The organism is Vibrio sp. 1401, assembly GCF_033340295.1.
The window spans coordinates 115,344-173,014 of sequence record NZ_JAWOWF010000006.1 but is presented as its reverse complement, the minus strand read 5'-3'; the positions used below and the strand labels follow the sequence as shown (position 1 = coordinate 173,014).

The 57,671-nt window shown below is 45.4% G+C and carries 55 protein-coding genes (2 of these 55 cut by a window edge); 28 read left to right on the top strand and 27 right to left on the bottom strand.

Annotated elements, in window-relative coordinates; genetic code table 11:
- Both corC and lnt read left to right on the top strand, forming a co-directional pair.
- Window positions 1–127, top strand: partial view of a CNNM family magnesium/cobalt transport protein CorC gene (gene corC, locus R7Z77_RS05665; RefSeq protein ID WP_005384118.1) — the 3' end only. 773 nt of this gene lie to the left of the window's left edge; 127 of the gene's 900 nt are visible here — the last part of the coding sequence; the start codon falls outside the window, past its left edge; the stop codon is at window positions 125–127.
- A 33-nt stretch (window positions 128–160) separates the two neighbouring features.
- The gene (gene lnt, locus R7Z77_RS05660) at window positions 161–1,678 is read left to right on the top strand and encodes an apolipoprotein N-acyltransferase (RefSeq protein WP_213967783.1); all 1,518 of its coding nucleotides are present in this window, start codon (window positions 161–163) and stop codon (window positions 1,676–1,678) included.
- Window positions 1,679–1,762: 84 nt separating this feature from the next.
- Here the strand turns inward: lnt and R7Z77_RS05655 are convergent, their stop codons facing one another.
- Window positions 1,763–2,233 carry a zinc ribbon-containing protein gene (locus tag R7Z77_RS05655; protein WP_005373024.1) on the bottom strand — a complete coding sequence of 157 codons (471 nt, stop codon included), beginning with the start codon at window positions 2,231–2,233 and terminating at the stop codon, window positions 1,763–1,765.
- A gap of 153 nt (window positions 2,234–2,386) precedes the next feature.
- On the opposite strand from R7Z77_RS05655, the gene leuS reads away from it, so the two are divergent.
- From leuS to lipA, 12 genes are all read left to right on the top strand, one after another.
- On the top strand, window positions 2,387–4,960 hold the full coding sequence (leuS, locus tag R7Z77_RS05650; RefSeq protein WP_213967782.1) for a leucine--tRNA ligase: 2,574 nt from the start codon (window positions 2,387–2,389) through the stop codon (window positions 4,958–4,960).
- 152 nt (window positions 4,961–5,112) lie between these two features.
- Complete coding sequence (gene lptE / locus R7Z77_RS05645) at window positions 5,113–5,652, top strand: LPS assembly lipoprotein LptE (RefSeq protein WP_005384122.1); 540 nt, start codon at window positions 5,113–5,115, stop codon at window positions 5,650–5,652.
- Window positions 5,653–5,657: 5 nt separating this feature from the next.
- Window positions 5,658–6,677, top strand: a complete 1,020-nt coding sequence (holA, locus tag R7Z77_RS05640) for a DNA polymerase III subunit delta (RefSeq protein WP_005384123.1) — start codon at window positions 5,658–5,660, stop codon at window positions 6,675–6,677.
- An 88-nt stretch (window positions 6,678–6,765) separates the two neighbouring features.
- Entirely contained in the window at window positions 6,766–7,083 is a 318-nt protein-coding gene (gene rsfS, locus R7Z77_RS05635; protein WP_005373015.1) for a ribosome silencing factor, read from the top strand.
- Window positions 7,084–7,087: 4 nt separating this feature from the next.
- Complete coding sequence (gene rlmH / locus R7Z77_RS05630) at window positions 7,088–7,558, top strand: 23S rRNA (pseudouridine(1915)-N(3))-methyltransferase RlmH (protein ID WP_017821762.1); 471 nt, start codon at window positions 7,088–7,090, stop codon at window positions 7,556–7,558.
- 29 nt (window positions 7,559–7,587) lie between these two features.
- A complete protein-coding gene (gene mrdA / locus R7Z77_RS05625) occupies window positions 7,588–9,504 on the top strand; it encodes a penicillin-binding protein 2 (RefSeq protein ID WP_005384126.1) in 1,917 nt (638 codons plus the stop codon).
- Window positions 9,504–10,625 (top strand): rod shape-determining protein RodA, encoded by a 1,122-nt coding sequence (rodA, locus tag R7Z77_RS05620; RefSeq protein WP_005384128.1) that lies wholly within the window; start codon window positions 9,504–9,506, stop codon window positions 10,623–10,625. Before mrdA ends, rodA begins: the two co-directional genes overlap by 1 nt.
- Window positions 10,626–10,627: 2 nt before the next feature.
- Entirely contained in the window at window positions 10,628–11,431 is an 804-nt protein-coding gene (locus R7Z77_RS05615) for a septal ring lytic transglycosylase RlpA family protein (protein ID WP_017635670.1), read from the top strand.
- Window positions 11,432–11,522: 91 nt separating this feature from the next.
- On the top strand, window positions 11,523–12,701 hold the full coding sequence (locus tag R7Z77_RS05610; protein WP_005384132.1) for a serine hydrolase: 1,179 nt from the start codon (window positions 11,523–11,525) through the stop codon (window positions 12,699–12,701).
- 139 nt (window positions 12,702–12,840) lie between these two features.
- Window positions 12,841–13,119 (top strand): DUF493 family protein YbeD, encoded by a 279-nt coding sequence (gene ybeD, locus R7Z77_RS05605; protein ID WP_005384135.1) that lies wholly within the window; start codon window positions 12,841–12,843, stop codon window positions 13,117–13,119.
- Window positions 13,120–13,295: 176 nt separating this feature from the next.
- Window positions 13,296–13,958: a lipoyl(octanoyl) transferase LipB gene (gene lipB / locus R7Z77_RS05600; protein WP_005384137.1), complete on the top strand. Its 663-nt coding sequence runs from the start codon at window positions 13,296–13,298 to the stop codon at window positions 13,956–13,958.
- Window positions 13,955–14,920 carry a lipoyl synthase gene (gene lipA, locus R7Z77_RS05595; protein ID WP_005391329.1) on the top strand — a complete coding sequence of 322 codons (966 nt, stop codon included), beginning with the start codon at window positions 13,955–13,957 and terminating at the stop codon, window positions 14,918–14,920. Before lipB ends, lipA begins: the two co-directional genes overlap by 4 nt.
- A gap of 418 nt (window positions 14,921–15,338) precedes the next feature.
- Here lipA and glyA read toward each other — a convergent pair whose 3' ends face one another.
- Window positions 15,339–16,589, bottom strand: coding sequence for a serine hydroxymethyltransferase (gene glyA, locus R7Z77_RS05590; protein ID WP_005381985.1), 1,251 nt, complete (start codon window positions 16,587–16,589; stop codon window positions 15,339–15,341).
- 347 nt (window positions 16,590–16,936) lie between these two features.
- On the opposite strand from glyA, the gene R7Z77_RS05585 reads away from it, so the two are divergent.
- From R7Z77_RS05585 to R7Z77_RS05575, 3 genes are all read left to right on the top strand, one after another.
- On the top strand, window positions 16,937–17,539 hold the full coding sequence (locus R7Z77_RS05585) for a YitT family protein (protein WP_017635671.1): 603 nt from the start codon (window positions 16,937–16,939) through the stop codon (window positions 17,537–17,539).
- Window positions 17,540–17,629: 90 nt separating this feature from the next.
- On the top strand, window positions 17,630–19,150 hold the full coding sequence (locus tag R7Z77_RS05580) for a transcriptional regulator (RefSeq protein WP_213967781.1): 1,521 nt from the start codon (window positions 17,630–17,632) through the stop codon (window positions 19,148–19,150).
- 131 nt (window positions 19,151–19,281) lie between these two features.
- Entirely contained in the window at window positions 19,282–20,181 is a 900-nt protein-coding gene (locus R7Z77_RS05575) for a hypothetical protein (RefSeq protein ID WP_213967780.1), read from the top strand.
- A 103-nt stretch (window positions 20,182–20,284) separates the two neighbouring features.
- Here R7Z77_RS05575 and treC read toward each other — a convergent pair whose 3' ends face one another.
- The 4 genes from treC to gmhB form a co-directional block, all read right to left on the bottom strand.
- Window positions 20,285–21,970 (bottom strand): alpha,alpha-phosphotrehalase, encoded by a 1,686-nt coding sequence (gene treC, locus R7Z77_RS05570; protein WP_053350273.1) that lies wholly within the window; start codon window positions 21,968–21,970, stop codon window positions 20,285–20,287.
- 87 nt (window positions 21,971–22,057) lie between these two features.
- Window positions 22,058–23,482 (bottom strand): PTS trehalose transporter subunit IIBC, encoded by a 1,425-nt coding sequence (gene treB, locus R7Z77_RS05565; RefSeq protein WP_005381959.1) that lies wholly within the window; start codon window positions 23,480–23,482, stop codon window positions 22,058–22,060.
- 176 nt (window positions 23,483–23,658) lie between these two features.
- Window positions 23,659–24,606: a trehalose operon repressor TreR gene (treR, locus tag R7Z77_RS05560; RefSeq protein ID WP_213967779.1), complete on the bottom strand. Its 948-nt coding sequence runs from the start codon at window positions 24,604–24,606 to the stop codon at window positions 23,659–23,661.
- Between the two features lie 74 nt (window positions 24,607–24,680).
- Window positions 24,681–25,232, bottom strand: a complete 552-nt coding sequence (gene gmhB, locus R7Z77_RS05555; protein ID WP_005381961.1) for a D-glycero-beta-D-manno-heptose 1,7-bisphosphate 7-phosphatase — start codon at window positions 25,230–25,232, stop codon at window positions 24,681–24,683.
- 341 nt (window positions 25,233–25,573) lie between these two features.
- Here gmhB and metN point away from each other — a divergent pair, with 341 nt between their 5' ends.
- The 3 genes from metN to R7Z77_RS05540 are packed head-to-tail and all read left to right on the top strand — an operon-like array spanning window position 25,574 to window position 28,117.
- Window positions 25,574–26,608, top strand: coding sequence for a methionine ABC transporter ATP-binding protein MetN (gene metN, locus R7Z77_RS05550; RefSeq protein WP_005381962.1), 1,035 nt, complete (start codon window positions 25,574–25,576; stop codon window positions 26,606–26,608).
- A complete protein-coding gene (locus R7Z77_RS05545) occupies window positions 26,598–27,275 on the top strand; it encodes a methionine ABC transporter permease (RefSeq protein ID WP_005383604.1) in 678 nt (225 codons plus the stop codon). Before metN ends, R7Z77_RS05545 begins: the two co-directional genes overlap by 11 nt.
- Window positions 27,276–27,307: 32 nt before the next feature.
- On the top strand, window positions 27,308–28,117 hold the full coding sequence (locus tag R7Z77_RS05540; RefSeq protein WP_005381966.1) for a MetQ/NlpA family lipoprotein: 810 nt from the start codon (window positions 27,308–27,310) through the stop codon (window positions 28,115–28,117).
- A 126-nt stretch (window positions 28,118–28,243) separates the two neighbouring features.
- Here the strand turns inward: R7Z77_RS05540 and R7Z77_RS05535 are convergent, their stop codons facing one another.
- Both R7Z77_RS05535 and syd read right to left on the bottom strand, forming a co-directional pair.
- Window positions 28,244–29,020: a Zn-ribbon-containing protein gene (locus R7Z77_RS05535; RefSeq protein WP_158157279.1), complete on the bottom strand. Its 777-nt coding sequence runs from the start codon at window positions 29,018–29,020 to the stop codon at window positions 28,244–28,246.
- Between the two features lie 2 nt (window positions 29,021–29,022).
- Window positions 29,023–29,568: a SecY-interacting protein gene (syd, locus tag R7Z77_RS05530; protein ID WP_193837501.1), complete on the bottom strand. Its 546-nt coding sequence runs from the start codon at window positions 29,566–29,568 to the stop codon at window positions 29,023–29,025.
- Window positions 29,569–29,676: 108 nt separating this feature from the next.
- Between syd and queF the strand changes: the two genes are divergently transcribed.
- From queF to xni, 5 genes are all read left to right on the top strand, one after another.
- Complete coding sequence (gene queF, locus R7Z77_RS05525; RefSeq protein WP_213896190.1) at window positions 29,677–30,522, top strand: NADPH-dependent 7-cyano-7-deazaguanine reductase QueF; 846 nt, start codon at window positions 29,677–29,679, stop codon at window positions 30,520–30,522.
- A 164-nt stretch (window positions 30,523–30,686) separates the two neighbouring features.
- Complete coding sequence (locus R7Z77_RS05520) at window positions 30,687–32,969, top strand: tetratricopeptide repeat protein (protein WP_080773725.1); 2,283 nt, start codon at window positions 30,687–30,689, stop codon at window positions 32,967–32,969.
- A gap of 98 nt (window positions 32,970–33,067) precedes the next feature.
- Complete coding sequence (locus R7Z77_RS05515) at window positions 33,068–34,633, top strand: sensor domain-containing diguanylate cyclase (protein WP_005381978.1); 1,566 nt, start codon at window positions 33,068–33,070, stop codon at window positions 34,631–34,633.
- 291 nt (window positions 34,634–34,924) lie between these two features.
- Window positions 34,925–36,301: a nucleotide 5'-monophosphate nucleosidase PpnN gene (gene ppnN, locus R7Z77_RS05510; protein ID WP_005383611.1), complete on the top strand. Its 1,377-nt coding sequence runs from the start codon at window positions 34,925–34,927 to the stop codon at window positions 36,299–36,301.
- Between the two features lie 58 nt (window positions 36,302–36,359).
- Complete coding sequence (gene xni, locus R7Z77_RS05505) at window positions 36,360–37,142, top strand: flap endonuclease Xni (RefSeq protein ID WP_005381982.1); 783 nt, start codon at window positions 36,360–36,362, stop codon at window positions 37,140–37,142.
- Window positions 37,143–37,251: 109 nt separating this feature from the next.
- Here the strand turns inward: xni and rlmM are convergent, their stop codons facing one another.
- From rlmM to pomA, 7 genes are all read right to left on the bottom strand, one after another.
- A complete protein-coding gene (rlmM, locus tag R7Z77_RS05500) occupies window positions 37,252–38,343 on the bottom strand; it encodes a 23S rRNA (cytidine(2498)-2'-O)-methyltransferase RlmM (protein ID WP_017820611.1) in 1,092 nt (363 codons plus the stop codon).
- The gene (locus tag R7Z77_RS05495; protein WP_047010151.1) at window positions 38,340–38,738 is read right to left on the bottom strand and encodes a DUF423 domain-containing protein; all 399 of its coding nucleotides are present in this window, start codon (window positions 38,736–38,738) and stop codon (window positions 38,340–38,342) included. The genes rlmM and R7Z77_RS05495 overlap by 4 nt, the downstream gene beginning before the upstream one ends.
- On the bottom strand, window positions 38,728–39,351 hold the full coding sequence (locus tag R7Z77_RS05490; RefSeq protein WP_318136613.1) for an alpha/beta fold hydrolase: 624 nt from the start codon (window positions 39,349–39,351) through the stop codon (window positions 38,728–38,730). Before R7Z77_RS05490 ends, R7Z77_RS05495 begins: the two co-directional genes overlap by 11 nt.
- Window positions 39,332–40,252: a transcriptional regulator GcvA gene (locus R7Z77_RS05485; protein WP_005383616.1), complete on the bottom strand. Its 921-nt coding sequence runs from the start codon at window positions 40,250–40,252 to the stop codon at window positions 39,332–39,334. Before R7Z77_RS05485 ends, R7Z77_RS05490 begins: the two co-directional genes overlap by 20 nt.
- Window positions 40,253–40,762: 510 nt before the next feature.
- On the bottom strand, window positions 40,763–42,211 hold the full coding sequence (thiI, locus tag R7Z77_RS05480; RefSeq protein ID WP_053302994.1) for a tRNA uracil 4-sulfurtransferase ThiI: 1,449 nt from the start codon (window positions 42,209–42,211) through the stop codon (window positions 40,763–40,765).
- A gap of 211 nt (window positions 42,212–42,422) precedes the next feature.
- Window positions 42,423–43,370: a flagellar motor protein MotB gene (locus tag R7Z77_RS05475; protein WP_042521210.1), complete on the bottom strand. Its 948-nt coding sequence runs from the start codon at window positions 43,368–43,370 to the stop codon at window positions 42,423–42,425.
- Between the two features lie 14 nt (window positions 43,371–43,384).
- The gene (pomA, locus tag R7Z77_RS05470; protein ID WP_005381564.1) at window positions 43,385–44,146 is read right to left on the bottom strand and encodes a flagellar motor protein PomA; all 762 of its coding nucleotides are present in this window, start codon (window positions 44,144–44,146) and stop codon (window positions 43,385–43,387) included.
- Window positions 44,147–44,409: 263 nt separating this feature from the next.
- On the opposite strand from pomA, the gene xseB reads away from it, so the two are divergent.
- The 3 genes from xseB to dxs are packed head-to-tail and all read left to right on the top strand — an operon-like array spanning window position 44,410 to window position 47,444.
- A complete protein-coding gene (xseB, locus tag R7Z77_RS05465) occupies window positions 44,410–44,652 on the top strand; it encodes an exodeoxyribonuclease VII small subunit (RefSeq protein ID WP_017635682.1) in 243 nt (80 codons plus the stop codon).
- Between the two features lie 21 nt (window positions 44,653–44,673).
- Window positions 44,674–45,558 (top strand): (2E,6E)-farnesyl diphosphate synthase, encoded by an 885-nt coding sequence (ispA, locus tag R7Z77_RS05460; RefSeq protein ID WP_033905843.1) that lies wholly within the window; start codon window positions 44,674–44,676, stop codon window positions 45,556–45,558.
- Window positions 45,559–45,578: 20 nt separating this feature from the next.
- On the top strand, window positions 45,579–47,444 hold the full coding sequence (dxs, locus tag R7Z77_RS05455; RefSeq protein ID WP_064353674.1) for a 1-deoxy-D-xylulose-5-phosphate synthase: 1,866 nt from the start codon (window positions 45,579–45,581) through the stop codon (window positions 47,442–47,444).
- A 58-nt stretch (window positions 47,445–47,502) separates the two neighbouring features.
- Here the strand turns inward: dxs and pgpA are convergent, their stop codons facing one another.
- The 12 genes from pgpA to frsA form a co-directional block, all read right to left on the bottom strand.
- Complete coding sequence (pgpA, locus tag R7Z77_RS05450) at window positions 47,503–48,009, bottom strand: phosphatidylglycerophosphatase A (RefSeq protein WP_005381569.1); 507 nt, start codon at window positions 48,007–48,009, stop codon at window positions 47,503–47,505.
- A 91-nt stretch (window positions 48,010–48,100) separates the two neighbouring features.
- Window positions 48,101–49,066: a thiamine-phosphate kinase gene (gene thiL / locus R7Z77_RS05445; RefSeq protein ID WP_047102095.1), complete on the bottom strand. Its 966-nt coding sequence runs from the start codon at window positions 49,064–49,066 to the stop codon at window positions 48,101–48,103.
- Between the two features lie 78 nt (window positions 49,067–49,144).
- The gene (gene nusB / locus R7Z77_RS05440) at window positions 49,145–49,612 is read right to left on the bottom strand and encodes a transcription antitermination factor NusB (protein ID WP_005381571.1); all 468 of its coding nucleotides are present in this window, start codon (window positions 49,610–49,612) and stop codon (window positions 49,145–49,147) included.
- Window positions 49,612–50,082, bottom strand: coding sequence for a 6,7-dimethyl-8-ribityllumazine synthase (gene ribE, locus R7Z77_RS05435; RefSeq protein WP_005381572.1), 471 nt, complete (start codon window positions 50,080–50,082; stop codon window positions 49,612–49,614). The genes nusB and ribE overlap by 1 nt, the downstream gene beginning before the upstream one ends.
- Before the next feature lie 169 nt (window positions 50,083–50,251).
- On the bottom strand, window positions 50,252–51,361 hold the full coding sequence (gene ribBA / locus R7Z77_RS05430) for a bifunctional 3,4-dihydroxy-2-butanone-4-phosphate synthase/GTP cyclohydrolase II (protein ID WP_005381573.1): 1,110 nt from the start codon (window positions 51,359–51,361) through the stop codon (window positions 50,252–50,254).
- A 173-nt stretch (window positions 51,362–51,534) separates the two neighbouring features.
- Window positions 51,535–52,188, bottom strand: a complete 654-nt coding sequence (locus R7Z77_RS05425; RefSeq protein ID WP_005383626.1) for a riboflavin synthase — start codon at window positions 52,186–52,188, stop codon at window positions 51,535–51,537.
- An 8-nt stretch (window positions 52,189–52,196) separates the two neighbouring features.
- Window positions 52,197–53,324, bottom strand: coding sequence for a bifunctional diaminohydroxyphosphoribosylaminopyrimidine deaminase/5-amino-6-(5-phosphoribosylamino)uracil reductase RibD (gene ribD / locus R7Z77_RS05420; protein WP_017635684.1), 1,128 nt, complete (start codon window positions 53,322–53,324; stop codon window positions 52,197–52,199).
- A gap of 7 nt (window positions 53,325–53,331) precedes the next feature.
- Window positions 53,332–53,781, bottom strand: coding sequence for a transcriptional regulator NrdR (gene nrdR, locus R7Z77_RS05415; RefSeq protein ID WP_005381578.1), 450 nt, complete (start codon window positions 53,779–53,781; stop codon window positions 53,332–53,334).
- Between the two features lie 206 nt (window positions 53,782–53,987).
- On the bottom strand, window positions 53,988–55,238 hold the full coding sequence (locus tag R7Z77_RS05410) for a glutamate-5-semialdehyde dehydrogenase (RefSeq protein ID WP_025768889.1): 1,251 nt from the start codon (window positions 55,236–55,238) through the stop codon (window positions 53,988–53,990).
- A 17-nt stretch (window positions 55,239–55,255) separates the two neighbouring features.
- Complete coding sequence (gene proB, locus R7Z77_RS05405; RefSeq protein WP_005383771.1) at window positions 55,256–56,395, bottom strand: glutamate 5-kinase; 1,140 nt, start codon at window positions 56,393–56,395, stop codon at window positions 55,256–55,258.
- Between the two features lie 121 nt (window positions 56,396–56,516).
- A complete protein-coding gene (gene crl / locus R7Z77_RS05400; RefSeq protein ID WP_005381584.1) occupies window positions 56,517–56,906 on the bottom strand; it encodes a sigma factor-binding protein Crl in 390 nt (129 codons plus the stop codon).
- Between the two features lie 115 nt (window positions 56,907–57,021).
- Window positions 57,022–57,671 carry the 3' portion of an esterase FrsA gene (gene frsA, locus R7Z77_RS05395; protein ID WP_064353673.1) on the bottom strand. Its footprint extends 598 nt past the window's final position, so the window shows 650 of its 1,248 coding nt (coding positions 599–1,248); the start codon falls outside the window, past its right edge — the gene reads right to left on this strand; it ends in the stop codon at window positions 57,022–57,024.

Sequence of the window (57,671 nt, the reverse complement as noted above, 5' to 3'; positions counted from 1 at the left end):
TCGTGGTGAACTGGTTGAAATTGAAGGCTACAACTTCAAAGTCACCGCTGCCGATAACCGTCGTGTCATTCAACTCCAAGTGACGATCCCAGACGAAGAAACCCTGGTTGAAGCCACTCAAGAGTAACGCGATACCCATTGGGAATCTCAGAAAATTACAATGATGAATGAACTCTTTCATCGCCTTAAGCGGCCCATAGTGGCCGCTTTTGTTGGCGCCTCTACTACACTCGCTTTCGCTCCTTACCAGCTGTGGCCTATTGCCATTCTTAGCCCAGCAATTCTACTGATTCTTCTTGCTAACCAAACTCCGAAACGCGCACTATGGATTGGTTATGCTTGGGGGTTAGGTCAATTTGCAACTGGCGTTAGCTGGGTTTACGTCAGTATCTCAGGTTTTGGCGGTATGCCGCTCATTGCCAATTTATTTTTAATGGGCTTACTTGTTGCCTACTTGGCTGTTTATTCAGGCTTATTTGCTTGGCTCAACAACAAGCTGTTTCCTCAATTTACGCTCACAAAAGCACTTCTCGCTGCACCTGCTTTATGGCTGATCAGTGATTGGTTGCGTGGTTGGGTGATGACCGGCTTCCCTTGGTTATGGCTAGGCTATAGCCAGATAGATGCTCCACTCGCAAGCTTTGCACCAATTGGCGGCGTAGAACTGCTTACTCTATTTATCCTTATCAGCGCAGGGGCGTTAGCCTATGCATGGATTCATAAGCAGTGGCTGATGGTGATTATCCCTGCGGTACTACTCAGTACTGGCTTTGGGATTCGCAACTACGATTGGGTAACACCCCGACCAGAAGACACGACTAAGCTCGCGCTGATTCAAGGTAACGTAGACCAGAACCTAAAGTGGCTACCAAGTCAACGCTGGCCGACCATCATGAAATACGCTGACTTAACTCGTGAAAACTGGGACGCTGACATTATCGTTTGGCCAGAAGCAGCAATTCCCGCTTTTGAAATTGAAGTGCCTTCATTTTTGAGCAATATCGACAGCGCTGCAAAAATGAATAACAGCGCAATCATCACCGGTGTCGTCAATCAAGCTGAAGATCGACAGTTCTACAACAGTATTCTGTCCCTCGGCATCACACCATACGGTGACTACAGCTTCGATTTAAGCGAACGTTACCATAAGCATCACCTACTACCGTTTGGTGAGTTTGTACCATTTGAAGATATTTTGCGCCCATTAGCGCCATTCTTTAACCTACCGATGTCATCGTTTAGCCGTGGGGCTTTTGTGCAGCCAAACATCGTTGCGAATGGCATGCACATGGCACCAGCGCTTTGCTATGAGATCATCTTTAATGAGCAAGTGCGTCAAAATGTGACTGACGAAACAGACTTCATTCTAACGCTTTCAAACGATGCATGGTTTGGTCACTCTATCGGTCCTCTTCAGCATATGGAGATCGCCCGTATGCGTGCCTTAGAGTTGGGTAAACCGCTCATCCGCTCGACTAACAACGGATTAACAGCGGTAACCGATCACAAAGGTAAAATCGTTGAGCAAGTACCGCAGTTTGAAACTGCAGTACTGCGCGCAGAGCTCACCCCAACCAATGGGAAAACGCCATATCGAATCGTTGGTACTTGGCCATTGTATATTTGGGTTTGGTTAAGTTTAGCGCTAGCGCTCGGCTTAAGAAGAAAACAGAGCTGATAACAGCTTGAAAGTAGAAAAGACAAAAAAGAGGCGACTAAGCCTCTTTTTTATTCATAGCATTATACTGTCGTTACGCGCCATTTATGGCTTTAATGACTGACGAGTAAAGCCTTTGTGACCACATTTAATACACGGAATGATTACAGTTGGGTGGTTATACGTTGTCTTGTGACCACATTCATCACAGACTAAAGTGCCTAAGCCTATCACCTCTCCTGCTTCATATAGCCCTTGATGCTCTAAGTCATCGAACAACTCAACCCACTCAACTTTAGTTCGGTCAGTAATCTCTAACAGCCCTTGCCATATCGAGTCCGCAATCGTTAAGTAAAACGGGCCGCTTTTGCTATCCTCGTAACTCTCTGAAAACTCTTTTAAGTCTGCTTTAAGGTACGCTTTGATTAAAGCCAATTCATCTTTGGTCAAGTCATTAGCAGCATCCACCACTTTGCCCGACGTCTCAATCGCTTTGTTAACTTCTTCCGGACTGTGCTTCAAGGTTTCAATCACATCCTCGAGCATTTCCTCATAACCTGTTTTACGTTTAGGCATAACTGACCTCCATCTTTCTCCTACCTGCGTCACTTAAGGGCGCATGGGTACAGATTGGCTATTGTTGTGATCCCTAGCTTTAGGTATTCTATGACGATCTATTTAAGTCTGTTCTAACCGAACTCACAAATTCCAAGATAACGGATACCATCGATGCAAGAACAATACAACCCACAAGATATTGAACAAAAAGTTCAAAAGCACTGGGATGACAACAAAACCTTTGTTGTAAGTGAAGACCCAAATAAAGAAAAATTCTACTGTCTGTCCATGTTCCCATACCCAAGTGGTCGACTGCACATGGGTCACGTGCGCAACTACACTATCGGTGATGTAGTATCTCGTTTCCAACGCCTACAAGGCAAAAACGTGATGCAACCAATCGGTTGGGACGCATTCGGTCTACCTGCAGAAAACGCAGCAGTAAAAAACAAAACTGCGCCAGCACCTTGGACTTACGAAAACATCGAATACATGAAGAACCAACTTAAGCTTCTAGGCTTTGGTTACGATTGGAACCGTGAATTCGCAACATGTACACCGGAGTACTACCGCTGGGAACAAGAGTTCTTCACTAAACTTTACGAGAAAGGTTTAGTTTACAAAAAGACTTCTTCTGTTAACTGGTGTCCTAACGACCAAACTGTTCTTGCAAACGAGCAGGTTGAAGACGGTTGTTGCTGGCGTTGTGATACGCCTGTAGAGCAAAAAGAAATCCCTCAATGGTTCATCAAAATCACTGAGTACGCTCAAGAGCTACTAGACGACTTAGACAAGCTTGAAGGTTGGCCTGAAATGGTGAAAACCATGCAGCGCAACTGGATTGGTCGTTCTGAAGGTGTTGAACTGAAGTTTGAAGTTAAGGGTCAACAAGACCTAGAAGTTTACACGACACGTCCAGATACGCTAATGGGTGTGACTTACGTGGGTATCGCAGCTGGTCACCCTCTTGCAGCTCTTGCAGCAGAGAACAATCCAGAGCTTGCAGCGTTTATCGACGAATGTAAGAACAACAAGGTTGCAGAAGCTGAGCTAGCGACAATGGAGAAGAAAGGTATGGCTACTGGCCTTACTGCTATTCATCCATTGAACGGCCGTGAAGTTCCTGTTTACGTAGCAAACTTCGTACTGATGGACTACGGTACAGGCGCGGTAATGGCAGTACCTGCACACGACCAACGTGACTACGAGTTCGCAACGAAGTACGGTCTAGACATCGTGCCTGTTATCAAGCCTGCTGATGGCAGCGAGCTAGACATTTCTGAAGCGGCATACACAGAGAAAGGCGTACTGTTCGATTCTGGTGAATTCGACGGCCTAGAATTCCAAGCGGCGTTCGATGCAATTGCAGCGAAGCTAGAAGCAGAAGGCAAAGGCACTAAGACTGTAAACTTCCGTCTACGCGACTGGGGTGTATCTCGTCAACGTTACTGGGGCGCACCAATCCCAATGGTAACGACTGAAGACGGTGAAGTTCACCCAGTACCTGCTGACCAACTACCAGTGATTCTTCCAGAAGACGTGGTAATGGACGGCGTAACCAGCCCAATCAAAGCAGACAAAGAGTGGGCGAAGACAACCTTTGACGGCGAACCTGCTCTACGTGAGACAGATACGTTCGATACGTTCATGGAATCTTCTTGGTACTACGCGCGTTACTGTTCACCACAAGCGGACGACATCCTAGACCCAGAAAAAGCAAACTACTGGCTACCAGTAGATCAGTACATCGGTGGTATCGAGCACGCTTGTATGCACCTACTGTACTCACGCTTCTTCCACAAACTACTGCGCGATGCGGGTTACGTAACTTCTGACGAACCGTTCAAGCAACTACTGTGTCAAGGCATGGTACTGGCTGATGCGTTCTACTTCGAGAACGAGAAAGGCGGCAAAGAGTGGGTAGCTCCAACAGACGTAGCCGTTGAACGTGATGGTAAAGGCCGCATTACTTCTGCTAAAGACACTGAAGGTCGTGATGTAACGCACTCAGGCATGATCAAGATGTCTAAGTCTAAGAACAACGGTATCGACCCTCAAGAAATGGTAGACAAGTACGGCGCTGACACAGTACGTCTATTCATGATGTTCGCGTCTCCAGCGGACATGACACTTGAATGGCAAGAGTCTGGCGTAGAAGGTGCGAACCGCTTCCTAAAACGTGTTTGGAAACTAGTGAAAGAGCACACAGCGAAAGGCGCAGCAGAAGCAGTAGATACCGCAGCGCTTTCTGGTGATCAAAAAGCACTTCGCCGTGACGTTCACAAGACTATCGCGAAAGTGACGGACGATATCGCTCGTCGTCAAACATTCAACACCGCGATCGCAGCGATCATGGAGCTGATGAACAAACTAGCGAAAGCGCCTCAAGAATCTGCGCAAGATCGTGCAATCCTTGACGAGGCACTGAAAGCTATTGTTGTCATGCTTTACCCTATCACTCCGCATATCTCATACGAGCTATGGGCAGCACTAGGTGAAACAGACATTGATAACGCGGCATGGCCGACGTTTGACGAAAAAGCGCTAGTTGAAGACGAAAAAACTATCGTTGTTCAAGTTAACGGTAAGCTACGTGCGAAGCTAACAGTCCCAGCTGATATCTCTAAAGACGATATCGAACAGCTTGGTCTAAACGACGAAAACGTGGTTAAGTTCACTGATGGCCTGACTATTCGTAAAGTTATTTACGTTCCAGGTAAACTGCTGAACATCGTTGCAAACTAATCGCAGCTGTCAATTTGTCTCTGTTTAGCGAACTTATTTGTTAACCAAGAGTCATTAAACAGGGTAGTTTTCTACCCTGTTTATTTACCTCAAACCATTCACATGAGTGGTTTAAGGTAAATAACCCCTTCAATTTAGGATGAATACAATCAATGCGCTTTTTCTCTTTGATTAAACTACCAGTGGTATTGGTATTAGCGGGGCTTCTTTCTGCCTGTGGTTTTCACCTTCGCGGCGAGTATTCCGTACCGGAAGAGCTGCACACTATGTCTTTCTCCAGCTACGATGAATACAGTGAATTAACTCGCTATGTTCGCTCTCAACTCGAACTGAACAAAGTTGAACTTGTTCAACCATCATCGACGGTACCCAACCTTCATTTGACGGAAGCGACAATCGATGAGCGTACACTATCGCTTTATCAAAATAGCCGTGCAGCAGAAAAAGAGCTGACATACGTAGTAAAATACCGTGTGACAATTCCTGGCTATGGTTCTAAAAACTTTACGACAACAGTAAACCGCAACTACCTAGACAACCCGTTGACCGCACTTGCAAAATCTGTTGAGCGTGACGTAATTGAAGACGAGATGCGCTTGCAAGCTGCAAAACAGATGATGCGCCAGTTGGGCCGTATTCGTGCCGAATATGAAGCAGGACAAATCTCTGAGCCAGCGAACAAAAACTCTTAGTCACTATGCGAATTTATGCCGATAAGCTAACGGATCATTTAACTAAACAAGTTAAACAGGTTTACTTAATCTTTGGTAATGAGCCGTTACTGATTCAAGAAAGCCGCCAAGCAATCCAAAAGGCAGCGTTTCAGCAAGGTTTTGAGGAAAAACACCGTTTTGCGGTGGATGCTAGCATCGACTGGAACCAAGTTTACGACTGTTTCCAAGCGATGAGCCTGTTTTCAAACCGTCAATTGATTGAGCTTGAAATTCCTGAAAGTGGCGTAACAACCGCCGTCAGCAAAGAGCTGCAAACACTGTGTGATATGCTTCATGATGACATCATGCTCGTCATTGTTGGTAGCAAACTGACCAAAGCCCAAGAAAATGCGAAATGGTTCAAAGCATTAAGCTCAAAAGGCGATTGGGTAAGCTGCTTGTCGCCAGACCTTCAACGCCTACCTATGTTCATTCAGACACGTTGCCGCACGTTGGGACTAAAACCCGATCAGCAATCACTGCAAATGTTGGCTCAATGGCATGAAGGTAACCTATTTGCATTGACACAAAGCTTAGAGAAATTGGCCCTACTCTATCCGGATGGTGAGCTGACCATCATACGTTTAGAGGAAGCCCTAAGTCGCCATAATCACTTCACTACCTTTAACTGGATCGACGCCTTACTGGCAGGTAAAGCAAACCGTGCACAACGTATTCTTCGCCAACTTGAGGCGGAAGGGGTTGAGACCGTGATCTTGATTCGAAGTGTACAAAAAGAGTTGAGCCAACTTTTAAATATGCATCAAGACTTAACTCAAATGGGAATGAACCAGGTATTTGAGAAATATCGAGTTTGGCAAAACAAGCGTCCACTCTATAACGCAGCACTGACCCGCTTATCAGCGAGTCGTATTTGTGCATTGCTCTCCTTGTTGGCTCAAGCCGAGATAAAAGCCAAAACTCAGTATGACGAGTCTGTATGGCCAACTATTCATCAGTTGAGCTTAGAAACCTGCTCTCCTGATATTAAGCTGGCAATTTAAAAATCAAAGCGTGATATAGTGCGCGACCTGTTTTGCAAGCAAGAATGTAAAACACTTTAGAGATAAGAGACAAACCGAGGAAAACCGAGTGCTTCGCGAAGAACTGAAAGACTTTTTAGCTGATAAAGCCGACGACATGAAAGCGGAAGACATTATCGTCCTAAATGTGGAAGATAAATCAAGCGTGACAGATTACATGATCATCTGTACTGGTACATCCAAACGCCACGTTTCATCCATCGCTGACCATGTTGCAACAGAAGTGAAAAAAGCCGGTCTTGAGCCACTAGGAATGGAAGGTGAAAACGAAGGTGAATGGGTAGTCCTAGATATGGGCGACGCCATGCTTCACGTGATGCAAGAAGAGCACCGCGAACTCTACCAGCTAGAAAAACTCTGGGGTTAATCTTTTGAAAATTCAACTAATTGCTGTTGGCACAAAAATGCCAAAATGGGTTGAGGAAGGCTTTCAAGAATATCGTCGCCGTTTCCCGCATGATATGCCGTTGGAGTTGATTGAAATCTCTGCTGGTAAGCGTGGTAAGAATGCCGATATCGCTCGCATCCTGCAAAAAGAAGGAGAAGCGATGCTCGCGGCGGTACCAAAAGGCAACCGTATCGTCACGTTAGATATCCCAGGTAAAAAATGGGACACTCCTCAACTCGCTGAGCAGTTAGAAGCTTGGAAATTAGATGGCCGTGATGTATCAATATTAATCGGCGGTCCTGAAGGACTCGCTCCTGCATGCAAAGCTGCAGCAGACCAAAGCTGGTCATTGTCTGCCTTAACGCTACCCCACCCTCTAGTGCGTATCGTAATGGCAGAAAGCTTGTACCGAGCGTGGAGCATCACCGCTAACCACCCTTATCATCGCGAATAATCGTTGTTTAACTTTAGAGCCAAGCGTTAATGATTCGTAAACGACGCAGTCAAATCCGAGATTATCAAGCCGAAGCGCGTCTGTTTGCCAGCCGCGCTATTGTTGCTTTTATCGGCATTGTTGTCTTGATGGGAGCTCTGGTTGCCAACATGTACAACATTCAGGTGAACCAGTTTCAAGACTATCAAACCCGCTCGAACGATAACCGCATCAAAGTAGTGCCTATCGCGCCTAACCGAGGTCTAATTTATGACCGAAATGGCGTTTTACTGGCAGAGAACCGTCCCGTCTTTAACTTAGAACTGACCCCAGAAAAAATTAAAGACATTGATGCAACCATCCAAGAATTACAGACTATTCTGGAAATTACACCAGACCAGATTGAACGTTTCCACCACGAGCGTAAACGGACTCGTCGATTTAAATCGGTCCCACTGCTTACCCAACTGAACGAAAAACAAGTAGCGGTATTCTCCGTCAATCAGTACCGCTTTCCAGGTGTGGAAATAAGTGCGACCTTAAAGCGCTACTACCCTTTCAGCGAAGTCTTAACCCACGTGATTGGGTATGTTTCTCGAATCAATGATCGCGACATGCAGCGCCTGATCCGAGAAGAAAAAGACGCAAACTATCAAGCCACTCGCGACATTGGTAAGCTGGGTATTGAAAAATACTACGAAGACCTCTTACACGGTACAGCCGGATATCAAGAAGTCGAGGTAAACAGCCGCGGCCGAGTAATTCGTACCTTAAAGTACGTTCCACCTGTACCCGGAAAAGACATCGTTTTAAACCTTGATATCAACTTGCAGTTGTACGTACACCAATTATTGGACGGCCGCCGAGGCAGTGCTGTAGTAATCGATCCTAGAGACAACGGCGTACTGGCTATGGTTTCGAGCCCTAGCTACGATCCTAACTCGTTCGTGCACGGAATCTCAGGTAAAGACTATCGCGCCCTTTTGAACGATAAAAACCGTCCTTTGGTCAACCGCACTACACTTGGCATTTACCCTCCTGCGTCTACCATCAAACCATTTATGGCGGTAGCCGCGCTGCAAGAAGGTGTCGTCACACCTAACACCACACGAAATGACCCTGGTTATTGGCGCATACCAAACTCCAACACACGCCCGTTTCGTGACTGGTTGCGTTGGGGGCACGGGCGCGTCGATATCATTAAGTCGATCGAAGAGTCTGTTGATACCTTCTACTATCAAATCGCTTATGACATGGGTATTGACCGTATTTCGAATTGGATGATGATGTTCGGTTTTGGTGATTACACTGGCATTGATATCTACGAAGAAAGTAAGGCGAATATGCCGACTCGTGACTGGAAAATGTCTCGCCATAAAACCCCATGGTATAAAGGTGATACGATCCCTGTGGGTATCGGCCAAGGATATTGGACAGCAACACCAATGCAAATCGCCAAAGCAACCTCCGTATTAGTAAACGAGGGAGAAGTGATCGCACCTCACTTGCTCAAAGCGACGATAGAAAATGGTAACGACTTCGAAGAGCAGCAAACGACAGAATACGTGACTTACCCACCAATCAAGAATGTGCCTAAAAAGTACTGGGATATGGCGAAAGAAGGCATGCGTCGGGTAAACCATGGCACGCGCGGAACAGCTCGTCGCTCATTCTACAAAATGAATTATGAAACAGCGGGTAAATCAGGTACTGCACAGGTCTTCGGTCTGGGTGAAAACGAAGAGTACAACGCCGATGAGATCGCCGAGCACTTACGTGACCATGCGTTATTTACTGGCTTTGCACCATTTGATGATCCTAAAGTGGTCGTCACTGTAGTACTAGAAAATGCCGGTGGTGGTTCTAGTAACGGTGCCCCAGTAGTAAGGAAAATTTTTGACCGAGTCGTTCTTGGTCCAGAAGAAATTGAGCCTGAAAACAATGCGAAGAAAGAGGTAAAACAGTAATGAAGATGGATCCCTCTACAGGTAAAAATCGCGCCCTGTTTGAACGCTTCCATATCGACTTACCACTCCTACTTGGCATACTGGCCCTGATGGGGTTTGGCCTGGTGATCATGTACAGCGCCAGTGGCCAAAGTTTACTGATGATGGATCGCCAAGCCATGCGAATGGTGCTTTCACTCGTTGTGATGCTCGTCCTTGCACAGCTTTCTCCACGAACTTACGAAAGCTTGGCACCTTTGATGTTCGTTGGTGGCGTTATACTGCTTTTCGGCGTGCTGTTTTTCGGTGAAGCATCGAAAGGCGCGCAGCGTTGGCTTAACCTCGGTTTTGTGCGCTTTCAACCGTCAGAGCTATTGAAGCTCGCGGTGCCATTAATGGTAGCTCGCTATGTTGGTAGACAGCCCCTCCCACCAACGCTAAGAACACTCATTGTTGCACTGATTATGGTCTGCTTACCAACCATTCTCATTGCAAAACAGCCTGACTTAGGTACCTCAATCCTGATCGCGGCTTCCGGTATTTTTGTTATCTTCCTCGCAGGCATTAGCTGGAAAATAATTGCTGGTGCTGCGATTGCATTAGGTGGTTTCATTCCAATTCTGTGGTTTTTCTTGATGCGAGAGTATCAAAAAGTGCGAGTTCGTACTCTATTTAACCCGGAGTCTGATCCGCTAGGAGCGGGCTACCACATTATTCAGAGTAAAATTGCGATTGGCTCCGGCGGTATTTCCGGCAAAGGTTGGTTGCAAGGTACGCAGTCACAACTAGAATTTCTTCCTGAACGACACACTGACTTTATCTTTGCAGTAATTGCTGAAGAATGGGGTATGATTGGCTTCCTTTGCCTTTTAGCCATCTATCTATTTATTATTGGACGAGGTTTATATCTCGCCAGCCAAGCGCAAACCGCATTTGGACGAATGATGGCAGGCAGTATTGTACTCAGCTTCTTCGTGTATATTTTTGTAAATATTGGCATGGTAAGTGGCATCCTACCTGTAGTAGGTGTACCGTTGCCACTCATCAGTTATGGCGGCACATCAATGGTAACCTTGATGGCTGGTTTTGGTATTCTGATGTCGATTCATACGCACCGAAAAGCATTCTCTAAGGCGACCTAGACATGCAAAAACGCGCTTTATATTCCTTGGTTTTCTCTGCTCTTATTTTGGCAGGCTGTTCATCAACTAGCCAAAAAGAACAAGAAGGCCGTTACGAACTCGAATCCGATGTTGCACCGGATACACCGCTTTCAGTCGAACACATCGAGGATGCGCATCCTAAATATGAACCGTACAGCCTAGGTGGGAACAAAGATTACCACTTACGTGGCAAAGACTACAAAATAGTTCGCAATGCGAAAGGCTTTAAAGAAAAAGGCCGAGCATCTTGGTATGGGAAAAAATTCCAAGGTCATTTGACTTCTAATGGCGAAATCTATGACATGTACTCAATGACGGCAGCGCATAAAACGCTACCGTTACCAAGTTACGTAAAAGTTACCAATACTGACAACGGCAAAACCACCATAGTACGAGTTAATGACCGAGGTCCTTTTCACGATGGCCGTATCATTGATTTAAGCTATGCCGCCGCGCACAAGTTAGATGTCATAAAAACAGGCACCGCGAACGTGGAAATTGAAGTGATCAGTATCAATCAGCCCACGGATAAAAAGTCATTAGAAGCGCACCCTAGGTACGTTATTCAAGTGGCATCATCAAAAAATGAAGAACGCGCGCGAACTTTAGGTACCGAGCTTGGTCAAAAATTGGATACAGAAACTTTCCTAGAGAGTGCGAAAGAGTCTTATCGCTTGTTGTTAGGGCCATTTACTGACTATTCCCTGACGCAAGCCACATTAGATAAAGTAAAGTTGCTCGGCTATTCGTCTGCATTTATTAAAAAACACAACACTGCCAAATGACCTCGTGTCATGAATTTCTCTTTGATCCCCCTCTTACATAACTAGGGATTCTGATAAGATGTCTGCAGTTAACCCAAAAATTTGAATTACCATGAATAAAAATAAGTTTGTGAAATCTATTCTCGTTTCTTCGGTTGCCCTTTCTGCAACTTTCGCTCAATCTGCTCTTGCATCACCTATCGTTGTTCCAGATGCCCCTCAAATCGCGGCGAAGGGCTACGTGCTGATGGATTACCATTCAGGTAAAGTACTGGCAGAGAAAGAGATGAACACAAAATTGTCTCCAGCTAGTCTGACTAAGATGATGACCAGCTATGTAATCGGCCAAGAGCTAGCGCGTGGTAATATCTCAGAAGATGATGATGTCACCATCAGTAAAAATGCGTGGGCGAAAAACTTCCCTGATTCATCAAAGATGTTCATTGAAGTAGGCACAACAGTTAAAGTACGTGACCTGAACCGAGGTATCATCGTCCAGTCAGGTAACGATGCCTGTGTTGCGATGGCAGAACATATTGCAGGTTCAGAAGATGCATTTGTTGACCTAATGAACGCTTGGGCCAACACATTGGGTATGACTAACTCGCACTTTGCCAACGTTCATGGCTTAGATAACGCAGAATTGTACTCAACACCATACGACATGGCACTGCTAGGTAAAGCACTTATCCGTGACGTACCAAATGAGTACCGAGTGTACTCAGAGAAGAAATTTACTTACAACGGCATCACCCAATACAACCGTAACGGTCTACTTTGGGATAAGAGCATGAACGTTGACGGCATCAAAACGGGTCACACAAGTAATGCGGGTTACAGCCTAGTAAGTTCAGCAACTGAAGGTCAAATGCGCTTGGTTGCGGTCGTTATGGGTACTAAAGATGCCAATGCTCGTAAGTCAGAAAGCAAAAAGCTGCTAAGCTACGGCTTCCGTTTCTTCGAAACAGTGGCACCGCACAAAGCAGGTGAAACGTTCGTAGAAGAAAAAGTGTGGATGGGTAACAAAGACACCGTAGCACTGGGTCTTGACCAAGATACTTACGTAACACTACCGCGTGGTGAAGCGAAAAACTTAAAAGCAAGCTTCGTCCTTGAAAAAGAGCTAGAAGCCCCAATTAATAAAGGTGATGTAGTTGGTAAGCTATACTATCAGATCGATGGTGAAGATATTGCCGAGTACCCACTAATGGCACTAGAAACCGTAGAGCAAGGTAGTCTATTTAGCCGCATGTGGGATTACATCGTATTGTTATTCAAGAGCTTCTTCTAAAAAGAACGTTAGAGTAGCAAACTTATTCGCAAAGCCGCCTGAATGGGCGGCTTTTTAAGTTTGAGCTCCTCGTCTTGAGTTCCCCCTAATTTGACTGTACTATTTCGCACCGCAACGAATATCTACTGGAGTTATCGATATGCTAACCATCAACTCTGATGCAAAATTAAAAGACCTGCTTGAGTTCCCTTGTTCATTTACTTACAAGGTAATGGGTCATGCAAAGCCTGAACTTCCAGAGCTTGTTCTTGAAGTTATTCAGCGCCATGCTCCAGGTGACTACAGCCCGACCGTTAAACCAAGTGCTAAGGGCAACTACCACTCTGTGTCAATCAACATTACTGCAACCTCTATCGAGCAGGTTGAGACACTGTACAAAGAGTTAGGTGAAATTGACATCGTACGCATGGTTCTATAATTTTTTGATAGATTAAATTTTTTTTGAAAGCAGCCTTGGCTGCTTTCTTTTTATTTATCAAAGAGATAACGAGGCTTTACATCGCTTTCAGTTAAAAATCTGTTACGCAGCGGTAGAGCATCAGGGTTATCCGGTTTATAATCCAAAAACTTTATATATTAGCAACAGGAATTCCCATGCAACACCAACTTGTTGTAAAACGACTTGGCCGCCAAGACTATGAGCCTGTATGGAAGGCGATGCATGAGTTCACCGACCAACGCACAGAAGAAACCCGTGATGAAGTCTGGTTGGTAGAACATAACCCAGTATTTACGCAAGGACAGGCAGGTAAAGCTGAGCACTTGATTAACACTGGCGATATTCCTGTTGTACAAAGTGATCGCGGAGGTCAGGTTACGTATCATGGCCCTGGTCAGTTGGTCGCCTACTTCTTGATCAACCTACGCCGCAAAAAATTAGGTGTACGAGATCTCGTTACCACAATCGAGAACCTCGTGATCAACACGCTAAAAGCATACAATATTGACTCAGCCGCGCGACCTGACGCACCAGGTGTCTACGTTGCCGGTAAGAAAATATGCTCTCTCGGTTTACGCATTCGTAAAGGATGCTCGTTTCATGGTTTAGCCTTGAACGTAAATATGGATTTAACACCGTTTCTGCGTATTAACCCTTGTGGTTATGAAGGTATGGAAATGGTTCAGGTCAGCCAATTTGGCGGCCCAGACAATGTAGAAGCCGTAGAAAAACAATTAATAGAAGAACTCGTTACTTTGCTCGATTATGAGCAAGTAGAATTCAGCACAGAAGCACCTTCTCAAGGTAATAAAGCATGAGCAAACCAATCCAGATGGAAAAAGGCGTTAAATATCGTGACGCCGATAAAATGGCATTGATTCCCGTAAAGAACATGCCTACAGAGCAGAAAGAAGTGCTACGTAAGCCTGATTGGATGAAGATCAAGCTACCAGCCGACAGCCAACGAATTCAAGACATCAAAGCGGCGATGCGTAAGAATAAACTTCACTCCGTATGTGAAGAAGCATCTTGCCCGAACCTAGCGGAATGTTTTAACCACGGTACAGCAACCTTCATGATCTTAGGTGCTATTTGTACTCGTCGTTGTCCTTTCTGTGACGTTGCTCATGGCCGCCCATTACCACCGGAAGCAGAAGAGCCTCAAAAACTGGCGAAAACCATTGCCGATATGAAGCTGAAATACGTAGTAATCACTTCTGTTGACCGTGACGATCTGCGTGACGGCGGTGCACAACACTTTGCCGATTGTAACCGCGAGATCCGTGCGTTAAACCCGCATATTAAGATTGAAACACTGGTTCCTGACTTCCGTGGTCGCATGGATGTAGCGCTTGATCTAATGAAAGACAATCCGCCAGATGTCTTCAACCACAACTTAGAAACCGCGCCACGTCTTTACCGTAAAGCTCGCCCAGGTGCGAACTACAAATGGTCACTTGAGCTTCTTAAGAAGTTCAAAGAGCAGCATCCCGATGTACCGACCAAGTCTGGTTTGATGATGGGTCTTGGTGAAACCAAAGAAGAAATCATCGAAGTACTGAAAGATCTACGCGCACACGGCGTAACGATGCTGACTCTAGGCCAGTATTTAGCGCCAAGCCGTCACCACTTGCCAGTAGAACGTTACGTTCCACCATCAGAGTTTGACGAGCTAAAAGAAGTTGCACTAGAACTTGGCTTCACGCATGCAGCGTGTGGTCCATTTGTTCGCTCTTCTTACCATGCCGATATGCAAGCTCAAGGTATCGAGATTAAATAAGCTCTCGCTTGTTTTGAAAAGCTTGTTTTGAAAAGAAAGGTTGGCTCAGTGCCAACCTTTTTTGTATCTGACAAATGATGATAAAAAGCCATTCTACCACTGTCATTCTGAACAGCGAGGAACGAGCGTGATTCAGAATCAGTTTTCAGAGTACTGATGATTTTTAGAGAAACTCTGAGTAAAAGAGTGCGCCTCAACAAGATTCCTGATCTCGCCTAGGCTCATCGGAATGACGTGGTTTGGATATATTGAAAAGGGACAGTGTTGGTAGCCATCCCCTTATCACACTCTCTCGCTATATCTCATTCCAAACGCCAGACAAACAAAAAGGCCCTCAATTGAGGACCTTTCATCAATCAAATAATCAAACCGAATCGCAGAAATAGAACGAGTTCGCCTGAGTTATTTTCAAAAAATGTTAGGCGTAAACTGGTAGACGCTTACAAATTTCTAGCACTTTCTGTTTTGTCGCTTCGATAACTTCTTCGTTGCCGATGTTATCTAGAACGTCACACATCCAGTTTGCTAGCTCTTTTGCATCTTCTTCAGTGAAGCCACGGCGAGTGATCGCTGGCGTACCTACACGAATACCAGACGTTACGAATGGGCTGCGTGGGTCATTTGGTACTGAGTTCTTGTTTACAGTGATGTTTGCTGCACCTAGTGCCGCGTCTGCGTCTTTACCAGTGATATCTTTGTCGATTAGGTCAACAAGGAACAAGTGGTTTTCTGTACCATTAGATACGATTTTGTAGCCACGTTCTTGGAACTGACCAACCATTGCTTTTGCGTTTTTCACTACGCGAGCTTGATAAGCTTTGAACTCTGGCTCCATCGCTTCTTTGAACGCTACTGCTTTACCAGCTATAACGTGCATTAGAGGGCCACCTTGACCACCAGGGAACACTGCTGAGTTCAGTTTCTTGTACATATCTTCGCCAGCATTTGACAAGATAAGACCACCGCGAGGACCTGCTAGTGTTTTGTGCGTCGTTGTTGTTACCACGTGAGCATGCGGTACTGGTGTTGGGTATTCACCGGCGGCGATAAGACCCGCTACGTGCGCCATATCAACAAATAAGTAAGCACCTGCTTTGTCAGCGATTTCACGCATGCGTTTCCAATCAACGATTTGCGAGTAAGCAGAGAAACCACCGATGATCATCTTAGGTTTGTGTTCAAGTGCTAGCTGTTCCATCTCGTCGTAGTTGATTTGACCAGCTTCATCGATACCGTAAGGGATAACGTTGTAGTGCTTACCCGAGAAGTTTACTGGTGAACCGTGAGTTAGGTGACCACCGTGTGCTAGGCTCATGCCTAAAACTGTATCGCCAGGGTTAAGAAGCGCCATGTAAACTGCGCTGTTTGCTTGAGAACCTGAGTGAGGCTGTACGTTAGCGTACTCACAACCAAATAGTTGGCATGCACGCTCAATTGCTAGTGCTTCAGCTTTATCTACGTACTCACAACCGCCGTAGTAACGCTTACCTGGGTAGCCTTCAGCGTATTTGTTCGTTAGCTGAGAACCTTGCGCTTCCATTACACGTGGGCTTGTGTAGTTTTCAGAAGCGATAAGTTCAATGTGTTCTTCCTGGCGAAGAGTTTCTTCCTGGATAGCTGCGAACAGTTCCGCATCGTAATCTGCGATGTTCATATCACGCTTAAGCATCTGTATCTCCTGACTCAGATTAGTACTGAAAGTTGCAAAAAAACTGTTGAATGACCCGACGCAAACGTTTTCGTCACCCTAATGGCGCGCATTCTACATAATTTGATTTAGGTCATAAAGAGAAATTTACAATTTTTCTCATGCAGTTTTTTCATGATGACAAGCAATGTTTATCATGCCAGCATTGCAATCGCATAACGACAATCTATTGCCTGTCAAATTTGTGCTTTACACCCTGTAAAACAGCAATTACATAGGTTTACCGTAAATTTTACCCTCTAGCTACCGAAAAGATCATCTTTTTACTACTATGCACGCCTTATTTATCACTAATGACTGCAACATTGATGGAAAAACACTCATTAAAAGAAGACTGGATAGCGATTCTCACGGGTACCTTTTTAGTAGCTCAAGGCGTTTTCTTTCTCCAATCCGCGAACCTTCTAACGGGAGGCACGACTGGATTGGCTCTGCTTATTAGCCAATTTACACCTTTTACCTTTGGTGTGCTGTACTTTTTAGCAAACAGTCCTTTTTACTTACTAGCATGGAAACGCTTCGGCCGTCATTTCGCCATTAATAGTGCCATTTCTGGCGCGTTGGTTTCTATCTTTGCCGATCATCTTTATTTGCTAATCTCGCTCGAATCGGTAAATGAAGTTTATTGCGCCGTCGCAGGCGGGCTTTTAATGGGGCTCGGTATGCTGATCCTATTCCGACATCGCTCCAGCTTGGGTGGCTTTAACGTGCTGTGTTTGTTTATCCAAGACAAATTTGGCATTTCAGTTGGCAAAAGCCAAATGGCAATCGATGCATGTATCCTGTTTGCTTCATTCTTCTTTGTCACACCAGAAGTGATTGGCCTTTCAATTTTGGGGGCGTTTGCACTCAATCTCGTGTTAGCGATGAACCACAAACCGCACCGCTATTCCGTGACCTACGGTTCATAAATTTTTGATAATGATTGAAGCGCGATTTATAAGATTTCGCGCTCCAATCGCTATATAATACTTCGCGATTTCCAAATAGATCGGTACGGTATGCGCGACTTTCTGCAACAAGCTAAACAGACTCACAGTTGTATTGCGATTGGAGAGCTGATCTATAACCCGAAGACACAGACCCTTCATCAAGATGCTATCGCGATTGATCTTGAACCTCGCACCATTGAATTATTAGAACTGCTGTTAACAAGCGTTGGCCACCCACTCTCTGCTGACACCATTATTGAAACCATTTGGCAGAGCAAGTTCATCTCTAAGAATGTGCTCACGAACCGCATTAGCACCTTACGTGCCCTGCTACAGCAGTACTTACCCGAATACGATGCCGCTAAGCTCTTGGTCACTTACCCCCGCAAAGGCTACTTTCTTAACCCTGCCAATATTCGTTTAGTGCCACCAGCGAAAAACCATCGGCGCGTTATCTCAACCCAGGTGGCGAGTAATAAGAACTTCAAGCTGATTTTTGCTTACAGCTTATGTGCCATACTTGCGGTATGTAGCATGACACTCGCAAGCTTGTTATGGCAACGCCAAGAAATCTCAACACAACAAACACGTCATCAACTACTGATTCCCAAAGTCGAGCTACTACTCAACCGTGTCGATTCAATCGGCTCCCAGGCGCGAAAATACCGCATACTGGTCAAAGCCATCTTGCTGCAACAACAGGTCGAATATCCATACACCGACATCGCCAACCAAGATGCTCCTAGTTACTTTCTTGATCCTATCGGTCATACGCCATATTTCCCTGGCGCACGAAACATGCAGACCAGCGACTACGAGCTCAATATCGAGTTAAAAGACGGCACAAAACAGGGCATCTTGAAAGCGCAGATGAACCTTATTTATCCTGCGACGGGCAAGCTGGCGTTTCGCAATGAGTACACACTGCGTTTATCTGCCTTACAATCGGATATTTTCCAAATGCACTCGGATGTCGCGCAATACTTCAATCTGCCTGCACCTTCGGCAAGTTCGTGGCAGCTTTCGGATATTCACAAAAAAATGTTATTCGAGAATGCCTTTTCTAGCCAACCTCTCCGACAATCTGATGAATTTGCGGCTATAACAACGGCAAGACATCTCGCCTTATACGAGCACGAACATCAAAAGCTGGAAGCGTATTTAACTCAAGTACAATCGTCGTTTGATGTTTTGCCAGATGAGCTGAGCCTCTGGTTAGGTCTATTGCATTTCAAATTAGGTAACTTAGACAGGGCAAAAGCTCTGTTAACGACACCAGATGGCGACTCACGTATCCAAAACGCACTGATTTATACCTTTGTGTCTCACATTGCTTATAAGCAGAACAAACTTGAACAGTTCCGTCTCAACTACATGGAATCACTGGTGGCGCTGCTGCGCGTTTTACCTTCCGAAACCTTGTTTGAGCGTCTTTCTCAATCTGAATCAAAAGAGACTTGCCTCCAACCGTGGAAAACGTTGCATGTTAGTGTGACCGATCAAGAAATCATAAGCCGATGGAAAGCGCTCATTAACGAGTATTGCACTAACGTAGCCAACGAAATAACCCCAAACAAAACAAAGACCTAAATATAAAATTAAGCTTTCATTAACCCCTGTTAGCTTTTGTTTTTTGCCCTTTTTCTCTCACTGAACTTAGCATGCTCGCATTCAAGCAACGGCCCAACATGAAACGGCCTTATCAATCAGGAATGTAAACCATGCTAAACAAAATGACGCTTATCGCAGCAGCAACTCTGGCTCTTTACGGCTGTGGCGGAGGTTCGTCTTCTGGCAGTGCGAATCCAAACAAAATGCCTCAAGAAAGTTTCGACGTCTCGATTCACAACTCAATCTTCGCTCCTGTACCAAACACACAATTGAGCTATTCGTTTAGCTTGGATGGCCAACCAGAGGGCGACATGAAACTGAGCTTCCAAGCGATGGGTCGCGAGCAAATATTGGCAGCATTGGCACAAATCCCAAACAGCGAGGCAATGGTCCAGTTGGTTAATGACTTGGTGAACTACGGCGCCGAACAGTTCTACTATTCAGACGAGCAGTACAACGACGACGAAGAGAGCAATACGCTTTACTTTGCAGGATCAGATGGTGCACTCCATGAAATCACTGACGCTTATTTCATTGGTCATCAGTTTATTGCCATGCTTATGCACAGCGGTCCGATTTTCCGCCTAAACGGTGACGACGTAAAAGAGAAAAGCCCGAATATTGACATCGGTGAAGAAACTATGTCTCTGCAAACCACTCTTACAGGCTACGCAGTTCACAACCTTCTAGACCGTTTTGAAGAGCATGAGTGGGTACAAAACCTTCCTATGACAGCATCTTGCCAAGTGGTTTGGCAACAGCAAATCCGAGAGACTGGCGTGCGTAAAGCGTTCTCGATCTCAGGCAAGAAAATTGAAGCGGCATACCTGATGGAAGAGAACATCTACAACCTAAACTGTGATGACATGGACTCAATGGAGTTCGCCACTTCGGCAGAACGTTGGTTTAATCCGAGCTTAGGTCTGATAGAACAAATTGAACTGCTGAAAGTACAACAATTACAAATCAACGAAGAGAAAGTGCAGCTAACAGCGATTGAAACAAAATAAGCCTGTACTCCACAAGTATCTCGCATCTCAATAAAAAAGGCTTTGGGGAGCACACCAAAGCCTTCATCTCGAACATCAATCTTAGGGGTGATGACACCCGAGTTTATTCTTCTATCAATAAAATACGAGTTTCGTAAGGTCGTAACACTTGATGGTTTGACGCGACTGCGCTCGCTGAGTTTTGATAGTTAGATAGCAAGTTTTTCGCCTTACTCATATCAAAACGTTCTGGCAGAACGCATTCCACCTCTTCAGCGTAGTAGTTATTGATACACAGCAGCGTTTGCTTATCGTTCTGACGAGCGTAAGCGAAAATACGTTTGTGCTCTGGCAGCAGGTCCTCGTAACGGCCATCGGTGATGACTGGAACCTGTTTACGCAGTTCAATCAGACGCTTGTAAAAGTAGAACACCGAGTTCAAATCGGCAACCGCAGCTTCAGCATTGATTTCAGAGTAATTCTGCGCCACTTCAAGCCACGGCGTTCCCTCAGTAAAGCCCGCGTGTTTTGCACTGTTCCATTGCATTGGTGTACGTGAATTATCACGCGACTTCTGTGCCAAGATCGCCATCATATCGTCATGAGATACACCATCACGGTTGACCATAATGTCGTACATGTTAGTACTTTCAACATCACGATATTGGCTGATTTCGGTATAACCCGGGTTGGTCATGCCGATCTCTTCCCCCTGGTAAACATAAGGTGTGCCTTGCATCATGTGCACTGATGCCGCAAGCATCTTGGCAGATTCAACACGGTATTGCTCGTCGTTACCTAATCGGCTCACAACGCGTGGCTGGTCGTGGTTACACCAGAACAGCGCCCCCCACCCTTTGCCATTTAAGCCCGTTTGCCAATGATTGAAGATCTGTTTTAACTGAATGAAATCAAACGGCGCTTTGGTCCATTTTTCACCATTTGGATAATCGACTTTCAGATGATGGAAGTTGAACACCATGGATAGCTCTTTGCCGTCTAGCGAAGAATATTGCTGGCAGTGCTCTAGCGTAGTGGAAGACATTTCACCCACCGTCACGCTGCCGTATTTTTGAAACACAGATTCGCTAATCTCTTGAAGGTATTCGTGCACACGTGGACCATCCGTGTAGAAACGACGACCATCACCAATATCGTCACTTGGAAAATCTTGCTGCTTGGAAATCAGGTTGATAACGTCGAGACGGAAACCATCGACACCTTTGTCTGCCCAGAAGCTGATGACTTCTTTCACTTCTTCACGCACTACTGGGTTTTCCCAGTTTAAGTCCGCTTGCTCTTTAGCAAAAAGGTGCAAATAGTACTGGCCTGTTTTTTCATCCAGCGCCCAAGCGTTGCCACCAAACTTTGATTGCCAGTTGTTTGGTTCAGCACCATCTACCGGATCTTTCCAGATGTAGTAATCACGGTATGGGCTGTTTTTATCACCCAGTGCGGATTGGAACCACTTGTGTTCTGTCGACGTGTGGTTCACTACAATGTCCATGATGATACGAATACCCAACTGATGCGCTTCTGCTAGCAAAGTATCGAAATCTTCCATAGTGCCGAACTCAGGGTTAATCGAGTAATAATCGGAGATGTCATAACCGTTGTCGATCATTGGCGATTGGTAAACCGGCGTCAGCCAAATCGCATCCACACCAAGGTGCTTAAGATAATCCAGCTTAGAAATGATCCCTTTGATGTCGCCCGTGCCTTTACTGCCACTGTCACAAAAGCTTTTTGGGTAAATTTGATAGATGGTTGCGGTTTTCCACCAGCTCTCATCATGCTTGGTCATAGCCATTTCTAACACTCACTTACCAGTAATCGGAAACTTAAAATTTGAAAAGAAAAATAGGAGGAGGCAGCCAAGTCACTGCCTCAAATAGAATTACGCGTTTGCAGGCTCAAGCTCACCTTTGGCTTGTGCACGCTTATAAAGAATTAACGTTAATGCAGCAGGTACCAGCATTGCGACTAACATAGCCAAAGCAAAAATGCCCCAGAACTGCGGTTGGATAGACAAGATGCCCGGCAAACCGCCCACACCGATACCGTTCGCCATTACGCCCGCACTACCACAAATAGCAGCAGCACACGCACTACCGATCATCGCGCTCAGCATTGGGAACTTGTATTTCAAGTTGATGCCGTACATCGCCGGCTCAGTCACGCCAAGGTAAGCAGAGATAGCCGCAGGCACTGAGATATCACGCTCGCCATGTTTTTTACTGATGATAATGATGCCGACGACCGCAGACGCTTGAGCAATGTTTGAAAGTGCAATCAGAGGCCAAATTGGCGTACCGCCTAGCTCTTGCATCAGTTGAAGGTCTACCGCGTTGGTGGTGTGGTGAATACCAGTAATGACCAATGGCGCGTATAGGAAGCCGAAGATGGTTGAGCCAATCATTGCGAAGTCACCCGTCATGGCTGCTTTTGCTGCGAAAGCAACGCCGTCACCCAACATACGACCGAATGGACCAATGATAGAGTGCGCAAGAATCACAGACACAATGATTGAGACAAACGGCACGACTACTAGGTAAAGGTAAGACGGAATGATGCGTTTTAAGTTGGTTTCAATAAACGCCAGAGCCATACCAGCAAGCATTGCTGGAATCACTTGCGCCTGATAGCCCACTTTCTCGATGGCGAATAAGCCAAAGTCCCACACTTCAGGTACTTGCTTACCAATTAGGTAAGCGTTCATTAACTGCGGCGAAACCAGCGTGACACCCAATGTGATACCCAAAATCGGAGTACCGCCGAGTTTTTTCACTGTCGACCAACACACGCCAACTGGTAGGAAGAAGAAGATTGCTTCACCAATTAGCCATAGGAAAGAGTGTACCGTTGCCCAAAACTGGCTGATTTCCGTTAGCGTTTGACCATCAAACATCTTGATGTCGCCAATCACGTTACGGAAGCCAAGAATCAGACCACCGGTAATGATCGCAGGTAGCAGTGGTACAAAGATTTCTGCAAGGTGGGAAATACCACGCTCAACGATATTCATGTTTTGACGAGCAGCGTTCTTCGCTTCGTCTTTGCTGGCTTCACTTTTACCCGTCAGTCCGATCAGTACCTTGTAAACTTCATCCACTTCAGTACCGATAACCACTTGGAACTGGCCTGCGTTGGTAAAACAGCCCTTCACCATCGGTAATGCTTCTAACTGTTTCGTATCTGCTTTGTCCGTATCATTTAGAACAAAACGCAAGCGAGTTAAACAGTGACTTACACTGGCAATATTGTCCGGCCCCCCGACCAGCTCAATAAGACGCTCCACGTCTTTACGCGCAATCTTACTCATAACTTTGTCCACCCTGTATTGGATACATTCGATTCATCATTTTGTTTTTATAAATGGGAACATTCCCATTTCTTAATTTTAATATTGCCATTCGAAGACAAAAAACAAAATGGGAACAGTCCCATTAATTGAGAATGATCACAGTATAATTTTAGAGCAGATCGTTTTAGTGTGGATTAACAAACGATAGGCTGTTGAGTAAAGTGAACCACTTCCTCATCGCCATTTAATTGATTGATCAGCATGTTAGCGGACTTCTCACCTGCAAGGGTATAACCTGGATCGACACTAAATACTTTAGGGAAAAGGAAAGAGAGCAATTCATTACCACCAACACCTGTCACAACCACGTCTTCACGGCCTAACTCTTGAAGACGCTTAATCACGCCCAACGCGATAGTGTCACTGGCGCACACGATGGCCTGAGTATCAGATTGAAGGACTTTGTCTACCAACTGATAAGCACTTTCATGGCTCAACTTACCCGTTTGGAAACAAGGTGCAATTTGCTTGCGTTGACACCAAGCTTTATAAGCATTTAGACGAGCTAAGCCAGTGGTTTTGTCTTCAGGATCAACACCAATATAAGCAATGCGAGATAAAGATTGCTGCTCAAGGTGAGACAAAGCCATGTCTATCACACCTTGGTTATCGTAGTTGATCGAGGAAACCATTTGCGTGTCCATCGCGATCACGACGATACGATTCCCCCACGCCGCCAATGCTCGCTCATCACATCCAGTAAAACCAAACACGATCACCCCATCGACGTTGCGACGTCTAAGCACATCCAAATGCTCATTGGTTTTATCGCGATCGAATTGGCTCTCCATGATCACCGCATCATAACCAGCGGAATACAAAGCATTGAGCATGGTACCAACGGCGCGATTTTCTGATGGTGAATCTAAACGGGAGATGATAACCCCAATAACCTTTTGACTGCCACCACGCATCGACTGCGCCGACTTTGATGGGACGTAGCCTGATTCACGAATGATTTGCTCTACCTTCTCACGCGTTTGCGGTTTCACTTTTGGATCGTTAGTAAGCACACGGCTTACTGTCGATTTGCCCACGCCTGCCAATTTTGCGATATCAAGAATGGTGAGTTTTTTGCTCATAAGTGTTCAGACTAAAAGAAGGAATCAAACAAAAGGGAAGCAGTGGCTTCCCTTAACTCAGTCAGTAATGAAGATTACTTGTTTAAGTACGCAGGCACATCTGCAATGCTATCTAATACTACCGTTGCAATGGCTTCGCCCTGTTCTGTTACTGGCTTACCAGTGCGAACCAAAATCTTAGTGCCAACGCCTGCCGCTTCTGCTGCCATCATGTCTTCAGCTTTATCGCCGATCATCACAGATTTCTCCATGTCGATCTTCAAGAAGTCACGCGCAGAAATGAACATGCCTGGTTTTGGCTTACGGCACTCACAATCTTGCTTGTACTCGCCAATGCCATGTTCTGGATGATGTGGACAGTAATAGATACCATCGAACTCAACACCATTATCAGCAAAGTTCCAATCCATCCATTGAGTCAGAGACAAGAAACGGTCTTCACTGAATTTACCGCGTGCGATGCCCGATTGATTCGTCACTAACACTAGAAGGTAGCCTTTATCTTTTAGCGCTTTCGTCGCTTCAAATACACCATCAATGTACTCAAAATCATGTTCGTCATGAACGTAGCCGTGGTCAACGTTTATCACGCCATCACGATCGATAAAAACAGCAGGTTTTGCCAAAACGTATTTCTCTATTAACTCGGTTTAATCAGATTATTACATACCTTATAAACTTCAACACTATCTAATTCATTCTAGGCCTCGACAAAACGGTTGATTTGTTGGGCAAGAATCGGTAAATCTGAGGGTGCCCTGCCGTCTACCTCCTGCTTTCTATCTATACATCTCCGTTTCGAAACAGAACATCCATACATTTAGACGTCTAGACGTAAAAATATCTATTGACTTCATTCTGCTTAACCCATAGCATCAACTGAAAATTGAGATAAAGCTCAACATTAAGTTCTGTCAAAGGCCGTTTTTGACAGCGAAGTTCCCCGTATCTTTGGGCAGGTTGAAACATGATAGAAATAAAAAACGTCAATAAAGTGTTCTACCAAGGCAGTAAGGAAATCCTTGCCCTGAAAGACATTAACCTACACATCGACAAAGGCACCATCTTTGGTGTTATCGGTTCATCTGGTGCTGGTAAAAGTACGCTGATCCGCTGCGTAAACATGTTAGAAGCGCCGACCTCTGGTTCCATCATCGTTGATGGTGTAGATCTAACCAAACTCAGCAAAAAGCAACTAGTCGAAACACGCCGTAACATTGGCATGATCTTCCAGCACTTTAACCTGCTTTCGTCTCGTACTGTGTTTGATAATGTGGCATTGCCCCTAGAACTGGCAGGTAAAGACAAATCGCAAATCACAACAAAAGTAACTGAGTTGCTAAAGCTTGTAGGCTTAGCCGACAAACACGAGAGCTACCCATCTAACTTAAGTGGCGGCCAAAAACAGCGTGTGGCAATTGCTCGTGCATTGGCATCCGATCCTAGCGTGCTGCTTTGTGATGAGGCCACTAGCGCACTAGACCCAGCAACAACTCAATCTATCCTTGAGTTATTGAAAGAGATCAACCGCAAACTCAACATCACGATTTTACTTATCACTCACGAAATGGAAGTCGTAAAAAGCATCTGTCACGAAGTAGCAATCATCGGTGGTGGTGAGCTGGTGGAAAAAGGCACCGTTGGCGATATTTTTGCGCACCCTAAGACAGAGCTAGCGCACCAATTCATTCGCTCAACGCTGGATCTTTCCATTCCTGAAGATTACCAAGCACGTCTGCAAGCAGAACGTGTTGATGGCAGCTATCCGTTGGTTCGCTTAGAGTTTACTGGCGCAACCGTCGATGCACCGTTAATGTCGCAAATTTCTCGTAAATACAATATTGATGTGAGTATTTTGAGTTCCGACCTTGATTACGCTGGTGGCGTGAAATTCGGCATGATGGTCGCAGAGCTATTTGGTAACGAAGAAGATGACAACGCAGCTCTTGAATACCTGCGTAAGCACAACGTAAAAGTAGAGGTACTTGGTTATGTCCTTTAATACGATTTCTGAATGGCTGAGTTTAAACAGCAAACTACTTTTAGGTGCAACGTGGGAAACGCTTTACATGGTTGCGGTTGCCGGATTAGTCGGCTTTGCTGTGGGTATTCCATTAGGCGTAATCCTCCATATTACTAAGAAAGGCGGCCTACTTGAAAACACCAAACTAAATAGCGGCTTAGGCGCTATCGTTAACATTGGTCGTTCAGTGCCATTCCTCGTACTGATGGTTGCGATTATTCCAGTGACAAAAATGCTGGTTGGAACCTTTATCGGTACAACCGCAGCAATCGTCCCACTGACTATTGGCGCCATTCCTTTTGTCGCTCGTCTTATTGAAGGTGCTTTATTAGAAGTACCGACAGGCTTGGTGGAAGCAGCGCAGTCAATGGGGGCGACACCAACACAGATCATCACAAAAGTTCTACTACCTGAAGCAATGCCGACTATTGTTAACTCAGTAACGATTACCTTGGTCACTCTCGTTAGCTACTCAGCTATGGCGGGTACGGTAGGCGGCGGCGGCCTAGGTGACGTAGCCATTCGTTACGGTTTCCACCGCTACGATGTAACTATCATGGCCGTGACTGTCGTGATGTTGATTGTTCTAGTACAGATTATTCAGTCTATCGGCGACGCAGTGGTGCGCCGTGTAGACCACAGATAAGCATCAAAAATACAAATTATAAGGAGATAAAGATGAAATTTAGCCTTAAAGGTCTTTTGACTGTAGCAACGGCCGCCTCTGCTCTTGCTCTAGCGGGTTGCGGCGACAAAGAAGTAGACGTAAACAAAGTAAAAGTTGGCGTTATTGCTGGTGCTGAAGCACAAGTAGCCGAAGTTGCCGCTAAAGTAGCAAAAGAGAAATACAACCTAGACGTTGAGCTAGTAACATTTACCGATTACGTAACACCAAACGCCGCTCTGGATGATGGTTCAGTAGACGCGAATGCGTTCCAGCACAAACCATACCTAGACCAACAAGTGAAAGACCGCGGCTACAAACTGGCTATCGCGGGTAACTCATTCGTTTACCCTATTGCTGGTTACTCAAAGCAAGTAAAATCAATTGATGAAATTCAAGATGGCGCACGCATCGCAGTACCAAACGACCCAACTAACCTAGGTCGCTCACTACTGCTTCTTGAGCAACAAGGTTTAATTACGCTACGTGATGGCGTTGGTCTACTCGCTACAGTACGTGACATCGTAGGCAACCCTAAAAATATCGAAATCATTGAACTAGAAGCCCCACAGCTTCCACGTTCATTGGATGACGTAACGCTATCTATCATCAACACCACTTACGCAAGCTCTATCGACCTATCGCCAGAGCGTGACGGCGTGTTCGTTGAAGATAAAGACTCACCATACGTAAACCTAATTGTCGCTCGCGAAGAAAATGTTAATGCGCAAAACGTACAAAACTTCGTAAAAGCTTACCAAACGGAAGAAGTTTACGAAGCGGCAAAAGAGCTGTTCAAAGGCGGTGTTGTGAAAGGTTGGTAATCCCACTTTTCAAAACATGACTGAAAACAACGTTCTAAACATAAACGTTCTAAACACAAAAGGGCTGATGTGAAAACATCAGCCCTTTCTATTTGTCTATCTACCCATTTAAGTAGCTTCAATTCGCTACTTAAGATGGTCCCAAGAGATATTCGACACGATTCGGCAGTCATCACACTTAAAATGAAATATGTCATGTAGTGGCTCATCGAGTAGCCACTCGCCATCGCATTTTGGACACTTGCGCGCTTTCTCGCTCTCCAGCGACTGACCACCGACACGATACTGGTAATAGTACGTAGGGATCTTCGTGATGTATTCGATACGGCCACGTAAGTCCCAACCTCGGCGAAACAGCACACTATCCACATCGCAAATTTCGTGCAGCGCCGCATGTTCCGCTCGGCAACCCCCTGCCATTTGGATTTCATCACACGCTTGCCACTCAGTCTGCCACTTAATGACGGCTTTATGGTCTCCATTAAGTGTTGGCTCATTACGATACAAAGGAATTGGCAACAGGGTTTCACCACTTCGCAAAGGCGAACACGTATGAACATAAGTCGTGTACAACACTTGCCAGCTAGGTGTCTCTTTTTCGGCTGCTTGTTCTGAATTCAAATCACGCCCCAGCATACGCATTTTCGGAGCAAGCAAAGACGCATCCGACAAACGGTTCATGCACACTTTGACGAAATCTGAGTGATAACGTGGATGCAAGCTGTCTTGTTCTGGGCAAACAACACGAACGAAAAATTCACCTTCTCCCATCACTATCGGAAATTCACGACCTAATACTTGGCCGTTGTAACGCAGAGCATCCATCAAGCCATTAATGGCTTTGTCTACCGCGCTGACGGTGGTGTTATCAAAACACTCAAACTGCAACTCAACAACATACATACTTAGACGGCAGCCTCTAACTTATTCAAGAACTCAACCAATGAATCTGCCAATACATCACGTTTAGAGGTACCCAAACGCTCTAGAATCACATTGCCAGTGAGGTTACAAATAGAAATCACATCCATTTCCTCATCTGTCGCTGCGATAAATACTGTTGGTTTAAGTTTCAAGCGGCGCTGCGTCACCAAATGACCAAGAATATTTTCTTGTAGACGCACGAAATCGTCATCGCTCCAGACTTGCAGCAGCGTCAACGAATTACCTTGCCAAGTTGCCTCCATATCGGCGCAGTATTGAGAACCATAAAAGGCTTTAACATCATCTTGCAGTGACAACTCAATCGCATTTTCCACATTGGTGAAATCGGCCATTTCATCACGTGCGACCGCTTTCCAAAGCACCTTTCCATCACGCTTCTCTTCGACACAAGGAGAAACAAGCTCTGCAAGCTCTTCACTGCTTGGCAACTCATTATATTTAGCTTGCCAAGCTTGTTGGTAGCGCAGGCTGAACTCTTGTAGCGCCTGAGTAACGTTTTGGGTCATGAAGGTCTCCTCATTCCTTATTTATCAGATAGCCGTGTTTGCCGGATGGCAATTGACCAGCGGATTCAGTAAAATTCTCGCCATTCTAATCGAAAACGACCACAAAGTATGAGCAAATATTCTGACGCTAAAGAGCTTGCTGGCCTAACACTAGGTAAAAAGACCGAGTATGCGAACCAGTATGACCCAAGCTTGCTGCAACCAGTCCCTCGCAGCCTGAACCGAGATGACCTTCAGTTAGGCGATACTCTGCCTTTCATGGGGCACGACATTTGGACGCTGTATGAACTGTCTTGGTTAAATAGTAAAGGTTTACCACAAGTGGCCGTTGGCGAAGTATACATTCCAGCCACCAGCGCAAACTTGATTGAATCGAAGTCTTTCAAACTGTACTTAAACAGCTATAACCAAACCCGCTTTGCAAGCTGGGAAGAAGTGACTGAGCGTTTAACACAAGACCTGTCTGAATGCGCAGGTGAAAAGGTGCTGGTTGAGGTGAATCCAGTGACCCACTATACCAATCAACCTATCGTAACAATGGACGGTGAATGTATTGATGACCAAGACATTAACATCACCAGTTACGATTTCGATGCCGATTTGCTTGAAGGTGCGGCAGGTGAAATACAAGTTGAAGAGGTGCTACATAGCCACCTATTGAAATCAAACTGTTTGATCACTAACCAACCCGACTGGGGCAGTGTAGAAATTCGCTACCAAGGCGCAAAAATAGATCGTGAGAAGCTGTTACGTTACTTAGTGTCTTTCCGCGAGCACAATGAGTTCCACGAACAGTGTGTAGAGCGTATTTTTACGGATCTAATGAAATACTGCCAACCAAGCAAACTGACCGTATTTGCCCGCTATACGCGCCGTGGAGGCTTGGATATCAACCCTTACCGCTCAACGGAACAAGATAAGCCAGCTCACAATCACCGTATGGCTCGTCAGTAAGCGCATAGGCAACAGAAATAAGTTCGGCAATCTAAAGGGTTGCCGGACGTTTTTATTGTCCGAGCATGTTACTATATCAAATGGCTTCAACCCGCATTTAAACGGCTAATTGAGGCTTTTCGCCGTTATCGCCATATCTAAAAACAGTTCGAGGGAACGAAAGGATGTTTTGGGACAGTTCGCGTCTATTCAAATTGATTGGCTTTCTTTGCTTGCTGTTTGTACAGCCACTTCATGCAACCATTTTATCGTCCGCGTTACTCAACGAAGCACAACAATTGGCGGAAATAGAGCCATCACAAGCAAAACAAGCGGCAACCAACTATTTGTCACAGCGTGAGCTAACAGAACGCAAAGAAAGTGACAGCCCTTCAGCCATGTCTCGCGACGAAACAGATCGTAGCGTTCGCACACCAAGCAGCACCATCGAAGCGCACAAGATTATCGCTCAGGCAGATTACGCCATGGGTAATGTTCGTTCGGCTATCGAGCACCTAAATAAAGCGGAACGCTTAGCGCAAGAATATCAATTGCCGTACATGGACTTAGATCTACAGCTGATGCGCAACCAAATGATTTGGATGTACGACGAAAACTACTCAAAAGCGGAAGACACGCTTAACCAAATTGAACAACAGCTCGATGAAGCCGATGCCGTATTACAACGCACCGACAGCGTTCGCTACCGACTAGTGATGCAAAGAGCACTCCTCGCTTCACATAGTGGCGATGTCATTAAAGCGGAAAACTTGTACTCTGAAGCAAAGACCATGCTTGACGATAGCCGCTCTGAGTTAGCCTTGATCGACTACTACACTGCCGTCGGCGAGTTTTACCTCAATAGCAAGAAATACAATTTGGCTTTGTCAGAACTCCTATACGGTTATTGGCAATCTATTGAAAGTAACAGTGGTGCAAGATTAGCAAAAGTGAATCGCCTTTTGGCTAGGCTCTTCCAGGAGCGACGAGTGTACGACAAAGCGATCGAATACTTATCTCAAGCCGCAGATTTTTATGACTCTTACCCTAGCTCTCCGATCCTAGCGGACGTCCTAGAGCAAATGGGCGACATCTACTTTTATCAGGGTAAGTTTAACCTTGCGTTAGTGCATTACTTCAACGTGCTTGACCATGAAAGTACCAGTAAGAACATCAATAGAATCATTAAAATTCGCTTAAGCTTGGCGGCTACCTACCTACAACTCTATAACTACGCGCTAGCAGAGCAGTACTTAGACCGCTCTAAAGAGCTTTTAGAATACACCAATATTCCTAAGCTTGAAGCAAAGGCTGCCCTGCTTCAGTCAGGTCTGGCTTATCATCAAAATGACAGTAAAGACGTCATTACTAATGCTAAGCTGGCGTTAGCGCTTGCTGAAAAGTCACCTGAAAATAACAACTTCATTAAGCAGCAGTCATACCGTTTACTTGGGTTGGGTTACGAGCAGGCAGGCGAATACAAACTTTCTCTGCAAGCTTATAAAAAATACACCAACCTCGTTCGTCTAGAACAAAAGCAGCTTAACCAAATCAGTGAGGATGCGTTCCGTCAGCAAAAAGAATTTGCCGAACAAACCATCCATTACATCGGTCAATCAGAACGCTTAGAGCAAGTGGAAAGAGAGCATCGTAAATTCCAGAAAATCTCATTTGCATTGTTTATTACTGTCTTGGTCATGTTTTTGTTCATTATGCGCCGTGGTGTCATTATGCAGCGCCAAGCAAGTGAAATCGAAAAACTGCGTAACGACCTCTTCACCCACTCTCGCTCTCGTTTACGTAACTTGCGTATGCTGAATGTTAAGCTTTCTCGCTCATTGAAAAAGTCGAGCGAAACTTTCGAGCAATGGCAAATGGGTGAATTGATCCACGAACCACTTAATGATCGCCTACGCTTTGTTATGATCGATTTGCCATTCTTACGAAGCATGTACGTCCATAACGGCTATAAGGCAGGTCTAGAACTAGAACGGGCATTTGGCGACTTCCTTGCGGAAAAAATAGAAAAACCGTCGCGTCTTTACCATTTCTCAGATGCGAACTTACTCTACATAGAACCGAACGCTGACCGTGATGCTTCTGCCGAAGTCATGTTCGAAAAATTCCAGACTTGGGTGGATGAGTTCGCTCAGCAGCACAACGTCAATCGTATTATTCGTATGGGCATCAGTGATTATCCGTTCTTACCCCGAGCCTACACTGCAATTAACGATGAGGAATTACTCGATCTGTTGTTGCTTGCGACTCACATCGCACGAGAAGTCAGCTTGAAGGATAAGCAAAGCCACTGGGTGTTCTTAAAAGCCATCGATAATGCGCCTGCTGCTAGCTTTGCAACAGGTAACATAAGAACTGCCTGTCAACATGCCATTAGCCAAGGCCTGATCAAGATCCATTCGTCCTACAAGAATGAGGACGACATCAAGAAAATATTAAAAAATGGATAATTAAACGCCTGTTGAACGTAATAACTAATGACGCTATAAAGTTTTTTGTTATTATCAGATAATTGTCAGTAGTACATGGACTTAACCGTAGTCACTTCATGGGAATCTTGGAATCCGATATTCAGTCGCAGCTGCATCAGCTGAGTTGTCAACTTGACCAACTCAGACTGACTCATCGTGATACTTCACTCAAATTCAAACGTGAACAACAAGTTCTTAAACGCGTTGTGGCATCATTGTCTTCAGCTTGCCAGGGTTCGAACACTCAGGTATCCAACTACCTATTTGAAATCCAACAAGAGCTGCAACATCAAAAAGATATCAGCACTCTTATCCCGCGTTTAGCGGTATTAGAGAGGATGCTCAAACAGCAGTCGAAGACGATGGATAAACAGAACGGTTACCTTGACGAACAAATCAAGCACAGTGGTGAAACACTGCAACGTGTCACTGGCTTACCTGCGCAGTTAAAACGTGAACTACGGAACCTGATGAGTTTCTCTGAAGTTCACGCCAGCAATAAAGCTGATCAAGCCACTAAGCTACTGAGTATTTACGAACGCGCTCTGAAAATCATTACGTCTAATTCACGTCTACATCTTAGTGAATTTGAAAACAATCCTGACAGATCTCAACTTGAATGCTTGGCCAGCGACCTTCAACATACTATTACAGAGCTGGATTTCGAGGGAGAATCAGGCGATAGATTGCTGGATATTCGCGCTAAGTTGCTCCTTGGCGTGAGTGCCGAGTCTCTCATTGAGCTTACGCTCTCAACGCTGAAATTGGTTGTCGAAGCAACAAAGTTCGAGCGCGAGGCGTCTAGCCAATTCCTTGATCAGCTGAACACTTCTCTCGCAAGTAACCTAAAAACCGTTCATCAGAACGTCGACCAGCATCATACCTACTTTGAACACCGCCAAGAGCTCAACACAGAAATGAACAGCTTGGTTGAATTAAGCCAAAAGTCACTTAATCAAGCTCAAGATATCGCGGTTGTGAAAAAAGAAATCACGCCTCTTCTCGAAAAAATGGCGTCGCTGACAGAGCGACTGAAAATGACGGAAGAGCGAGAGCAAGCGCTGCAAGAGCGGTTAAGTTACAGTAAGAACCAACTCGAAGCGGTATTTGAAACTACGCAAGATTATCGTCGACGCTTAGATGACCAAGCTCAGCGTATGTTGCTCGACCCGCTGACTAAAGTTTATAACCGCACTGCATTTAACGATCGACTAGAGCTAGAGTATCGCCGTTGGATTCGCTCTCAGCAAAACCTTCGTGTTGTGCTATTTGATGTAGACAACTTCAAAGCGGTGAATGATAGCTATGGTTATACGGCTGGCGATAAAGCGCTGAAGATCATCGCTCGTACTATTAACAAGCGCGTATCAGAAACGGAAACAGTGGCTCGCTTTGGTGGCGAGGAGTTTATTCTACTCGTCCCGGAACAATCTGAAGAATACACACTGGATCTGATTAAGCATATCCAGCGTGATATTAGCCAATTACCCTTTAAGTTCCGTGAGCAAAATATCATGATTACCTTAGCTGCTGTATCGACGTCTTTCAAAGAGTCCGATACGCCAGAGTATGTGCTCGATCGTCTTGGCAAGATGCTTGCGGACGCTAAAAAACGTGGAACAAACCAGCTTAACTGGAGCTAAGATTCGTACAAAAAGCGAGCAAACAAACCAAATTTGGTGCAATCTACGCTTTATAACCACCCATTTTCAACGAGTTATCACATTTCTTCCCTTTTAGTCTGCTAAGCTGTAAAAAACCAAGTCACTTCAAGATGATGTATTTATAAAAGGCAAATGTATCATCTTGAGGTTGCTTGGGAGTTGATAACCATAAAACCAAATCGGCCAACTACCTTTCATCAAACCATACGTATAACACCAAAAAGGTAAGTTGGTACTTTCCCTCAAATTAATGCAACACAAGGAGGCGTTATGATTACCCATATAAGCCCCGCTGGTAGCATGGACTTGCTATCTCAACTAGAAGTAGAGCGCTTAAAGAACACAGCCTCGAGTGAACTTTATCAGCTGTACCGTAATTGCACATTAGCGGTGTTGAACTCCGGTAGCCATACCGATAACTCGAAAGAACTGCTCGATAAATACCAATCGTTTGATGTCAACGTCGTGCGTCGTGAGCGTGGTATTAAGCTTGAGCTGACTAATCCGCCAGAGCACGCTTTTGTTGACGGCGAAATAATTAAAGGTATCCAAGAGCATCTGTTCTCCGTATTGCGTGATATCGTTTACGTAAACATGCATTTGGCAGACGCCCAGCGGCTCAACCTTACTAACCCAATTCACATTACGAACCTCGTGTTCGGCATTCTTCGTAATGCCAGAGCATTAACTCCAGGTATCGCACCGAATCTTGTCGTATGTTGGGGTGGTCACTCTATCAATGGAGTGGAGTATCAGTACACACGTGAAGTGGGTAACGAACTGGGCCTGCGTGAACTTAACATCTGCACAGGTTGCGGCCCTGGTGCAATGGAAGGGCCGATGAAAGGTGCAGCAATTGGGCACGCAAAGCAACGTTATACTCAGCAACGTTATCTTGGTTTAACCGAACCCTCGATTATTGCGGCCGAGCCACCAAACCCAATAGTAAATGAGCTGGTCATCATGCCCGACATCGAAAAGCGCTTGGAAGCTTTCGTCCGTATGGCTCATGGTATCGTTATTTTCCCAGGTGGCCCGGGCACAGCGGAAGAGCTACTGTACATTCTTGGCATCATGATGCACCCGGATAACGCCGATCAGCCAATGCCTATCGTATTAACAGGACCAAAAGAGAGTGAAGAGTACTTCCGCTCTATTGATGAGTTCATTCGCGACACACTTGGTGAGGAAGGGCAAAAGCACTACGAGATCATCATTGACGACCCGGCAGAAGTCGCTCGTATTATGAAACGCTCCATGGACTCGGTACGCCTTCACCGAAAAGAGAAAGGCGATGCGTACAGCTTTAACTGGTCATTGAAAATTGAGCCAAACTTCCAACTGCCATTTGAACCTACTCATGAGTCGATGGAACAATTGGATTTAAGCCTAGATCAAGAACCGCAAGTTTTAGCGGCCAACTTGCGTCAAGCCTTCTCTGGCATAGTGGCAGGTAACGTAAAGGCTGAAGGTATTCGAGAAATAGAACGTAGAGGGCCTTTCACCATTCATGGCGACGCAGTCCTCATGAAAAAACTCGATAAGTTGCTAAAAGACTTTGTCGAACAGCACCGAATGAAATTACCTGGCGGTTCAGACTACGAACCGTGTTATCGAATCGCTCACCCGGAAATTGGTGGTCGATAGTCAGGCTAGCATTCGTTACACTAGGGGCATTACGCCCCTTTTTTATTGCTAAGTCATTATGTCTATTCATCTTGTTATCATTGATGCCCTAAACCTGATCCGCCGAGTGCACTCAGCACAACCAGATCCAACCGACATAGCAAGAACCATAACCACAACGCAAAGAACCCTCACTCGCATTCTGTCAGAGGCCAACCCGACACACATCATCGCAGTTTTTGATCACCACGAACAAGACAGAGGTTGGCGCGCTGAAATTCTCCCTGACTATAAGCAAAACCGAAAACCAATGCCTCTGCCACTACTGCAAGGGTTAGATGCGATTCAACAAGCGTGGTGGGAGCAAGGTATTGATTCATTGCTGTCTGAAGGCGATGAAGCAGATGATTTGGTTGCTACACTCGCAACGAAAGTGGCCAGCCATGGTGAAAAAGTCACCATCGTTTCGACTGACAAAGGTTACTGCCAGCTACTTTCCCCTACCCTACAAATCCGTGATTATTTCCAACATCGTTGGTTAGATGAACCATTTATCGAAAAAGAGTTCGGCGTAAAACCAAGTCAACTAGCGGATTACTGGGGATTGACAGGGATAAGCTCTAGCCAGGTTCCGGGCGTACCTGGAATTGGCCCGAAAGCAGCGAAAGAGATTCTCACTCAGTTTGAGAGTATTGAAGCTGCCTACGCTAGTGAAGATCTCGTACCGAAATACCGTAAAAAATTGGATGAGCACATTGAGTCTGCTCGTTTATGTAAACGCGTCGCCGCTTTAAAGTGCGATATAGAACTAGGCTTTAACTTGCAAGATATTCGCTTTTTAGGGCCAAACAAAGCGGAGTAGTGTCCGATGGTAGTTTCACACCATGAAATCCGGCAGATATTAAAAAAGCGCCATTTGAAGGCGCTTTTTCTATTCTAATCACTATTCCCAAAAGACTCGGGGAATAAAGTTAGTAAGGTGAAATATTCGACAGACATTGGATATGAATCGTGATCTCTTCACGATCATGATACAAATGTTTAGCTTGTAGCTTGAACTTTACCTTATTATCAATGAGGAACTGCTTCAGATTTTCAAGGTCTTGCAGCACTTCGTCATAACGCCCTTTCATTGGCAGCTTAAGGTTAAAGATAGCCTCTTTTGCCCAACCTTTTAACAGCCACTGTCCCATCAGGTGAGCAACACGAGCTGGCTTTTCCACCATGTCACAAACAATCCATGTTACGTTCTTGCGGTCTGGTTCGAACTTAAAACCATCCACCATATGGTGTTTGATCTGGCCAGTTTCCATCAAACTGTCTGCCATCATGCCGTTATCAACGCAGTGAACGAACATTGAGCGCTTCACTAATTGGTACGTCCAACCGCCTGGACATGCACCTAAATCCACACCCCACATACCTGGTGCCAAACGCTCATCCCACTCTTCACGTGGAATAAAGACATGAAATGCTTCTTCCAGTTTAAGTGTTGAACGACTTGGGGCGTCTGCTGGGAATTTAAGGCGAGGGATACCCATGAAGAACTGTGAGTTGTTGTCAGTGTAAGAGTAACCAACGTAACAGTGGCCAGGCTCAACAAAGCAAATGTGCAGTACTGGTTTTTTCGCGTTATCTTTGTTCAGCATTAAGCCTTTGCCGCGCAACGCTTGACGCATTGGGACGGTAAACTTACGGCAGAATTTCAGTAGCTCTTTCGCTTCATTTGTATCTGGCGTTTCAATTCTCAAATCACCACAACGAGGGAATGCTTCGATGTCTGCTAGTTCATTCAAAATTGGACTAATTCGGTCATCACTTGGCAACGATTGAAACTCAGCTGCTACCGCAAACATTTGTCGAGCAAAAATTAAAGACTTAAAGTCTAAACCTCTCGCAAGTTTGTCGGCATCTCCATCTTGGTAACACTCGAAGACAACATAACCTGAGTTTCTCTTCACACGAGGGAAGCCATACACTTCCAACTGTGTCGCTTTGTCCTGAATTTCACCAGCACACTCTTTCTCAAAGCCAGAACGGCAATAGAGCATTAGTTGTTTCACTTGGAGACCTCTTTGATATTGAACGCAGCAAAAAAGAACAGACACCAACCAATCATGAACAGTAATCCTCCCACAGGAGTAATTGGCCCAAACCACTTAATGCCCGTCAGCGCCAGCGCGTAAAGACTGCCGCTAAAACAAAAGATGCCGATAATAAAGCAAATCGCCGCAATGAAAAAATATTTTTGTGCTTTTTGTCCCAAATTGAGCAGAAGCAGAATGGCACAAAACACAATCGCCAACGTGTGAATAAATTGATACAGAACTCCGGTCTCAAATACACCGAGCAAATAAGGGGCCAGTGTCGCTTTTAGCCCATGAGCAGCAAATGCTCCAAGAGCGACCGAAAGCAGCCCAGACAGACCAGAGAATGAGAGTAACCACTTACTTTTCACTGTACACCTCTTTTATAAACGCCGCTAACTGCTCTATCGCGAGTGCAATGTTACCCACTTCAGTATGACCTGAGCTCTTGCGCGGTTTGAAGCTGTGGTCACCATCAGGTAAAAAGCTCACCGTTACTAGTGACGAAAGGACGAAATCATCGAATTCCTCACGCTTACCAAAGGTGTCTCGTTCCCCTTGCAGAATCAGCGTAGGTTTCTCAATGGTTGCTAAGTGCTCGCCTTTGTATTTCTCTGGCTTTCCTGGCGGGTGAAATGGAAACCCTAAACAGGCAATGCCCGACACCAGCTCATTTTCAGCCAACAAGCTCGACATACGACCGCCCATTGACTTACCACCAATAACCACGGGAGAAGAAGTAAAGTGAGCGATCACTTCGCTGTATGCTTCGAGCAACTTTGGCGCGCGATCGGGCGGACGCTTTTTGCCATCTTCCGAACGTTTCACCATGTAAGGGAAATTAAAACGCACTACACGAATACCTTGCTCCACTAATCCTTTGGCGACCGCTGTCATGAAATCATGCTCCATCCCCGCACCTGCGCCGTGAGCAAAAATAAACAGCGGTCCGTTTTCAGGTCCCTCAGCTATCCAGTGATTCATCCAATACTTCCTCTTGTTCTTTTCTCGCGGTTGCTAACATCCAGTCTCTAAACGTTGCGATTCGGCCCATATCTGCCTGCTGTTCATGACACACCACATAGAATGCATTCTTAGATATCAACACCTCGTCGAATGGTGCAATGAGTCGTCCGGCTTCCATTTCAGGTTTGGCGAGTACGTTGTTACCGAGCGCGACCCCCTGACCGTGCGCAGCAGCCTGTAGCACCATCGTTGAGTGACTAAAAATAGGACCGTGGTTTACGTTGATGCCTTCAATGTTGTAATGACGAGCAAACTGCTTCCAGTCTTTACGCGAAGTATCGTGTAACAAAGTATGTAATTTGAGGTCACTTAAAGATTCTAATGGTTTGTTACCCAAAAGTAATGAAGGTGAACAAAGTGGGATCAAAAACTCTTGGTACAATTTATCTGCTCGCAAACCTGGCCAGTTCCCACGGCCATAGTAGATCGCCACATCAACATCATCAGTCAGTGAGCCTTCATCCATATCTACGGCTTTAATACGTACATCGATATCGGGCTCTTGAGCATTAAAATCGGCCAAACGAGGTACAAGCCATTGGATAGCAAAACTCGGCGGTAGGCTAATCGTCAATGCCCCTTTTTCGCTACGTTCCAACACCTTATCTGTCGCTTCCGCAATCGAGGTGAAAATATCTTTGATATCGAGAAAGTAACTTTGGCCTTCTTCTGTTAACAACAAAGAACGATTACGTCGACGGAAGAGCTTCAATGATAAGAACTCTTCAAGCGCTTTAATCTGGTGACTGACCGCGGCTTGAGTAACAAATAACTCTTCTGCTGCTCGTGTAAAACTGAGATGACGAGCAGCCGCTTCGAAGACTCGAAGCGAATTTAATGGAGGCAATCTGCGAGACATATGGGACCTCTAATAGGATTAGTTTTTTTAATCTGAAACATTATAAAATGTCCGTTGTCGAACAGCCAGATAAATTCTATATTTCACCCCGCAACACGGGCCTGAACGGCTTGATTTCTTTGGAAATCAATTGGCTTCGTTGTTGCGATGTTGTGTTTGCAAACTCGTATTTCGAGTTAGGTAGATTTCTACCATAATGTTTTGTCCACACTCCCTGTGACAAAACATATACTTCCTGTATTTATTTTTGACCTGTCTGTCAAATTTGTTACACCGCCTAAATTAGGCGGTGTTTTTTTATCTATCAAAAATCTCATCCGCATATCTGGCAGCAATATCACTTTATTACTCTTCTTTCGGATTAATTATCGTTATATCAACACAAAGTGTATGGCTTTGCGATGAGCCTCAACATTATGCTAAGTAATGGTTGTCTGTAACGCGATCAAAAACAAAAAAGGCGCAAATTGATGTCTCAATTTGCGCCTTTTAACGTATTTTATCAGTCAGCTATGGACGGTAAACTTTTACGTTGCTGAAGCCTTGCTCTTGCAAGTAAAGCGCTTGCAGACGGCTCATCACACCGCGGTCACAGTAAAGTAGGTATGTCATAGACTGGTCTAAGTCACCAAACTGTGTACCCAGCTTGTAGAAAGGGATATGTTTCACATCCACACCTTCGATTTCAAGTGGGTTATCGTCTTCCTCTTCAGGACTACGAATATCTAGCACAACCGCGTGCTCTTCTACCGCTTGAACTTGCTCTACTTCTGGTGCGGCTTGCTCAGACTCTTTCGCGATATCACGAATGTCCATCATGCGAGCTTCTTGAACCACTTGCTCAAGGATACTAAAGTCGAATTTCTCTTCTTCAGCTTCTAGCTTGCCTTTCACCGCTTTCACGGTTGGCTTCTTAGAGATAACACCACAGTATTCTGGCATTGTCTTTGCGAAATCTTCTGTGCCGATTTCACGTGCTAGATTGATGATGTCTTCTTTATCCCAGTTGATAAGTGGACGCAGAATCAGCGTGTCAGTTACGTTATCGATGTGGCGTAGATTGGTTAGCGTTTGGCTCGATACTTGACCTAGTGCTTCACCTGTTACCAATGCTTCGATCTTCATCTTCTGAGCGATCATGCCTGCTGCACGCATAAACATACGCTTCAAGATCACGCCCATTTGGCCGTCATCGACTTTCTCTAGGATTTCCGCAACCACAGGCTCGAAATCAACTGAGATAAAACGTACTTTTGCTGAAGAACCGTATTTGTTCCATAGGTAGTGAGAAACCTGCTTAACGCCGATTTCGTGTGCTGGACCACCTAAGTTAAAGAAGCAGTAATGTACTTTTGAACCACGCTTGATATGAAGATAGCTTGAAACACCAGAATCGAAACCACCCGAGATCAGGCTTAACACGTCTTCTTGCGTACCCAGAGGGAAACCACCTAGGCCTTTATGACGAGACAATACTTGGTTTAGCTTGTCGTTCGAGACTTCTACCTTGATCGTCACGTCTGGGTTTCGTAGCTTAACACTAGCGCTTTCAATCGCTTGATTTAAACCACCGCCTACATAACGCTCTAGTTCAATGGAGGTAAAGTCATGCTTGCCACGACGCTTCGCACGTACAACAAAGGTTTTATTTTCGAGTGCAGCACGGTTGAGTTCTAGCACTTGCTCGAAGATATCGTGCAAGTCTTTAAATTCAGTTTGCTTCACTTCCAGTACGTGGTGAATGCCTGGTGTATGAGTCAAAACCTCAAGAACTTCAGCGTGGAATTCGTTACTCTCAGAGGTCACTTCAATGTGATCACGACGGTTAAATACCGCGACAGACTCCGTGCGGCTCTTAATGATGTTACGAATGTTGCACTCTAAAATCTTTGTGAAGCGCTTACGCACAGATTCACTTTTTACAAAAATTTCTGGATGGGGCTTTACAATAAATTTCATAGTCTAATTCGCAGGTTAGTTTCGCAATCAACAAAGAGTGACACTCAACTTCAATACTTCATACGCAGTAAAACCGCGTTTCAGTCACAAAAAGTAGTCTGAGCTCACTTTTAAGGCGCAAGATTATACACCCAAGCGGATTGGAAAAACAAAAAAAGCGAGCAATCTGCTCGCTTTCTTATCTCTTTACTGACTTAAAACTAAAGCCTAGTTATTGAATTACTGGCACTTCTTCACTGTAGAGAGGCTCGCCTTGCATAATGCTGATTTCAACCCGTCGGTTAAGCGCACGATTTTCATCAGAATCATTCGGTAACAAGGGCTCCGTATCCGCCATACCCCGCACTCTCAAACGTTGATGAGAGAAGCCTCTCACTTTCTCCATCTCTTGCGCGACTGATACTGCACGCTGAGAAGAGAGATCCCAGTTAGAACGATAAAGTTCCGAGTCTAGCGGTCGATTGTCTGTATGGCCAGATACTCGAACAATGCCTGGCACGTCTTTTACTAGCTCTGCAATCTGACGAACTAAAGGACGAAACTTAGGCTGCAAGAAGGCCGAACCTTCTGGGAATGCACCTTTTTCACGCATACGTATAACAATCTGCTGACCGAGGTTTTCAACTTCAATGGCGCCTTGTTCAATCTCTCGCTCTAAGGCTTTCTTGATGCTTTCCATCAAGGTTTCCATCTCTTGCGACATCTCTTTAGATTGCTGTTGCTGCATGTCCGCTTCGGCAGATTCATTGTTTTGAGTTGACGTTTCTGGCGATTGCCCACCCGTTAACTTGCCTTCATCACGTTTTGTGCCACCAGCTCGATCAGACTCCCCTTCATGAAATTCGAGCGTCTGCTGAGTGATGTCCATGGTTTGCTGCATGATGACATCAATCGGAGTTGGTTCCGGCCGACCCGGTCGAAACTCTTGGGCAATAATGCTAGTACCTTTAGGAATGTCTTTCACTTCAAGCTGATTTTGCACACCGAAGGCAAATTTCATTGATCCTGCAATTTGTTTGAACTTCAGTACATCCATCTCAGAAAACGAGAGCAGAAGAACAAAGAAACACATCAGTAGCGACATCAAATCTGCGAATGTCCCCATCCATAACGGGAGGCCAGGTGGCGGACAATCGCATTTGTTATCTTCATCATCCATCACGACTCTCCAAGTTACTCGTCAATCTCAAGGGCACGTTTACCTTCATTGAGGTAGTTCTTCAAGTAACTATCGATCACTCGCGGGTTTTGGCCATCTTGAATCGCTAATACGCCATCCATGATCAAACGGCGATTTAGCGTTTCTTGGTCACGGCGAAGAGAAAGCTTATCCGCAATAGGGAAAAACACCATATTGGACAGGATCGCGCCATACAATGTGGTCAAGAGTGCAACGGCCATTGCTGGTCCAATCGCTTTAGGGTCATCCATGTTTGAAAGCATCGCAACAAGACCAACCAAGGTGCCAATCATTCCCATTGCAGGAGCAACGTCGCCAAAGGCGCGAAATACACCAGTACCTTGCGTATGTCGTTCATCCGTAAGCGCGATGTCTTTTTTGAGTGCCGCTCTCACAACGTCGGCATCATGGCCATCAACCAGTAGATCAATGCCTTTCTGCATGAATGTGTTGTTTATTTCCATCTCTTCAAGAGCAAGAAAACCACCTTTACGCGCCGCATCGGCCATTTCCACAATTTTTGCGATCAGGTCTTCGGGTTCATCCGCTTTAAACATGAAAGCTTTGCCTGCAATCTTTGTCGCACCAAAAAACTGTCCCATTGTGAACTTCATCAACACGACGAATATTGAGCCACCAACGACAATAAGGATCGACGTGACATCGACAAACATGCCGATGCTGCCACCAAGCACCATCGCCATAATGACGAATGCAAAACCACCAATCAAACCTAATAGGGTTGCTAAATCCACAAAGCACTCCTCACGCTATACTCAAATACTGCCATTGGGCGGATTATTACCTGTATCGACAACTCGCGCAGAATTTTTAGAAAAATCTTAGCTAATGGATCACAAATTACACCTAACAACCTCAACCAAAATATGGGGTTTCACCGCTTAGACTCGTTGAACGCTAATTTTGTGACAATTATATAAGGTTAAATTTGACCAAGTTACTAGGCTAAGGTAACTTTCGTGCATCTTACCCGAGGCTTGATTAAGGCAGAAAAAAGATGGCGGTCAAGAAACCAGAAAACATGACCTTTGAAGCAACCATTGAAGAGCTTGATAGCTTGGTTGATCAATTAGAAAATGGCGATCTTGCTCTAGATGATGCCCTGCGTAAGTTTGAACGAGGCATTGCCTTAGCTCGTGCAGGCCAAACTAAATTAAGCGACGCCGAACAGCGCGTGAGCATTCTTCTTAATGAAGATGATGAAGCACCACTGAGTGACTTCAAACCAGATTCAGAATAACAATCAGTAGTGAGCAATGTGATGCAACAGACATTGACGTCTTTTCAACAAAGAAACAATCAGCAATTGAATTTGTGGCTCGATCAGCTTCCATATCAAGAGCAGCCATTGATTCAAGCAATGAAATACGGCCTTTTGCTAGGTGGAAAACGCGTTCGCCCTTTTCTTGTTTACATCACAGGTCAAATGCTCGGCTGTAAACCTGAAGACTTAGACACCCCCGCCGCTGCTATCGAATGTATACATGCCTACTCACTCATTCATGATGATCTGCCAGCCATGGACGATGATGAACTGCGTCGAGGTCAACCAACTTGTCATATTAAGTTTGATGAAGCAACCGCAATACTGACAGGTGACGCACTACAAACTCTTGCCTTCACTATTATTGCTGATGGTCAATTAAGCCCGGCGGCTGAAGCTCAACGCATCAGCATGATCAAAGCCTTAGCGCATTCCTCTGGTGCCAGCGGCATGTGTGTAGGGCAAGCCTTAGATTTAGGCGCGGAAAATCGCCAAGTTTCTCTTGAAGAAATGGAAGAGATACACCGTAAAAAAACCGGAGCTCTGATTGATTGTGCGGTAAAATTAGGTGCATTAGCTGCTGGTGAGAAAGGTATCGAGGTTCTACCTCACTTGGAGCGCTACTCAAAAGCAATTGGTTTGGCGTTTCAGGTTCAAGACGATATTCTTGATATCATCAGTGACACAGAAACACTGGGTAAGCCTCAAGGTTCCGACCAAGGTCTGAATAAGAGCACTTATCCTTCCCTGCTGGGTTTAGAGGGAGCCATAGAGAAAGCTCACACTCTGTTACAGGAAGCACTTCAAGCATTGGAAGCTATCCCATACAATACTCAGTTACTCGAAGAGTTCGCCCGATATGTCATCGAGCGCAAAAATTAACACTATAAGCGCGCATTTATATGACTCTTGATATTTCAAAGTACCCAACACTGGCGTTAGCAAATACACCGGAAGAATTACGTCTTCTTCCGAAAGAAACATTACCAAATCTGTGTGATGAACTGCGAACGTATCTGCTAAATTCAGTGAGCCAATCTAGCGGACACTTAGCGTCTGGCTTAGGCACCGTAGAGCTAACTGTCGCTCTGCATTATGTTTACAACACCCCTATCGACAAATTGATTTGGGATGTTGGTCATCAGGCTTACCCGCACAAAATCCTCACCGGACGTCGCGATAAAATGCCAACAATTCGCCAAAAGGATGGTCTACACCCTTTCCCCTGGCGTGAAGAAAGTGAATATGACACGTTGTCTGTCGGTCACTCTTCGACATCTATCAGTGCAGGTCTTGGCTTGGCCATCAGCGCACAAAAAGAAGGCAAAGGCCGTAAAATTGTCAGTGTGATTGGCGATGGCGCAATTACAGCAGGCATGGCATTCGAAGCCATGAACCACGCTGGCGACGTTCATCCTGATATGTTGGTGATTTTGAACGACAACGAAATGTCGATTTCAGAAAACGTCGGCGCCCTGAATAACCACCTTGCGAAAGTACTTTCTGGTAGCTTGTACACTTCTATCCGTGAAGGCGGTAAGAAAGTGCTGTCTGGTGTTCCACCTATTAAAGAGTTGGTTCGCCGTACGGAAGAGCACCTAAAAGGCATGGTGGTGCCTGGTACTCTGTTCGAAGAGTTCGGCTTTAATTACATTGGCCCGGTTGATGGGCACGACGTCAATGAACTCGTCAAAACGCTGAAAAATATGCGTGAGCTCAAAGGTCCTCAATTCCTACACATCATGACCAAGAAAGGCAAAGGTTATGAGCCTGCCGAGAAAGATCCTATCGGCTACCATGCAGTGCCGAAGTTCGCACCGGCAAACAATAGCTTACCGAAGAGCAGTGGCGGTAAGCCAACTTACTCAAAGATCTTCGGTGACTTTTTATGTGACATGGCGGCCCAAGATCCTAAGCTAATGGCAATTACGCCAGCAATGCGCGAAGGATCAGGTATGGTGCGTTTCTCAAAAGAGTACCCAGACCAATACTTTGATGTGGCGATTGCTGAGCAGCACGCAGTGACACTGGCAACAGGCATGGCAATTGCGGGCGATCATCCAATCGTTGCTATCTATTCGACTTTCTTGCAACGTGGTTATGACCAATTGATCCACGACATCGCGATCATGGACTTACCAGTGATGTTTGCGATCGACCGCGCAGGTCTCGTTGGCGCAGATGGTCAAACTCACCAAGGTGCGTTCGATTTGAGCTTTATGCGCTGTATTCCGAACATGGTGATCATGGCGCCAAGCGACGAAAACGAGTGCCGACAAATGCTTTACACTGGCCATAAGCATTCTGGCCCGAGTGCGGTTCGATACCCTCGTGGTAGCGGCATGGGCGTAGAAATCGAAACTGAGTTTACGGCGTTAGAAATCGGTAAAGGGCGCATGGTTCGCCAAGGTGAAAAAGTTGCTATTCTGAGCTTTGGTACTTTCTTGGGTAACGCGCTAGAAGCGGCAGAATACCTTAACGCCACTGTTGCTGATATGCGCTTTGTGAAGCCGCTCGATGAAGCATTAATTCGTCAATTAGCCGCAGATCATGACGTGCTCGTGACGTTAGAAGAAAATGTTATCGCAGGTGGTGCAGGTGCGGGTGTCGTTGAGTTCATGATGAAAGATAAAATCATTAAGCCAGTCTTAAACCTAGGTTTACCCGATGAGTTTATTCATCAGGGAACACAAGATGAACTGCATGAAGAGCTTGGCCTCGATGCAAAAGGAATTGAAAAATCCATCTTGGATTATTTAGCAAAATAGCATGTAAAAAGGGATGCTCATGGCATCCCTTTTTTACGTCCAGTGTTTAGTTCATGGTTTAATTCATCCAGCCAGCGTATTTTGCGACTAGAAACAGGGCAACACCAGCCATAATTCCCGCCACGATATCATCAACCATAATACCTAGCCCACCGTGAACTCGCTTATCTAGCCACCCAATTGGCCAAGGTTTTACCATATCGAAAAAACGAAATAAGATGAAGCCAGTGATCAACCACTTCCATTCAGTGAGTGGAATATTCAGTGCAGGTACAATGCTCATCGTAATCCAAAAGCCCGCAAACTCATCCCATACGATTGAACCATGATCATGTACTTTCATGTCTGCAGACGTCACTTGGCATATTTGAATGCCGATCACACACGAGATCAGAACAACAATGACATACGCCGTAAATGGTAATTGTGCCAACAGCAAAAAGAAAGGCACGGCCGCCAGTGTGCCCATTGTTCCAGGGATAAACGGGGATAATCCACTGCCAAAACCCGTCGCCAATAGATGCCACGGATTCTTTAATGAAATCAGAGAAAGAGGGTTGGTCATATCCTTAAACCTATACTGCTAGTTTGGTTTCAATCGTCATGCCTGCGAGTTACTCAATAGTAACAGGCTCTTGGCTAGAGCTTAGCTCAGATCATTTAAAGTGGTCGAAGCCACTTAAGTCCCAATCAAGTGGTTGATTGTTATCATGCAGCTCGAAGGTTCCATTTGGTCGGATTTGACCAATACATGTGACCTTACAGCCAGTATGAGATAAAGCGCTTTGTAACGAGCCTCGATTTTGCTCCGGCACGGTAAAACACAACTCGTATTCTTCGCCACTTGCTAAAGCATACTGCTGCGCGCTGATCTTATCATCTAAAAACTGGACTAATTCTGAAGAGATCGGTAGCTGAGAGACATCAATACTAACCCCAACCTGAGATCGCTGTAAAATGTGCTTAATATCAGAGATTAAACCATCTGAAATATCTATCGCCGACGAGGCTAAGCCAACAAGAGCTTGTCCAGCAAGCACACGCGGAGAACTAAGGTAATGAGCTCGCTCTAGTGCTTCCGCGCCGGCTCTGCTGCGCAGAGAGTCATCTAGAATCACATCCAAGCCAGCTTTTGCATCGCCAAGGTTTCCCGTTACATATACCCAATCCCCAGGCTTGGCTCCGGATCGCGTGAGCGCTTTGTCTTCAGGTACAAAACCTTGCACCGTGAGTGTCAGACACAATGGCCCTTTGGTGGTATCACCGCCTATTAACTGAATACCATAGTAATCAGCCAGTTCGAAAAATGCATCACAGAAAGGAGCAAGCCATTTTTCATCTGGCTCAGGCATCGTTAATGCAAAGCTCACCCACGCAGGCGTTGCGCCCATCGCCGCCAAATCACTGATGTTAGAAGCCAATGCTTTGTGTGCGACCCATGCTGGGTTCGCGTCGGCTAAGAAATGCGTTCCAGCTACCAATGTATCCGTGCTAATCGCAATCTGAACATTAGCTGGCGCTTTGACCAAAGCGCAATCATCACCAGCGGCTAGATGGACATCTTTACGTTGGCTCTGACGACCGACGAAATACTTGTCTATCAGATTAAATTCACCAGACATAATTCACTTACTTTTTGATGTAAAAGCTTTTGATACAAAAAAGGTCAGCATGTGCTGACCTTTTCATTGAAGAAATCGTTATTTCTTACGAATGTGAGGTGCTGCTTTATCAAGTACACCATTCACAAACTTGTGGCTATCTTCTGCTGCAAAAACTTTTGCAAGTTCAATCGCTTCATTGATAACAACTTTGTAAGGAACATCTTCGCGACGAGTCATCTCGTACATAGCAAGGCGAAGAAGAGCAAGTTCCATCATATCTAAATCCTGCATAGGACGAGAGATGTATGGACGAATTTTGCTATCTAGCTCAGCGTGGCTAAGTACAACACCGCTTAATAGTTCACGGAAGTAAGCTACGTCTGTCTCTGGAGCAGCAAGCGCTGGCTCAGATGCATGAAGTTCTTCTTCATCGTATTTGTCGCCAGACAAAAACTGTTCTTCAATCTTGGCAACATTCTCTTTAGTAATTTGCCATGAGTAGATCGCCTGTAGAGCGAATTGACGTGCGTTACGACGTGCGGCTGGTTTCACACTGGCCCCCATTAGGAATCAATTTCAGATAGTACATTAATCATTTCAAGTGCGCTTAGTGCAGCCTCTGCACCTTTATTACCAGCCTTGGTTCCTGCGCGTTCAATCGCTTGATCGATCGTATCAACAGTCAAAACACCAAATGCTACTGGAATGCTGAATTCCATAGACACTTGTGCTAGACCTTTGTTCATTTCACTACAAACATAGTCAAAGTGAGGCGTTCCACCGCGAATAACAGACCCTAGAGAAACAATAGCGTCGAATTTGCCAGTTTTAGCAACACGCTGAGCTACTAGAGGTAGTTCTACGGCACCTGGACAACGCACAACCGTGATGTTGTCTTCGCTTACTTGTCCGTGACGCTTTAGTGTATCGATCGCACCAGAAAGTAGGCTTTCGTTAATAAAACTGTTGAAACGAGAAATAACGATAGCAATTTTTGCATTTGGCGCTGGGAAGCCACCCTCGATCACTTTCATAAGCTTTCCTTTAACTCTATTTATAAGTGAAATATGTTCATCAAGTGAGAATCGCCGGATTCTAGCACAAATTTGTGAGCAATATCTAATGGAAATTGGAGGCAAATCACCGGTTCCTAGCCATTGACGAGTTAAGCACGTCAAAGACTAGGAACTTATTGTTCGGTTGTTACTCGCAGACGTACTCAACAACGTTCAGACCAAAACCACCTAACGCGTGGTACTTTTTGTTGGTCGATGACAGAAGGCGCATATCATGTACACCGAGATCCGCAAGAATCTGTGAACCAACGCCAACACGGCGAGACGTGCCTTGTTTTTTAGCAAGCGTTGGGGCTTCACCTTTGTCTTGCGCTTCGAACATCTTCACGCGATGAATAAGTAGATCGGTCGATTCTTCATGGCCAAGAACAACCAGCACACCGCCTTCTTCACCAATGCGTTTCATTGCCTTATCTAGTGTCCAGCTGCGCTCTGCATTACGATCGCTACGTAGTAAGTCGGTAAAAACGTCTTGAAGATGAACGCGAACCAGTGGCGCTTTTTCTTTCAAATCGCCCTTGCACATTGCGTAGTGCACTTGGTTATCAATGGTGTCTTTGTAAGTGACTAACGTGAACTCGCCAAACTCTGTCGGTAGCTTGCACTCTGCCACACGTTCAATCGTTGTCTCAGTGTTATTGCGGTACTCAATTAGGTCGGCAATAGTGCCCAATTTAATACCGTGCTTCTCTGCAAAGATCTCTAGATCTGGGCGACGAGCCATGGTGCCGTCGTCATTTAAGATCTCAACAATCACCGATGCTGGCTCTAAACCAGCAAGACGAGCCAAATCACAGCCTGCTTCAGTGTGACCTGCGCGAGTCAGTACACCGCCGTCTTGAGCTGCGAGAGGGAAGATGTGACCAGGCTGCACCAAATCCGCAGCTTTAGCGTTTGGCGCGACTGCTGCTTGAACGGTACGTGCGCGATCTGCGGCTGAAATACCAGTCGTTACCCCTTCTGCTGCCTCAATCGAAACAGTAAAGTTGGTGGTGTATTGCGCATTATTGTCTTGCACCATTGGTGGCAGACCTAGACTTTCGCAACGATCTTTGGTCATGGTTAAACAAATCAGGCCACGGCCATAGGTTGCCATAAAGTTGATGGCTTCCGGCGTAATATGCTCGGCAGCCATGATCAAGTCACCTTCATTCTCGCGGTCTTCATCATCCATGAGGATGACCATTTTGCCTGCGCGAATATCATCAATAATTTCTTGTGGCGTACTGATTGGCATAGTCTGTTATCCCGTTATTCTAAATTTGTTATTGCGACAGCAATGAAAAATTACGTTGCAGTGAATGCTAGTTAGGTCAATAGTTTGAGCTTTGCATTAAGCAAGTCAATGAATCTCGCGGTGTTCTGTGAGTCTGCTCTTTATCGCATGCCTCACGCAGCCACTCCCAAGACTTATGCAAAACCGTTTTGCTGTAAAAAGTCCATCGTGATACGAGACTCGGCCTTATCTTCTTGTTGTCCTTGCAGTAAACGCTCCATATAACGCGCAAGTACATCAACTTCTAAGTTGACTTTGCGCCCCACTTGAAACTGGTCAATCGTAGTTTCTTCACTCGTATGAGGAACGATCGTCAGCTTAAAAGCATTTTTACGTAAGTCGTTGACGGTTAGGCTAATACCATCAACAGTAATCGAGCCTTTCTCTGCAACGTACTTGCTAATTTCCGCAGGCATTGCAACCCAAAACTCTATCGCACGGCCAACTGAATTGCGTTCGACAATTTCACCAACCCCATCGACATGGCCAGAAACGATATGTCCACCCAATCGCGTTGTTGGCAACATGGCTTTTTCTAGATTCACCTTATCGCCTACTTGGTAATCAGCAAACCCAGTTTTCTTCAAGGTTTCTAATGACAGATCAGCACTGTAATAGTGGCTTCCGAAGTCAACTACCGTTAAGCAAACACCATTGGTCGCAATGCTATCGCCTAACTTAACGTCTGACATATCAAGCGTACCCGTTTCAACCGTGACGGTGATGTCTTCGCCCTTCGGCGTAATCGCAGCTAACTTGCCCACTGCTTCTACTATTCCTGTAAACATACTATTTCTTATCTAATTTCATTACGTTTTATGGTGGCGGTGATGCGAATGTCTACCCCAACCATACGAACGTCTGTAATGTTTAAATCTATGACGTCAGCCATAGCGCTTAACCCTAAAGCACCGATAAGCCCCCGACCATCGCTGCCCATGAGTTTTGGCGCAAGGTAAACAATGAGCTCATCTACAAGATTAGCCTTTATCATCGCACTCGCTAGCGTAGCTCCAGCTTCAACCCATAAGTGATTGATGTGGTGCTCATCCGAGATACGTTTTAATGTCGTTGATAAGTCAATTTGGTCAGCGCTGTCCAATAGAGGGATACAGTCTCCATCAGAGCGAACAATAACTCGTTCTCCATCGGTATGGAACAGCTTGAGCGCATCAGTTAAATGGTTCTGACGGTCTAAGATTACACGTACTGGTTGACGAAGCTCTTCTTGTAAATACTGCGCTTGAACACTATTAGGTAAGTCATCCCAGCGCACATTGAGTGATGCATTATCGTCAATCACCGTTTTGCTAGTAGAAAGAATGCCACCACTTATCGCTCGATAACGCTGCACATCTTGGCGGGCCGCTGGGGAGGTGATCCATTGGCTCTGACCATTACTGAGTGCGCTTTGCCCATCCAAACTGGCTGCCATTTTTAATTGAACAAACGGCATGCCTGTACGCATGTACTTTATAAAACCAGGGTTAAGGGCAAGGGCATCTTGCTCTAACAAGCCGATTTGTACTTCAATTCCGGCATCACGTAACATCTGGATGCCGCGACCTGCAACTTTCGGGTTTGGGTCTACCATGGCGCAAACCACACGTGCCACTTTGGCTTTAATCAGCCCTTCGGCACATGGCGGTGTACGGCCGTAATGAGAGCAAGGTTCTAGCGTCACATAAGCGGTTGCACCAACTGCTTTTTCACCCGCCATGCGCATCGCGTGCACCTCGGCATGCGGCTCACCAGCACGATGGTGATAGCCTTCACCGACAATTTCTTCATCACGAACGATGACACACCCTACATTTGGATTAGGGGCGGTGGTATAAATGCCACGTTTCGCTAACTTAATAGCTCGTGACATCATGGCGAAATCTAAATCAGAAAACGCTCTTTCAAGAGTGTGTTGAGTCATGAGCTACTCAGTCTTCTAGGCGGGCAATCTCTTCGCCAAACTCGCGAATATCTTCAAAGCTGCGGTAAACGGAAGCGAAACGAATGTAAGCCACCTTATCGAGCTCTTTGAGCTGGTCCATGACTAAATTACCAATCATTTCACTCGGAACCTCTCGCTCACCCGTCGCACGCAGTTGTGATTTGATCATACTGATCGCTAACTCTATAGAATCGGCACTCACTGGGCGTTTCTCTAAAGCGCGTTGAATACCGCCAACCATTTTATCTTCATCAAATGGTTCACGGTTGCCATTCGATTTGATCACTTTAGGCATCACTAACTCTGCGCTTTCAAACGTAGTGAAACGCTCGCTACACGCCAAGCACTGACGGCGACGTCGAACTTGATGGCCATCAGCCACTAAGCGGGAATCAATAACTTTGGTATCGTTCTCGGAACAAAAAGGACAATGCATATCACCTCCATATCTATACCAAAATAACCTCATGAGCAATCACGGATAACCACGCGTTCATGGTTATACGGACTCTATTAAAGCTATTTGGGTATAACGCTTTCAAACCGAAATAAAAGCTCATGTAGTGTAGCGGAATTGGTATGTTAGACAAAACAAAAAGGGGCGCAAAGGCCCCTTTTTCACTCAAGATCTCGTCGAATGTGTTAACTGCGTGCTAAGTAGTTCGCTTTACCAACCCACTTGTAGCTAGTTAGCTCTTCTAAGCCCATCGGACCGCGTGCATGTAGCTTTTGCGTAGATACTGCGACTTCTGCGCCAAGGCCAAATTGCGCACCGTCTGTAAAGCGCGTTGAAGCATTCACATAAACCGCCGCCGAACCGACAGAATTGATGAACAGTTCTGAGTTTTCCAAACTATTGGTCATGATCGCATCTGAGTGGCTCGCGTTATGGACACGCATATGAACAATGGCATCTTTCACATCAGACACAACTTTTACACCAAGAGTGTAGCTCAACCATTCAGTATCAAAGTCACCTTCAACAGCATCGCGAATTTGTGTTGCTTGAGCCATCAGTGCTTTTGCCTTAGGCTCTGTCACGAAGGTCACTTTATCGTTCATGCGCTCTACGATCATTGGTAGGAATTGCGCTGCAATTTTTTCATGCACGAGCAGCGTATCTAATGAGTTACACGCAGATGGACGTTGAACTTTAGAGTTCTCAACCACATTCAGGGATTTCTCTAGATCAGCGGATTCGTCGACAAAGATATGGCTGATACCAAAGCCACCAATAATCACCGGAATCGTGCTGTTTTCTTTACACATTTTGTGTAGGCCAGCACCACCGCGTGGAATGATCATGTCGACGTAATCGTCCAACTTAAGCAATTGAGAAACAAGCTCACGATCTGGTTTTTCAATGTACTGCACAGAAGCGGCTGGAAGGTTCGCCTTTGCGAGCGCAGACTGAATAACCTTCACTAATTCCATATTCGAGAAAAATGTCTCTTTGCCACCACGTAAAATGCTTGCGTTGCCGGTTTTCAAGCACAACGCTGCAATATCAATGGTTACGTTTGGACGCGCTTCATAAATTACGCCTACGACACCAAGCGGCACACGACGACGAGACAGTGACATCCCATTTTCCAGTACCTTACTGTCTATTTCACTGCCTACAGGATCGTTCAAGCTAATGACGTTGCGAACATCATTCGCAATTGCAGTCAATCGTTCTTCATTAAGCAAAAGGCGATCGAGCAGCGCATCGGTTAAACCCGCTTCACGGCCAAGTTCGATGTCTTTAGCGTTTGCCGCCAAAATAGCAGCGGAGTTTGCTTCTAGCTCATCAGCGATGATGGCTAATGCTTGGTTCTTTTGCGCAGTTGACGCTGTCGCTAATTCGAAAGCTGCATCTTTAGCAGCTTTACCCATATTCGTTAAATCCACTTTGCTTCCCTCTAATTCTATTCCTGAATGACGACCAGATCATCGCGGTGAATCACCTCAGAGCCATAATCATGCCCCAAAATAGAGATGATATCTTTACTGTGTTTGCCCGTAATTTTAGTTAGGTCATCACTTGAGTAGGCGCTGATGCCACGAGCCACCAACTTACCGTGAGCGTTTGTTACACGCGCCACTTCGCCTCGTGCGAAGTCACCACTAACTTTGATGACCCCTTTAGCAAGTAGGCTACTCCCCTTGCCGACCACAGCATTGACTGCACCATCATCAATAACGATGTCGCCCGATGCCGCAGGTCCCGCTAGAATCCAGCGTTTACGGTTCTCTAAGGCTTCAGCGCAAGGTAGGAAGCGCGTGCCCTGAGGTTCAGCACTTAGAGAGTCAAAGATAACATTCGGCGCACTACCAGCAGCAATAATAACCTCGATACCTGCGCGTCGAGCGATGTCTGCGGCTTGCAGCTTCGTTGCCATACCACCAGTACCCAATGTTGTACCGCTTCCACCTGCGATTTTACGCAGCGTATCGTCGATGGTTTTTACTTCCTTGATAAGCTCTGCGTTCGGATCTTTACGAGGGTCAGCAGTAAACAGACCTTTTTGGTCCGTTAAAAGCAAGAGCTTATCTGCACCACATAAAATGCCTACCAAAGCGGAAAGGTTGTCGTTATCGCCAACTTTAATCTCGCTAGTCGCAACGGCATCATTTTCGTTTACGATAGGAACAATATCGTTCGCAACGAGCGCATTAATAGTGTCACGCGCGTTAAGGAATCGCTCACGATCTTCTAAATCGGCACGGGTTAGTAACATTTGGCCGATCTTGATACCATAAATACCAAACAAAGACTCCCATGTTTGAATCAAGCGACTCTGCCCCACCGCGGCAAGTAACTGCTTACTCGCCATCTCGTTGGGCAATGCGGGGTAACCAAGATGCTCACGGCCTGCTGCAATCGCACCAGACGAAACCATTACGATTGAATGGCCTTGTTTTTTAAGCTCAGCACACTGGCGTGCTAACTCAACCATGTGTGCACGGTCGAGTGCCAGAGTGCCGCCTGTCAGCACACTTGTACCCAGTTTCACAACGACAGTTTGTGGTTGTGAAACAACTGCATTTTGTTGATTCGTTGTCATGATGTCTTCTGAAGTGAAAAACAAATAAAGAGAGGATGTTTTAACAATCAAATAGGGAATTAACAAGAGAAAAGGTGCGTTTTCGCACCTTTTTGTTTGGTATTAAATGAAAACAACCAAATTAAGCGAAATCGAAAGACTCCGTGTGATATTCGACTTCTAATTTGAAGTGTTCTTCTAAAGTATCAACCAGCTTTTGATGGAATGTGCTCTGCGTGAGATACACTTCCTCTACCACTTTTTTGGGAAGGGCTTCAGATACCCATTGCCCTTCTTTGTTGTACTTGCCAATATGATATTTAGCAGTAAAGCCTCCCTCGATGGATTCCAAATCCATCCACCAGCCCCAAAATTCACGCTTCTCAGGCGATTTTTTGTCGTCTACACATACAGATAAACAATCAAAATAATAGCGCCCTTCTTGCGATTGTGGTTCGCGCAGGTAAGGCCCTATCGCCTTCAACTTTGACATCAAGCGAAAGTGAGTCGGGCCCTGAGTCGTCTCTGACATATGAATCTCCGTTTTCATAGTTAAAAGTAAACACCCAAGAATGATTATTATTTTTAATTATCATGAGCTTATTTTTTGCTCAGATATATCACTCTTAACTAATTTAGGAGAATTGTCACCCTAATAATTCATCTTCTAGCCACTTTATGGCTAAATCGAGGGATTGCTCATATCCTTTTGTAATTGTTTTGGAACTGATTTTTTTCGCTCTACCATACTGGCTAAATAGAGAAACAAGTTGATTATCACTGTGTGGCGACACTGGATCGCCCTCAAGACTCAAAGCCAAAATAGGCACTTTGGTTTTTCGACTGCTCAGGAAGCCCTGAACCTTCAATGACCACGCCATCATCTGACCAGCCATGCTATTAATATCAACCGCATTTTTCCCCAAACGGGAAGCCAAAAGATCTAGGTACATCTTCGGCATTTTTTGTAACTTCTGAGGGGAAGTAAAAATATCATGTACGGGTGCGCCTAGAGCGACACAAGCTTTGATCTTTTCTTGCTCAACAAAAGAGAGTCTGATCATGGCATTACCACCAAAACGAAACCCAACTAACCCCACTTTGTGATGATCAACCCAAGGTAGCGAGTAAAGCTCATTCAATACCGCTTGATGTAGGCAACTTGAATTCTCGGTCAAGGGCCAATGAGAGCTATGCCCTACCGAAGGCATGTCCACGGTTAACATCGCAATATCTCGCGGTGCAAGACGATTACGGAACAAACGCCACATGTCGGTTTGTAGAGTATCCAAACCAG

Bases quoted from the DNA above. Each gene is read 5' to 3' on its own strand.
- lnt (WP_213967783.1), top strand. From the start codon at position 161: ATGATGAATGAACTCTTTCATCGCCTTAAGCGGCCCATAGTGGCCGCT.
- R7Z77_RS05655 (WP_005373024.1), bottom strand. From the start codon at position 2,233: ATGCCTAAACGTAAAACAGGTTATGAGGAAATGCTCGAGGATGTGATT.
- leuS (WP_213967782.1), top strand. From the start codon at position 2,387: ATGCAAGAACAATACAACCCACAAGATATTGAACAAAAAGTTCAAAAG.
- lptE (WP_005384122.1), top strand. From the start codon at position 5,113: ATGCGCTTTTTCTCTTTGATTAAACTACCAGTGGTATTGGTATTAGCG.
- holA (WP_005384123.1), top strand. From the start codon at position 5,658: ATGCGAATTTATGCCGATAAGCTAACGGATCATTTAACTAAACAAGTT.
- mrdA (WP_005384126.1), top strand. From the start codon at position 7,588: ATGATTCGTAAACGACGCAGTCAAATCCGAGATTATCAAGCCGAAGCG.
- rodA (WP_005384128.1), top strand. From the start codon at position 9,504: ATGAAGATGGATCCCTCTACAGGTAAAAATCGCGCCCTGTTTGAACGC.
- R7Z77_RS05615 (WP_017635670.1), top strand. From the start codon at position 10,628: ATGCAAAAACGCGCTTTATATTCCTTGGTTTTCTCTGCTCTTATTTTG.
- R7Z77_RS05610 (WP_005384132.1), top strand. From the start codon at position 11,523: ATGAATAAAAATAAGTTTGTGAAATCTATTCTCGTTTCTTCGGTTGCC.
- ybeD (WP_005384135.1), top strand. From the start codon at position 12,841: ATGCTAACCATCAACTCTGATGCAAAATTAAAAGACCTGCTTGAGTTC.
- lipB (WP_005384137.1), top strand. From the start codon at position 13,296: ATGCAACACCAACTTGTTGTAAAACGACTTGGCCGCCAAGACTATGAG.
- lipA (WP_005391329.1), top strand. From the start codon at position 13,955: ATGAGCAAACCAATCCAGATGGAAAAAGGCGTTAAATATCGTGACGCC.
- glyA (WP_005381985.1), bottom strand. From the start codon at position 16,589: ATGCTTAAGCGTGATATGAACATCGCAGATTACGATGCGGAACTGTTC.
- R7Z77_RS05585 (WP_017635671.1), top strand. From the start codon at position 16,937: ATGGAAAAACACTCATTAAAAGAAGACTGGATAGCGATTCTCACGGGT.
- R7Z77_RS05580 (WP_213967781.1), top strand. From the start codon at position 17,630: ATGCGCGACTTTCTGCAACAAGCTAAACAGACTCACAGTTGTATTGCG.
- R7Z77_RS05575 (WP_213967780.1), top strand. From the start codon at position 19,282: ATGCTAAACAAAATGACGCTTATCGCAGCAGCAACTCTGGCTCTTTAC.
- treC (WP_053350273.1), bottom strand. From the start codon at position 21,970: ATGGCTATGACCAAGCATGATGAGAGCTGGTGGAAAACCGCAACCATC.
- treB (WP_005381959.1), bottom strand. From the start codon at position 23,482: ATGAGTAAGATTGCGCGTAAAGACGTGGAGCGTCTTATTGAGCTGGTC.
- treR (WP_213967779.1), bottom strand. From the start codon at position 24,606: ATGAGCAAAAAACTCACCATTCTTGATATCGCAAAATTGGCAGGCGTG.
- metN (WP_005381962.1), top strand. From the start codon at position 25,574: ATGATAGAAATAAAAAACGTCAATAAAGTGTTCTACCAAGGCAGTAAG.
- R7Z77_RS05545 (WP_005383604.1), top strand. From the start codon at position 26,598: ATGTCCTTTAATACGATTTCTGAATGGCTGAGTTTAAACAGCAAACTA.
- R7Z77_RS05540 (WP_005381966.1), top strand. From the start codon at position 27,308: ATGAAATTTAGCCTTAAAGGTCTTTTGACTGTAGCAACGGCCGCCTCT.
- R7Z77_RS05535 (WP_158157279.1), bottom strand. From the start codon at position 29,020: ATGTATGTTGTTGAGTTGCAGTTTGAGTGTTTTGATAACACCACCGTC.
- syd (WP_193837501.1), bottom strand. From the start codon at position 29,568: ATGACCCAAAACGTTACTCAGGCGCTACAAGAGTTCAGCCTGCGCTAC.
- queF (WP_213896190.1), top strand. From the start codon at position 29,677: ATGAGCAAATATTCTGACGCTAAAGAGCTTGCTGGCCTAACACTAGGT.
- R7Z77_RS05520 (WP_080773725.1), top strand. From the start codon at position 30,687: ATGTTTTGGGACAGTTCGCGTCTATTCAAATTGATTGGCTTTCTTTGC.
- R7Z77_RS05515 (WP_005381978.1), top strand. From the start codon at position 33,068: ATGGGAATCTTGGAATCCGATATTCAGTCGCAGCTGCATCAGCTGAGT.
- ppnN (WP_005383611.1), top strand. From the start codon at position 34,925: ATGATTACCCATATAAGCCCCGCTGGTAGCATGGACTTGCTATCTCAA.
- xni (WP_005381982.1), top strand. From the start codon at position 36,360: ATGTCTATTCATCTTGTTATCATTGATGCCCTAAACCTGATCCGCCGA.
- R7Z77_RS05490 (WP_318136613.1), bottom strand. From the start codon at position 39,351: ATGAATCACTGGATAGCTGAGGGACCTGAAAACGGACCGCTGTTTATT.
- R7Z77_RS05485 (WP_005383616.1), bottom strand. From the start codon at position 40,252: ATGTCTCGCAGATTGCCTCCATTAAATTCGCTTCGAGTCTTCGAAGCG.
- thiI (WP_053302994.1), bottom strand. From the start codon at position 42,211: ATGAAATTTATTGTAAAGCCCCATCCAGAAATTTTTGTAAAAAGTGAA.
- R7Z77_RS05475 (WP_042521210.1), bottom strand. From the start codon at position 43,370: ATGGATGATGAAGATAACAAATGCGATTGTCCGCCACCTGGCCTCCCG.
- xseB (WP_017635682.1), top strand. From the start codon at position 44,410: ATGGCGGTCAAGAAACCAGAAAACATGACCTTTGAAGCAACCATTGAA.
- ispA (WP_033905843.1), top strand. From the start codon at position 44,674: ATGCAACAGACATTGACGTCTTTTCAACAAAGAAACAATCAGCAATTG.
- dxs (WP_064353674.1), top strand. From the start codon at position 45,579: ATGACTCTTGATATTTCAAAGTACCCAACACTGGCGTTAGCAAATACA.
- pgpA (WP_005381569.1), bottom strand. From the start codon at position 48,009: ATGACCAACCCTCTTTCTCTGATTTCATTAAAGAATCCGTGGCATCTA.
- thiL (WP_047102095.1), bottom strand. From the start codon at position 49,066: ATGTCTGGTGAATTTAATCTGATAGACAAGTATTTCGTCGGTCGTCAG.
- nusB (WP_005381571.1), bottom strand. From the start codon at position 49,612: ATGGGGGCCAGTGTGAAACCAGCCGCACGTCGTAACGCACGTCAATTC.
- ribE (WP_005381572.1), bottom strand. From the start codon at position 50,082: ATGAAAGTGATCGAGGGTGGCTTCCCAGCGCCAAATGCAAAAATTGCT.
- ribBA (WP_005381573.1), bottom strand. From the start codon at position 51,361: ATGCCAATCAGTACGCCACAAGAAATTATTGATGATATTCGCGCAGGC.
- R7Z77_RS05425 (WP_005383626.1), bottom strand. From the start codon at position 52,188: ATGTTTACAGGAATAGTAGAAGCAGTGGGCAAGTTAGCTGCGATTACG.
- ribD (WP_017635684.1), bottom strand. From the start codon at position 53,324: ATGACTCAACACACTCTTGAAAGAGCGTTTTCTGATTTAGATTTCGCC.
- nrdR (WP_005381578.1), bottom strand. From the start codon at position 53,781: ATGCATTGTCCTTTTTGTTCCGAGAACGATACCAAAGTTATTGATTCC.
- proB (WP_005383771.1), bottom strand. From the start codon at position 56,395: ATGACAACGAATCAACAAAATGCAGTTGTTTCACAACCACAAACTGTC.
- crl (WP_005381584.1), bottom strand. From the start codon at position 56,906: ATGTCAGAGACGACTCAGGGCCCGACTCACTTTCGCTTGATGTCAAAG.